General features: G+C 56.9%; 45 protein-coding genes, 2 tRNA genes, 1 other RNA gene and 1 pseudogene (1 of these 49 running past the window's edge). 19 read left to right on the forward strand and 30 right to left on the reverse strand.

Annotated elements, in window-relative coordinates; translation table 11 throughout:
• A protein-coding gene (oppA, locus tag CMQ96_RS00535) for an oligopeptide ABC transporter substrate-binding protein OppA (protein ID WP_004134042.1) crosses the window boundary here: on the reverse strand, window positions 1–1,572 show its 5' portion. Its footprint begins 60 nt before the window's first position; the window shows 1,572 of its 1,632 coding nt (coding positions 1–1,572); it begins with the start codon at window positions 1,570–1,572; its stop codon lies beyond the left edge, outside the window.
• Window positions 1,573–2,319: 747 nt separating this feature from the next.
• Window positions 2,320–2,967, reverse strand: coding sequence for a YchE family NAAT transporter (locus CMQ96_RS00540; RefSeq protein ID WP_004132196.1), 648 nt, complete (start codon window positions 2,965–2,967; stop codon window positions 2,320–2,322).
• Between the two features lie 478 nt (window positions 2,968–3,445).
• Between CMQ96_RS00540 and adhE the strand changes: the two genes are divergently transcribed.
• Window positions 3,446–6,121, forward strand: a complete 2,676-nt coding sequence (gene adhE, locus CMQ96_RS00545) for a bifunctional acetaldehyde-CoA/alcohol dehydrogenase (protein ID WP_004132197.1) — start codon at window positions 3,446–3,448, stop codon at window positions 6,119–6,121.
• A gap of 174 nt (window positions 6,122–6,295) precedes the next feature.
• Here the strand turns inward: adhE and tdk are convergent, their stop codons facing one another.
• Window positions 6,296–6,913: a thymidine kinase gene (tdk, locus tag CMQ96_RS00550; protein WP_004132199.1), complete on the reverse strand. Its 618-nt coding sequence runs from the start codon at window positions 6,911–6,913 to the stop codon at window positions 6,296–6,298.
• Window positions 6,914–7,469: 556 nt separating this feature from the next.
• Between tdk and hns the strand changes: the two genes are divergently transcribed.
• Window positions 7,470–7,877: a histone-like nucleoid-structuring protein H-NS gene (gene hns / locus CMQ96_RS00560; protein ID WP_004121719.1), complete on the forward strand. Its 408-nt coding sequence runs from the start codon at window positions 7,470–7,472 to the stop codon at window positions 7,875–7,877.
• Between the two features lie 134 nt (window positions 7,878–8,011).
• On the opposite strand, the gene galU is transcribed toward hns, so the two are convergent.
• The 3 genes from galU to rssA form a co-directional block, all read right to left on the reverse strand.
• Window positions 8,012–8,914 (reverse strand): UTP--glucose-1-phosphate uridylyltransferase GalU, encoded by a 903-nt coding sequence (galU, locus tag CMQ96_RS00565; RefSeq protein WP_004121722.1) that lies wholly within the window; start codon window positions 8,912–8,914, stop codon window positions 8,012–8,014.
• 197 nt (window positions 8,915–9,111) lie between these two features.
• A complete protein-coding gene (rssB, locus tag CMQ96_RS00570) occupies window positions 9,112–10,125 on the reverse strand; it encodes a two-component system response regulator RssB (RefSeq protein ID WP_024357875.1) in 1,014 nt (337 codons plus the stop codon).
• An 89-nt stretch (window positions 10,126–10,214) separates the two neighbouring features.
• On the reverse strand, window positions 10,215–11,114 hold the full coding sequence (gene rssA / locus CMQ96_RS00575; RefSeq protein ID WP_098065658.1) for a patatin-like phospholipase RssA: 900 nt from the start codon (window positions 11,112–11,114) through the stop codon (window positions 10,215–10,217).
• A 112-nt stretch (window positions 11,115–11,226) separates the two neighbouring features.
• Here rssA and CMQ96_RS00580 point away from each other — a divergent pair, with 112 nt between their 5' ends.
• The 5 genes from CMQ96_RS00580 to CMQ96_RS00600 all read left to right on the forward strand — a co-directional run bounded on the left by CMQ96_RS00580 (window position 11,227) and on the right by CMQ96_RS00600 (window position 13,109).
• On the forward strand, window positions 11,227–11,685 hold the full coding sequence (locus CMQ96_RS00580) for a YchJ family protein (protein WP_004132203.1): 459 nt from the start codon (window positions 11,227–11,229) through the stop codon (window positions 11,683–11,685).
• Between the two features lie 42 nt (window positions 11,686–11,727).
• Window positions 11,728–12,570, forward strand: a complete 843-nt coding sequence (gene purU / locus CMQ96_RS00585) for a formyltetrahydrofolate deformylase (protein ID WP_024357873.1) — start codon at window positions 11,728–11,730, stop codon at window positions 12,568–12,570.
• A gap of 159 nt (window positions 12,571–12,729) precedes the next feature.
• Window positions 12,730–12,814 (forward strand) — tRNA-Tyr (locus CMQ96_RS00590).
• A gap of 35 nt (window positions 12,815–12,849) precedes the next feature.
• Window positions 12,850–12,934, forward strand: a tRNA-Tyr gene (locus CMQ96_RS00595).
• A gap of 44 nt (window positions 12,935–12,978) precedes the next feature.
• Window positions 12,979–13,109: non-coding RNA, RtT sRNA (locus CMQ96_RS00600), on the forward strand.
• A 107-nt stretch (window positions 13,110–13,216) separates the two neighbouring features.
• Here CMQ96_RS00600 and CMQ96_RS00605 read toward each other — a convergent pair.
• Window positions 13,217–13,660: an Lrp/AsnC family transcriptional regulator gene (locus CMQ96_RS00605; protein ID WP_004133011.1), complete on the reverse strand. Its 444-nt coding sequence runs from the start codon at window positions 13,658–13,660 to the stop codon at window positions 13,217–13,219.
• 107 nt (window positions 13,661–13,767) lie between these two features.
• Between CMQ96_RS00605 and CMQ96_RS00610 the strand changes: the two are divergent.
• Window positions 13,768–14,663: pseudogene (locus tag CMQ96_RS00610) on the forward strand (DMT family transporter).
• On the opposite strand, the gene narI reads toward CMQ96_RS00610, so the two are convergent.
• The 5 genes from narI to CMQ96_RS00635 form a co-directional block, all read right to left on the reverse strand.
• Complete coding sequence (gene narI, locus CMQ96_RS00615) at window positions 14,660–15,337, reverse strand: respiratory nitrate reductase subunit gamma (RefSeq protein ID WP_004121739.1); 678 nt, start codon at window positions 15,335–15,337, stop codon at window positions 14,660–14,662. The pseudogene CMQ96_RS00610 and the gene narI overlap by 4 nt on opposite strands.
• The gene (gene narJ, locus CMQ96_RS00620; protein WP_004133005.1) at window positions 15,337–16,047 is read right to left on the reverse strand and encodes a nitrate reductase molybdenum cofactor assembly chaperone; all 711 of its coding nucleotides are present in this window, start codon (window positions 16,045–16,047) and stop codon (window positions 15,337–15,339) included. The genes narI and narJ overlap by 1 nt, the downstream gene beginning before the upstream one ends.
• Window positions 16,044–17,579, reverse strand: a complete 1,536-nt coding sequence (gene narH / locus CMQ96_RS00625; protein ID WP_064371821.1) for a nitrate reductase subunit beta — start codon at window positions 17,577–17,579, stop codon at window positions 16,044–16,046. The genes narJ and narH overlap by 4 nt, the downstream gene beginning before the upstream one ends.
• Window positions 17,576–21,319 carry a nitrate reductase subunit alpha gene (locus tag CMQ96_RS00630; protein WP_049088171.1) on the reverse strand — a complete coding sequence of 1,248 codons (3,744 nt, stop codon included), beginning with the start codon at window positions 21,317–21,319 and terminating at the stop codon, window positions 17,576–17,578. Before CMQ96_RS00630 ends, narH begins: the two co-directional genes overlap by 4 nt.
• A gap of 396 nt (window positions 21,320–21,715) precedes the next feature.
• Window positions 21,716–23,104: a NarK family nitrate/nitrite MFS transporter gene (locus CMQ96_RS00635; RefSeq protein ID WP_004133002.1), complete on the reverse strand. Its 1,389-nt coding sequence runs from the start codon at window positions 23,102–23,104 to the stop codon at window positions 21,716–21,718.
• 311 nt (window positions 23,105–23,415) lie between these two features.
• Here CMQ96_RS00635 and narX point away from each other — a divergent pair, with 311 nt between their 5' ends.
• On the forward strand, window positions 23,416–25,194 hold the full coding sequence (gene narX / locus CMQ96_RS00640) for a nitrate/nitrite two-component system sensor histidine kinase NarX (protein WP_049130707.1): 1,779 nt from the start codon (window positions 23,416–23,418) through the stop codon (window positions 25,192–25,194).
• A gap of 10 nt (window positions 25,195–25,204) precedes the next feature.
• Window positions 25,205–25,855, forward strand: a complete 651-nt coding sequence (gene narL, locus CMQ96_RS00645) for a two-component system response regulator NarL (protein WP_004132998.1) — start codon at window positions 25,205–25,207, stop codon at window positions 25,853–25,855.
• On the opposite strand, the gene CMQ96_RS00650 is transcribed toward narL, so the two are convergent.
• From CMQ96_RS00650 to nasR, 7 genes are all read right to left on the reverse strand, one after another.
• Window positions 25,852–27,171 (reverse strand): YchO/YchP family invasin, encoded by a 1,320-nt coding sequence (locus CMQ96_RS00650; RefSeq protein ID WP_128804995.1) that lies wholly within the window; start codon window positions 27,169–27,171, stop codon window positions 25,852–25,854. The two genes, narL and CMQ96_RS00650, sit on opposite strands and share 4 nt — an antisense overlap.
• A gap of 162 nt (window positions 27,172–27,333) precedes the next feature.
• Window positions 27,334–29,934 carry a nitrate reductase gene (locus tag CMQ96_RS00655; RefSeq protein WP_098065662.1) on the reverse strand — a complete coding sequence of 867 codons (2,601 nt, stop codon included), beginning with the start codon at window positions 29,932–29,934 and terminating at the stop codon, window positions 27,334–27,336.
• Window positions 29,934–34,004, reverse strand: a complete 4,071-nt coding sequence (nirB, locus tag CMQ96_RS00660; RefSeq protein ID WP_098065664.1) for a nitrite reductase large subunit NirB — start codon at window positions 34,002–34,004, stop codon at window positions 29,934–29,936. Before nirB ends, CMQ96_RS00655 begins: the two co-directional genes overlap by 1 nt.
• Window positions 34,005–34,013: 9 nt before the next feature.
• A complete protein-coding gene (locus CMQ96_RS00665; protein ID WP_004133385.1) occupies window positions 34,014–34,802 on the reverse strand; it encodes an ABC transporter ATP-binding protein in 789 nt (262 codons plus the stop codon).
• Window positions 34,803–34,812: 10 nt separating this feature from the next.
• Window positions 34,813–35,697, reverse strand: a complete 885-nt coding sequence (gene ntrB, locus CMQ96_RS00670) for a nitrate ABC transporter permease (protein WP_049088167.1) — start codon at window positions 35,695–35,697, stop codon at window positions 34,813–34,815.
• 1 nt (window position 35,698) lies between these two features.
• Complete coding sequence (locus CMQ96_RS00675) at window positions 35,699–36,955, reverse strand: CmpA/NrtA family ABC transporter substrate-binding protein (protein WP_098065666.1); 1,257 nt, start codon at window positions 36,953–36,955, stop codon at window positions 35,699–35,701.
• A 248-nt stretch (window positions 36,956–37,203) separates the two neighbouring features.
• Window positions 37,204–38,394 (reverse strand): nitrate regulatory protein NasR, encoded by a 1,191-nt coding sequence (gene nasR, locus CMQ96_RS00680; RefSeq protein WP_004133379.1) that lies wholly within the window; start codon window positions 38,392–38,394, stop codon window positions 37,204–37,206.
• A 68-nt stretch (window positions 38,395–38,462) separates the two neighbouring features.
• Here nasR and CMQ96_RS00685 point away from each other — a divergent pair, with 68 nt between their 5' ends.
• On the forward strand, window positions 38,463–38,816 hold the full coding sequence (locus CMQ96_RS00685; protein WP_014229754.1) for a DsrE/DsrF/TusD sulfur relay family protein: 354 nt from the start codon (window positions 38,463–38,465) through the stop codon (window positions 38,814–38,816).
• A gap of 238 nt (window positions 38,817–39,054) precedes the next feature.
• A complete protein-coding gene (locus CMQ96_RS00690) occupies window positions 39,055–39,297 on the forward strand; it encodes a DUF1883 domain-containing protein (protein WP_002910387.1) in 243 nt (80 codons plus the stop codon).
• Between the two features lie 35 nt (window positions 39,298–39,332).
• Here the strand turns inward: CMQ96_RS00690 and CMQ96_RS00695 are convergent, their stop codons facing one another.
• Together CMQ96_RS00695 and chaB are read right to left on the reverse strand one after the other, a co-directional pair.
• Complete coding sequence (locus tag CMQ96_RS00695; protein WP_004121796.1) at window positions 39,333–40,013, reverse strand: gamma-glutamylcyclotransferase; 681 nt, start codon at window positions 40,011–40,013, stop codon at window positions 39,333–39,335.
• Window positions 40,014–40,163: 150 nt separating this feature from the next.
• Window positions 40,164–40,394 (reverse strand): putative cation transport regulator ChaB, encoded by a 231-nt coding sequence (gene chaB / locus CMQ96_RS00700; RefSeq protein ID WP_004133373.1) that lies wholly within the window; start codon window positions 40,392–40,394, stop codon window positions 40,164–40,166.
• 265 nt (window positions 40,395–40,659) lie between these two features.
• Here chaB and chaA point away from each other — a divergent pair, with 265 nt between their 5' ends.
• Window positions 40,660–41,760 carry a sodium-potassium/proton antiporter ChaA gene (chaA, locus tag CMQ96_RS00705; protein ID WP_024357863.1) on the forward strand — a complete coding sequence of 367 codons (1,101 nt, stop codon included), beginning with the start codon at window positions 40,660–40,662 and terminating at the stop codon, window positions 41,758–41,760.
• A gap of 89 nt (window positions 41,761–41,849) precedes the next feature.
• On the opposite strand, the gene kdsA is transcribed toward chaA, so the two are convergent.
• From kdsA to hemA, 6 genes are read right to left on the reverse strand one after another with little or no spacing between them, the layout of a single operon-like run.
• The gene (kdsA, locus tag CMQ96_RS00710; RefSeq protein WP_004851877.1) at window positions 41,850–42,704 is read right to left on the reverse strand and encodes a 3-deoxy-8-phosphooctulonate synthase; all 855 of its coding nucleotides are present in this window, start codon (window positions 42,702–42,704) and stop codon (window positions 41,850–41,852) included.
• Between the two features lie 39 nt (window positions 42,705–42,743).
• Entirely contained in the window at window positions 42,744–43,556 is an 813-nt protein-coding gene (gene sirB1, locus CMQ96_RS00715; RefSeq protein ID WP_024357862.1) for an invasion regulator SirB1, read from the reverse strand.
• A 3-nt stretch (window positions 43,557–43,559) separates the two neighbouring features.
• Window positions 43,560–43,952 (reverse strand): invasion regulator SirB2, encoded by a 393-nt coding sequence (sirB2, locus tag CMQ96_RS00720; RefSeq protein WP_004133364.1) that lies wholly within the window; start codon window positions 43,950–43,952, stop codon window positions 43,560–43,562.
• Complete coding sequence (prmC, locus tag CMQ96_RS00725) at window positions 43,949–44,788, reverse strand: peptide chain release factor N(5)-glutamine methyltransferase (RefSeq protein ID WP_098065668.1); 840 nt, start codon at window positions 44,786–44,788, stop codon at window positions 43,949–43,951. The genes sirB2 and prmC overlap by 4 nt, the downstream gene beginning before the upstream one ends.
• A complete protein-coding gene (prfA, locus tag CMQ96_RS00730; RefSeq protein WP_004133359.1) occupies window positions 44,788–45,870 on the reverse strand; it encodes a peptide chain release factor 1 in 1,083 nt (360 codons plus the stop codon). Before prfA ends, prmC begins: the two co-directional genes overlap by 1 nt.
• Window positions 45,871–45,913: 43 nt before the next feature.
• On the reverse strand, window positions 45,914–47,170 hold the full coding sequence (hemA, locus tag CMQ96_RS00735; protein WP_004121817.1) for a glutamyl-tRNA reductase: 1,257 nt from the start codon (window positions 47,168–47,170) through the stop codon (window positions 45,914–45,916).
• A 273-nt stretch (window positions 47,171–47,443) separates the two neighbouring features.
• On the opposite strand from hemA, the gene lolB reads away from it, so the two are divergent.
• The 4 genes from lolB (at window position 47,444) to dauA (ending at window position 51,963) form a co-directional block, all read left to right on the forward strand.
• Window positions 47,444–48,055, forward strand: coding sequence for a lipoprotein insertase outer membrane protein LolB (lolB, locus tag CMQ96_RS00740; protein ID WP_004133358.1), 612 nt, complete (start codon window positions 47,444–47,446; stop codon window positions 48,053–48,055).
• Window positions 48,055–48,903, forward strand: coding sequence for a 4-(cytidine 5'-diphospho)-2-C-methyl-D-erythritol kinase (gene ispE / locus CMQ96_RS00745; RefSeq protein WP_176518972.1), 849 nt, complete (start codon window positions 48,055–48,057; stop codon window positions 48,901–48,903). The genes lolB and ispE overlap by 1 nt, the downstream gene beginning before the upstream one ends.
• A 182-nt stretch (window positions 48,904–49,085) precedes the next feature.
• Window positions 49,086–50,033: a ribose-phosphate diphosphokinase gene (gene prs, locus CMQ96_RS00755; RefSeq protein ID WP_004103157.1), complete on the forward strand. Its 948-nt coding sequence runs from the start codon at window positions 49,086–49,088 to the stop codon at window positions 50,031–50,033.
• 250 nt (window positions 50,034–50,283) lie between these two features.
• Entirely contained in the window at window positions 50,284–51,963 is a 1,680-nt protein-coding gene (dauA, locus tag CMQ96_RS00760; RefSeq protein WP_029669642.1) for a C4-dicarboxylic acid transporter DauA, read from the forward strand.
• On the opposite strand, the gene CMQ96_RS00765 is transcribed toward dauA, so the two are convergent.
• Both CMQ96_RS00765 and ychH read right to left on the reverse strand, forming a co-directional pair.
• Complete coding sequence (locus CMQ96_RS00765) at window positions 51,964–53,010, reverse strand: MerR family transcriptional regulator (RefSeq protein ID WP_098065672.1); 1,047 nt, start codon at window positions 53,008–53,010, stop codon at window positions 51,964–51,966. It lies immediately after the preceding gene.
• Between the two features lie 210 nt (window positions 53,011–53,220).
• A complete protein-coding gene (gene ychH / locus CMQ96_RS00770; RefSeq protein ID WP_004121828.1) occupies window positions 53,221–53,496 on the reverse strand; it encodes a stress-induced protein YchH in 276 nt (91 codons plus the stop codon).
• Window positions 53,497–53,768: 272 nt separating this feature from the next.
• Between ychH and pth the strand changes: the two genes are divergently transcribed.
• Together pth and ychF are read left to right on the forward strand one after the other, a co-directional pair.
• Window positions 53,769–54,353 carry an aminoacyl-tRNA hydrolase gene (gene pth / locus CMQ96_RS00775; protein WP_004121831.1) on the forward strand — a complete coding sequence of 195 codons (585 nt, stop codon included), beginning with the start codon at window positions 53,769–53,771 and terminating at the stop codon, window positions 54,351–54,353.
• Window positions 54,354–54,470: 117 nt separating this feature from the next.
• Window positions 54,471–55,565, forward strand: coding sequence for a redox-regulated ATPase YchF (gene ychF / locus CMQ96_RS00780; protein WP_004133353.1), 1,095 nt, complete (start codon window positions 54,471–54,473; stop codon window positions 55,563–55,565).
• Between the two features lie 73 nt (window positions 55,566–55,638).
• On the opposite strand, the gene CMQ96_RS00785 is transcribed toward ychF, so the two are convergent.
• Window positions 55,639–57,423, reverse strand: a complete 1,785-nt coding sequence (locus tag CMQ96_RS00785; RefSeq protein WP_049130499.1) for a sigma 54-interacting transcriptional regulator — start codon at window positions 57,421–57,423, stop codon at window positions 55,639–55,641.
• Between the last annotated feature and the right edge of the window lie 248 nt (window positions 57,424–57,671).

Below are 57,671 nucleotides of genomic sequence, written 5' to 3' on the forward strand. Positions count from 1 at the left end.
ATAGCCACCTACCCACGGTTTAACCAAACGGGCGTTGACATAATAGAAGACCGGTACGATGACGGAGTCTTTATCCAGCTGCTGCTCAGATTGCGCATAGAGGTCCGCGCGTTTCCCTTCGTCGCTGGTTTTCAGCGTTTCAGCGATAATCTTGTCGAAAGCCGGGCTCTTATAATGTGATGTGTTGTTTGAGCTGTCGCTCAGCATCGTATTGAGGAAGGAGGTCGGTTCGTTATAGTCCGCACACCAGCCGGCGCGCGCAATATCAAAGGTGCCCTGATGGCGGTTATCAAGGAAGGTTTTCCATTCCTGGTTTTCCAGCTTCACGTTTACGCCGAGGTTTTTCTTCCAGATGGACGCCACCGCGATAGCCAGTTTTTTGTGCAAATCGGAAGTGTTATACAGCAGATTGAAGGTCAGCGGCTTATCAGCGCTATAGCCCGCTTCGGCCAGCAATTTTTTCGCTTCTTCGTTACGTTTTTCCTGCGACCACTTGAACCACTCGGGCTCAATAAGCTTCATGCCATCGGTATAAGGCGGCGTGTAGCTATAGGCTGGCAGGTCGCCCTGGTTCTTCACTTTATTGACAATAATGTCGCGATCCAGCGCCATCTTCAGAGCCGTACGCACGCGAACGTCGGTAAACGGGGCTTTCTGGTTATTGATTTCGTAATAATAAGTACACAGATACGGATCGACGTGAACTTCCTTCGGGATCTCTTTTTTCAGTTTCTGGAACAGCTCGATCGGCATGTTGTTATAGGTCATATCGATTTCACCGCTGCGGTAGCGGTTAACGTCGGTGACTTCTGAAGAAATCGGCAGGAAGGTGACCTGATTAATCACGGTTTTGGCGTTATCCCAGTAGTTGGTATTACGCTCCAGAACAATGCGTTCGTTAACAACCCAATCTTTTAATTTATACGCGCCATTGCTGACGATATTGGCCGGCTGGGTCCATTTGTCACCGAATTTCTCAATGGCGGATTTAGGTACCGGCGAAACGGATGGGTGAACGAGCAGTTTGTAGAAGTACGGCACCGGTTCGCTAAGGGTCACTTCAAAGGTATGATCGTCAAGCGCTTTTACGCCCAGATCGGTCGCTGGTTTTTTCCCGGCGATAATGTCGTCAATATTGGCTAAATGACCATACTGCAGATAGCTTGCATAAGGAGAAGCGGTTTTCGGATCCGCCAGGCGCTGCCAGCTATAAACGAAATCTTGTGCCGTAACCGGCGTGCCGTCGGACCACTTTGCATCTTTACGTAGATGGAAGGTCCAGACTTTAAAATCTTTGTTGTCCCATTTTTCCGCAACGCCCGCGACCGGATGACCGTCGAGGTCGCTTACCAGCAGCCCTTCAAACAAATCGCGGTTAATATTGGACTCCGGCACGCCTTCAATTTTATGCGGATCGAGGGACTGAACTTCGGAGCCGTTGTTACGTACCAGCGTTTGTTTGTCCGCCAGCTGTACCCCTGCCGGTACATCTGCCGCAACGGCGGCGTTGATGGTCATTAACGCAGAGAGTACTCCTGCGGCTACCAGGCTTTTTTTCGTGATGATGGTCATGTGTTTGTTACTCCAATCATTATAATTACTGGTTATTTAACCAGCCTGTTTTCTCTTTTCTGGATTCTGAACAGTGCAGGAGTTTATGCTGCTGTCAGAGAGTACTGCTTGCTATCACCGACTTATTTATTACGGCCGCTCAAACGGCAGCCTTGACGTCGATTCTTACCCCCCTGTCCGGAGGCAATTTTAGTCCCGAGGGGCTATATAATAAAAATTCTCATTTGCGTAGGTATTCCGCCAAAGATCACGCCGGAAAGTACCAAAACGCTTTATTGTCCGCCAATGCAATTTGCAAATATGTTACCGAATTCTCTTTTGTGGCCCGCAGGCGGCGGAGTTTTATTCCCTTATTCGCACGGCCAAGTTTATTAATCTTATTACTATCAAAGGATTGTGATAAATCCCTCACGCTATGCGTCATCCCGCGCCGAACAGCTGCTTTTTTGTACGAAAATTTAACAATCGCTTATTATTTAGCACATTCATCTGCTTCATAGGGGAAATTACTAATATCATTTCGATTATCAGACGGCAAGCACCAGAGAATGATGTGAAGAAAATAACAGTAATTAATGTGGGTAAAAAGCCGCGATGGTGACGAGGGGAATGGGTAAATTCTTGATAATAAACAGTAATGACAAAGCATTAGAAAAGCGTATTGCAGGGCGGAAAATCACTTTTTTTAATATGTTTTGCCGATAATGAGCAAACGCGGAACAGATTGTCCCGCGAGTCGGACGCTGGTTAATTCACGAGGCCAGGAAAGAGCGCCTTAATCCCGGTAACGATGAACTCGATCCCAAGCGCCATCAGCAACAGCCCCATGATACGGGTAATCACGTTAATGCCGGTTTGGCCAAGCAGGCGAACCAGCCAGGGGGCCATACGGAAAATCCCCCAGCAGCACAGCGCAAAAAGAGCAATCGCCACTGAAAATCCGACAAAATGGGCGACGCTATGGTAGCGGGTTCCCCAGACAATGGTTGAGCTGATGGCGCCGGGTCCCGCCATCAGAGGCAGCGCCAGCGGAACAACGCCGATACTTTCGCGAATGGCCGTTTCTGATTTTTCTTGCTTGTTCTGTTTGTCCTCCCCAAGCTTGCCGCTGATCATCGACATGGCGATGGTGACGACCAGAATTCCGCCAGCAATACGGAATGAATCGATGGAAATCCCGAAGACCTGCAGAATCGCGTCGCCTAAAAATAGCGATGTGAGCAGGATAATGGCCACCGACAGGTTGGCTGTCAGGTTGGTTTTGTTACGCACCGCCGCCGTCTGGTAGCTGGTCATGCTAATAAAGACCGGGATAATGCCTACCGGGTTGACCAGCGCAAATAATCCAATAAAAAATTTAAAGTAAGCTGAAAAATCAAACATCGACTGAATCACAGGGCGCTCCGCAGCATCATTAAAAATGGCTGTTGATAGTTACCAGCATAAAATATCCGCGAGAAGATACGCTGTTTGATGGCATAATTCATCTCTGCTGACGCATAAGCTCATAATTACGCTCGGATGTTACTTATTTGTTTCCGCAATGCTATTTAATCCTTTAATTAGCATACCTAATCATTACACTTGATCAAACAGGTCAAAAAACGACCTGCTGAAAGGTATCAGCTTGGCTGATTATTGATTTAGATCACATAAATTGTACCCAGAAGTGAGTAACCTTGTTTACATCCAGCGAGGAGGCAAAACAGCGGTACCTGAAAGAATAAAGCAAAGCTTTTTTAGTCAATCGGTGAAGTCAGAAGCACAAAATTCTTTACGTTAACATTTACATGCAAGCCGTTAACACAATGTCTATACTGTCGAATCGAGCTACTGATTGACTAAAAAAGTTTAACATTATCAGGAGAGCATTATGGCTGTTACTAATGTCGCTGAACTTAACGCACTCGTAGAGCGCGTAAAAAAAGCCCAGCGTGAATATGCCAGTTTCACTCAAGAACAAGTCGACAAAATCTTCCGCGCCGCCGCTCTGGCCGCTGCTGATGCTCGAATCCCTCTCGCGAAGATGGCCGTTGCCGAATCCGGCATGGGTATCGTCGAAGATAAAGTGATCAAAAACCACTTTGCTTCTGAATACATCTATAACGCCTATAAAGATGAAAAGACCTGCGGTGTCCTGTCTGAAGATGACACCTTCGGTACGATCACCATCGCTGAACCGATTGGTATTATCTGCGGTATCGTCCCAACCACTAACCCGACTTCAACTGCGATCTTTAAATCTCTGATCAGCCTGAAGACGCGTAACGCCATCATCTTCTCTCCGCATCCGCGTGCTAAAGATGCAACCAATAAAGCTGCTGACATCGTCCTGCAGGCTGCGATCGCTGCCGGCGCGCCGAAAGATCTGATTGGTTGGATTGACCAGCCTTCCGTAGAACTGTCGAACGCGCTGATGCACCACCCGGATATCAACCTGATCCTCGCGACCGGCGGTCCAGGCATGGTTAAAGCGGCGTACAGTTCCGGTAAACCTGCCATCGGCGTTGGCGCGGGTAACACCCCGGTTGTCATCGACGAAACGGCTGATATCAAGCGTGCTGTCGCTTCCGTACTGATGTCAAAAACCTTCGATAACGGCGTTATTTGTGCTTCTGAGCAGTCCGTTGTGGTTGTTGATTCCGTATACGATGCCGTTCGCGAACGTTTCTCCAGCCACGGCGGCTATCTGCTGCAGGGCCAGGAACTGAAGGCTGTGCAGAACATCATCCTGAAAAACGGCGCGCTGAACGCCGCGATCGTTGGTCAACCAGCGTATAAAATCGCTGAGCTGGCTGGCTTCACCGTCCCTGTTTCCACCAAAATTCTGATTGGTGAAGTTACCGACGTTGATGAAAGCGAACCGTTTGCCCACGAAAAACTGTCTCCGACACTGGCGATGTATCGTGCGAAGAATTTCGAAGACGCAGTTGATAAAGCTGAAAAACTGGTAGCAATGGGCGGCATCGGCCACACCTCCTGCCTGTATACCGACCAGGACAACCAGCCAGAACGCGTTGCTTACTTCGGCCAGTTGATGAAAACCGCGCGTATCCTGATCAACACCCCGGCTTCTCAGGGTGGTATCGGTGACCTGTATAACTTCAAACTCGCACCTTCCCTGACTCTGGGTTGTGGTTCATGGGGTGGTAACTCCATCTCGGAAAACGTTGGTCCTAAGCACCTGATCAACAAGAAAACCGTTGCTAAGCGAGCTGAAAACATGTTGTGGCACAAACTTCCGAAATCTATCTACTTCCGTCGTGGCTCACTGCCAATCGCGCTGGATGAAGTGATTACTGATGGTCACAAACGCGCGCTGATCGTGACCGACCGCTTCCTGTTCAACAACGGCTATGCAGACCAGATCACTTCTGTGCTGAAAGCCGCTGGCGTAGAAACGGAAGTTTTCTTTGAAGTTGAAGCTGACCCGACCCTGACCATCGTACGTAAAGGCGCTGAGCTGGCCAACTCCTTCAAACCAGACGTGATTATCGCGCTGGGCGGCGGCTCCCCGATGGATGCTGCGAAAATTATGTGGGTCATGTACGAACATCCGGAAACCCACTTCGAAGAACTGGCGCTGCGCTTTATGGATATCCGTAAACGTATCTACAAGTTCCCGAAAATGGGCGTCAAAGCGAAGATGGTGGCGATCACCACGACTTCCGGCACCGGTTCTGAAGTTACGCCGTTCGCCGTGGTTACCGATGACGCAACCGGTCAGAAATATCCGCTGGCAGACTATGCGCTGACTCCGGACATGGCGATTGTTGACGCCAACCTGGTTATGGAAATGCCGAAGTCACTGTGTGCTTTCGGTGGTCTGGATGCCGTGACGCATGCCCTGGAAGCTTACGTTTCCGTACTGGCTTCCGAGTTCTCTGACGGTCAGGCTCTGCAGGCGCTTAAGCTGCTGAAAGAAAACCTGCCGGCGTCCTACCATGAAGGGTCTAAAAACCCGGTAGCGCGTGAGCGTGTACACAGTGCTGCGACCATCGCCGGTATCGCGTTTGCGAACGCCTTCCTGGGCGTATGTCACTCAATGGCGCACAAACTGGGCTCTCAGTTCCACATTCCTCACGGTCTGGCGAACGCCCTGTTGATCAGCAACGTGATTCGTTATAACGCTAACGACAACCCGACCAAACAGACGGCCTTCAGCCAGTACGACCGTCCACAGGCTCGTCGTCGCTACGCTGAAATCGCTGACCATCTGGGTCTGACTGCTCCGGGTGACCGCACCGCAGCGAAAATCGAAAAACTGCTTGGCTGGTTGGACGAAATTAAAGCTGAACTGGGTATTCCTAAGTCTATCCGCGAAGCTGGCGTGCAGGAAGCTGACTTCCTGGCCCACGTTGATAAGCTGTCTGAAGACGCTTTTGACGACCAGTGCACCGGCGCAAACCCGCGCTACCCGCTGATCGCCGAGCTGAAACAGATTCTGCTGGATACCTTCTACGGACGTAACTACGTTGAAGGCGGTGTGGAAGAGAAAAAAGAAGCCGCACCGGCTAAAGCTGAGAAGAAAGCGAAAAAATCCGCTTAATCCAACAGCTGTAAAGTCAGTGACGCGAAGCCCCATCTTTTGATGGGGCTTTTTTTATCCGCCGTTCAGCAGCCGACAAATCGCCTCAGACAGCCGAAACGTATAATCCAGGCGCTAGCTTAGCGATGGAAAAAAGGCGCTGTAAAAGCGCCTGAGAGGGTTTGGCGGGGAGGGTTAGCAAATGTGCTGTTTGTTCTGTACAGCGGTCAGAGAACCTTCGCTCAGCGCCTCTTTATAATGCTTACGGCATACCGAGACATAACGTTCATTACCGCCAATCACGACCTGTTCCCCTTCATTGTACGGGCGCCCTTCCTGATCGAGGCGCAAAACCATACTCGCCTTACGACCGCAGAAACAGATAGTTTTTAATTCAACCAGCTTATCGGACCACGCCAGCAAATATTGGCTGCCCGTAAAAAGTTCGCCGCGAAAATCTGTTCGCAACCCATAACACAACACCGGAATATCAAGCTGGTCCACCACCTCAGACAGGTCGCGTACCTGCTCACGGGTCAGGAACTGGCTCTCATCAACTAATACGCAGTGAATCGGCTGACGCTTATGTTCTGCCGCAATGTCTGCAAATAACGCCGTCTGAGTATTATACAACCGCGCGGGCGATGAGAGGCCAATCCTTGAACTCACTTTCCCCGAACCAAAGCGGTCATCAATCTCCGCGGTATAAACCAGCGTGCGCATCCCTCGCTCCTGGTAATTGTATGAAGACTGCAACAGAGCGGTAGACTTGCCTGCATTCATTGCTGAATAGTAGAAATAAAGTTGTGCCATCGGCCGCGTAACCCCAATCAATGTGTTTTTTTGCCGTAAAATTGTATCATATATTCACCTACTATCAGCCCTCTCCGTGTGGGTATTGCCGGTAATGTTCACGGTGTGGATACCCGAAAGATTAAGCCTCTTAATTGAATGGTAATGCCTGCTATTGGTGCGACCCAAGCGGCCACGCTGACGTCACTATTGCCCTTTTGTGCTTATCGAGCATTTTCTGATAGCTATAACCGCTGTGGACAAGTGTTTTATATTAAACATCATCGCCGCTGCTGCGCTAATACCCACAAAGATATTTATCCATACACAGTATAATTTTCCCCACCGCGCGTCGGAAAAAGCATACTATCTCAGGGTTTTAGCTAATGCCTTCCGCCATCCTATAAGCAAAAAAGATGTGAACCCGCACATAAAATTTAAGTTAAATGAATTAATTCCCGAGACAAATAACAAGTTATTTTGACTTCCTTACATTCTCCCCTATTGCACATCTGAATTTATCGCTCTATTATTAGTCCAACAAACCACCCCACAATATAAGTTTGAGATTACTACAATGAGCGAAGCACTTAAAATTTTGAACAACATCCGTACTCTTCGTGCGCAGGCAAGAGAATGCACCCTTGAAACGCTCGAAGAAATGCTGGAAAAATTAGAAGTTGTCGTTAACGAACGTCGTGAAGAAGAAAGCGCTGCGGCTGCGGAAATTGAAGAACGCACTCGTAAACTGCAGCAATACCGTGAAATGCTGATTGCAGACGGTATTGATCCTAATGAACTGCTGAGCACCATGGCTGCAGTTAAAGCAGGAACGAAAACCAAGCGCGCTGCACGTCCGGCTAAATACAGCTACGTTGACGAGAATGGCGAAACTAAAACCTGGACTGGTCAGGGTCGTACTCCGGCAGTGATCAAGAAAGCGATGGATGAGCAAGGTAAATCCCTGGACGATTTCCTGCTGTAATAAGCTATCGTATCCGTTTAAAAATCCCGCTTCGGCGGGATTTTTTTTATCCGTTATTCGGGACCGGTCCCGGTCGGGCATAAAAAAACCGGGAAACGAATTTCGCTCCCGGTTTCGCATTCTGTCACGAACGATTACTTCGCTACGGCTTTTTCCAGCCAGGCTTTAAATTCTTCGCCCAGCGACTTGTGGCGTACGCCATATTCAACAAAAGCCTGCATATAGCCCAGTTTATTACCGCAGTCGTGGCTCTTGCCTTTCATATGATAGGCTTCTACCGTTTCTTTTTCGATCAGCATATCGATGGCATCGGTCAGCTGAATCTCATCCCCGGCTCCCGGAGGCGTTTTTGCCAGAAGCGGCCAAATATCCGCGCTCAGCACGTAGCGGCCGACAACCGCCAGATTAGATGGCGCCACGTCCGCTTTCGGTTTCTCGACGACACCAACCATCGGCACGCTCTCACCTGGCTGCAGGGCCAGGCCTTTGCAATCGACAACGCCGTACGCGGTGACGTCAGCAACCGGTTCAACCATGATCTGGCTTGCGCCGGTCTCATCAAAACGAGCCATCATTTCGGCCAGGTTGTCGCGAGACAGATCGGATTCATATTCATCAAGAATAACGTCCGGTAAAATGACTGCGACCGGCTCATCACCCACAACCGGGTGCGCGCAAAGCACAGCGTGACCCAAACCTTTAGCCAGCCCCTGACGCACTTGCATAATAGTTACGTGCGGCGGACAAATAGATTGTACTTCCTCCAGCAGCTGGCGTTTTACGCGTTTTTCCAGCATCGCTTCCAGTTCAAAACTGGTATCGAAATGGTTTTCGATAGAGTTTTTCGAAGAGTGCGTAACCAGAACAATTTCAGTAATCCCGGCGGCAATACATTCGTTAACAACATATTGAATTAATGGCTTATCTACCAGCGGCAGCATTTCTTTCGGAATAGCCTTAGTAGCGGGCAACATCCTGGTGCCTAATCCCGCAACCGGGATGACAGCTTTTCTTACTTTTGAATTAAGCGCAGCCATTGAAATCTCCTGGACTGTTCGTTTTTTAAACTTCTCGTTAATAATATGGTATCGAGTATATCAGCCTGATCAGACAAACCTGTTCCGAAAAGGATTAGATATCTTCGAATTAGGAATTTTACGCATTAAACCCGGCGATAGTACCACCACAAAAGATCGCGTGGTAATCCCGCGAGCCTAAAAATAAGTACAATTGTTCACTCCGTAGTCAACATCAGGCGTAAACGTCCGCCAGCCCCCCAAATTTGGCACTGCCATGATGCACAGCGTTGACTAATTTGGTTAAGATATGCATTACCTAATGTCCCCAACGGAACGCCATTACTAATCTGAATTTGGTGCTCCCCCGTATTCAGCGTGCCATTCAAACCCGCAGAGACTAAAATTAAATTTTTCAAGCCACTGTGGTAATACCCTACCAATAATGGAAATTGCCCCGGTAAATTAGCCTGCCGCAGCAATTGGTTAACCTGTTTTAACAGGCTGCCCATCTCTGGTAAACGCTGACCCTGATGGGCAAGCTGTTCCTGCAGCAACCCATTGAACAGCGCGCGCAGCAATAAGGCTGCCAGGACCCCATTATCACCTGCTCGTGTGACATCCAGACAATAAAACGCCAGATCGTTTTCTGATAGCGGCGCAATATCCAGCACTAATCCAGGCTTATCGGCGGAGACAAGCTGCCGATAGTGAATCCGGCAACGTGACATTTCCTGTTGCACCGGCGGCTGGAGCTCCTGTAGCAGCCTTGACGCCGCGGTAGGATCGCTAACCAGCGCATCCCAGTCCTCAAACAGGCGCTCTTCTTCTTCAACACGTGAATTAAACATATTGGGATAGAGGCAGGCATAAACGGTTTCTCTCAGGCGATCGAAATCTTTTACCGGTTTGAGCAGAATATCCTGAACGCCCAGGCGCAACGCTTTGGCGATGTCCGCCATGTTTTCCGTCGCTGAAATCATCAGAATCGGCAACTGCTCGCCCTGGTTACGCACATGCTCTACCAGCTGCAGACCGTTCATTCGCGGCATTGAAATATCGCAAATCATCAAATCGGGTTTGGACTCGGCCATTTTTTGCAGCGCATCCACACCATCTTCCGCCTGGACGATGGTCGCGCCAAGTGAAGCCAACCAAGTGTGCATAAGAGAGCGGAAAACGGGTTCGTCTTCAACTATCAGAATCTGTTTTCCCGCCAATGGCTGCGTCATGATCTCTCCCCTGACTGACGATAATTTAATAGTGGCATGATATTCACACTACCGCCTGTCAGAATTTACTTAAGTATGCATCAAATGCGCTACACGGAGGTACGCACTAAAGGTAATAGTTCATCCATTTTCTTTTCCACTGCCAGATGCCCGGCGGCGATAGCTTCGCCAGCCCGATGGAAATCAAGCGTGGAGATTTGCGGGCAAAAGGGCTGAATCAGAATATCAGGCGGGTCGCCCGCCATGCGGTTTCTCTTGAGGCGATTCTCCAGAACCTGAATAGACGTCGACATGATTTCCATCGCCGTTGGCGCTCTCGTCACCCGTCGCGAAGTCATACGCGCCAGGCGAGAACGCAACCGTGAATGCCACGAGAAATCGTCTTCGCTCTCCGGATGCGGCACCTCCATGGATAACAAATCCTGCTGCATCAGATGCGCATCGTGCTGCAAATCAACGGCAATGACAATATCTGCGCCCATTGCCCGAGCCAGCGATACCGGCACCGGATTCACCACCGCGCCATCCACCAGCCAGTAGCCATTATGCATCACCGGCGCCATCAGGCCAGGCATGCTACAGGACGCACGGATCGCCAGATGCAGATCCCCTTCCGTAAACCACAGTTCGCGACCGGTGCTTAAATTCGTGGTGACCGCCGCAAACGGGCGCTCGCAGCGCTCAATCTCGCTGACGGGCATGAGTTTACGGTATTGGCTAAATACGCGCTCGCCCCGCAGCAGGCCGCCCCGCTGCCAGGAAAGATCCATTAATTTCAGGACATCCCAGTTGCTAAAGGAGCAGACCCATTTCTCCAGCGCCGGAAGTCGGTTGCAGGCGTACGCCGCCCCTACCAGTGAGCCAATTGAGCACCCTGCGATAACATCAATGTCGATACCCGTCCGCCGTAACGCATTAATCACGCCGATATGCGACCATCCCCGAGCGGCGCCAGCCCCTAGCGCCAGTCCAATTTTAAGCTTTCTCATTAGTGCCGAAACATATCCTTCCACTCCGGGCATGGCATCATCGCCATACCTCAGTTAACATAATGCGCTTTGGCGGCATAGCGCCGTCTCTCTTTTACCCATGGAGGCCGTTTTGTCGCCATTATGCCCCTGTGGCAGCGCTCTGGAGTATAGCTCATGTTGTCAGCGTTATCTGGCTGGCGCGCAGCTGGCGCCCGATCCGTCACAGCTGATGCGCTCCCGCTATAGCGCGTTTGTAATGAAAGACGCCGACTATCTGATTAAAACCTGGCATCCCTCCTGCCAGGCGCAGCAGTTTCGCGCTGACCTTGAAAACGGTTTTACCCGCACGCAGTGGCATGGTCTCACCGTCTTTGCCGCCGATAAAGGCAAGAGCCCCGATGAGGGCTTCGTCAGCTTTATCGCTCGTTACGCTGACGATAACCGCTCCGGGGCCATTATTGAACGATCCCGATTCTTAAAAGAAAACGGACAGTGGTATTATATTGACGGCACGCGACCGCTAATCGGTCGTAACGATCCCTGCCCTTGCGGTTCAGGTAAAAAATTTAAAAAATGCTGCGGCCAGTAAGCCAGCAGCAGGAATAGCAAACACTACAGGATTTTCCCCGCGATGCATTCACTACAACGTAAAGTACTACGCACCATTTGCCCTGATCAGAAAGGCCTCATCGCGCGTATCACGAATATCTGCTACAAGCACGAACTTAACATCGTGCAGAACAATGAGTTCGTTGACCACCGGACCGGCCGCTTCTTTATGCGTACCGAGCTCGAGGGTATTTTCAATGATTCCATTCTCCTGGCTGACCTCGACAGCGCGCTGCCGGAAGGTTCAATTCGTGAGCTCAACCCGGCAGGACGCCGTCGGGTCGTCATTCTGGTCACCAAAGAAGCGCACTGCCTCGGCGATCTGCTGATGAAAGCCAACTATGGCGGGCTGGACGTAGAAATCGCCGCCGTCATCGGCAATCACGAAACTCTGCGCTCGCTGGTAGAACGCTTTGATATTCCCTTCCAGCTGGTGAGCCATGAGGGGTTAACCCGCGAAGAGCATGATAAAAAGATGGGCGACGCTATCGCCGCGCTTGAACCAGATTACGTCGTGCTGGCGAAATACATGCGGGTATTGACCCCCGAGTTTGTCTCTCGCTTCCCGAATAAAATTATTAATATCCACCACTCATTCTTGCCTGCTTTTATCGGCGCGCGTCCGTATCACCAGGCTTATGACCGCGGGGTGAAGATCATCGGCGCCACCGCACACTACGTGAACGATAATCTGGATGAAGGTCCAATCATTATGCAGGATGTCATTCACGTCGATCATACCTACACTGCGGAAGATATGATGCGCGCTGGACGCGACGTCGAGAAAAACGTTCTGAGCCGCGCGCTGTATCAGGTTCTTGCTCAGCGGGTATTTGTTTACGGTAACCGGACGATTATTCTTTAATCGATAATGAAATTAGCTGGTTAGCTTTGCGTCTTTACGCATAAAAATCAGGCAACCAGTTTATTTTTATCAAAGGAATACTTTACAGTGGCGCGTCATTTGATATGATGCGCCCCGCTTACCGATAAGGAAGCAGGCCAGTATTAAGCATTACCCCGTGGTGGGGTTCCCGAGCGGCCAAAGGGAGCAGACTGTAAATCTGCCGTCATCGACTTCGAAGGTTCGAATCCTTCCCCCACCACCATCTCTCAGCTTGACCTCAAAATTTAAATTACCCCTGGTGGGGTTCCCGAGCGGCCAAAGGGAGCAGACTGTAAATCTGCCGTCATCGACTTCGAAGGTTCGAATCCTTCCCCCACCACCATCACTTGTATATCGTTTTAAATTCACACTTCGCTCAGCGCCCCGTATTCATCCCATGTGGGAAGGATGAGAAGCTTCGACTAAGGTTCGATTCGAGCGAAGCGAGAAAGCGTTGCCGCAGGCAACGACCCGAAGGGCGAGGCGCAGCGCGACGAGTAATCCTTCCCCCACCACCATCATTTCTTCTGTAGCTTAATTATCCCTGAAAAATACATTGCCACCCGTTATGTCGTTGCCTTGTCGTAGGCCGGGTAAGACTCTGCCGCCACCCGGCGACGCACGGCTACATCGGCGGCAGCCGGCGCTTGACCGGCGAACTCTTCACGATAGAGGTATTGCACTGGGCATGCTCCGCCAGGCCATCGAGCAGCGTATCCAACTGCTCTATCGACCGCACCACCAGCCTGATGACAAAGCAATCCTCGCCGGTCACTTTGTCGCTTTCAATGCACTCCGGCATCGCCTGAATGTACTTATCCACTTTATGTAACAACCCAGGCAATGGGCGAACCCGCACCAGCGCCTGCAGCGTATAGCCTAACGCCGCAAGATTCACCCGCGCGCCGTAACCCTGAATCACCCCGCGCTCCTCAAGCCTTTTCAGACGCTCCGCCGTGCTGGGCGAGGTCAGGCCAATATGACCGCTCAGCACCTTCAGCGAGACGCGCGCATCCTCCACCAGACAGGCTAAAATTTGTCGGTCGATATCATCAATAAGGTTATCCATCATTTTCACCTAATTTTAAAAAGCCATTTACGTTTTCAACCTTATATCACCCCTGTAAAAGCCGACAGCAATTTTCAACAATAGCGTCATTAATCAGGAGGTGGATGATGCGTGATTTACATAAAGGCGTCTGGCAAATGAGCCTGGCGATGTTAATTTCCGGATCGATTGGCGCGTTTGTTTTACTTTCCGGCCTGCCGGTGACCGAAGTCGTATTCTGGCGCTGTCTTATCGGGGCTATTGCACTGTTTATTTTTATTCGGATGAGTCGAAAACCGTTTAGCCCACTCACCCGCATTACGCTGCTGCTGGCTATTCTCGGCGGCGTGGCCTTAGTGGTGAACTGGCTCCTGCTCTTCGCCGCCTATGAACGGATCTCTATTGGTCTTTCTACCGTGGTGTATAACACCCAGCCGTTTATGCTGGTATTGATGGGGATGCTTTTCGGTGAGCGCGTCAGCCTGGTGAAATGGGGGTGGCTGTTCCTCGCCTTTGGCGGCGTGGTCATTTTGCTCTCCACGGAGTTAACCGGCGCTCGTGGCGCCGACTGGCTCGCCGGTATCGGCCTCGCGCTGGGCGCGGCCTTCTTCTACGCGCTCACGGCAATAATTACCCGCAAGCTCAAATCCCTCGCGCCGCAGCATATCGCCTTTATTCAGGTGCTCACCGGCGTGGTAATGCTTTTACCGCTGGCGCATATGCCGTCGCTCACGCCTCCTTTCCCATGGGTGATGCTATTAACGCTGGGGATCGTGCATACCGGCGTAATGTATCAACTGCTGTACAGCGCGATACAGAAGCTTCCCACCCCTATTATCGGCTCGCTGTCATTTATCTATCCCGTCGTGGCGATCGTTGTCGATAACCGGGTATTTGGCCATTCGCTAAACCTGATCCAGTTGTTCGGCGGCGCGCTGATCCTGTTGGCTGCGGCAGGCAACAACTTGGGCTGGGGCGAAAAAAACCCCGCCAAGGCGGGGTTGGTATCAAAACAGCAAATTAGCGACGGGCGCGAACAATCTGGTATTTGCGCGTCAGGTACTCGACCGGCGCGCTCCAGATATGCACCAGACGGGAGAACGGGAACAGCACAAACAGCGTCATCCCCAAGACCAGGTGCACGCGGAAAATAAACGCCACGCCGTCCAGATGCTGTGAAGCGCCGCCGTGGAAGGTCACCACCGACTGCGCCCAGCCCACCAGCTTCATCATTTCGCTACCGTCCATATGCTGAGCGGAGAATGGAATAGTCAGCAGGCCCAGCGCGCACTGCACCATCAGCAGGGAGAGGATCAGAATATCCGCGCCGGTGGTGGTGGCGCGAACGCGCGGGCTCAGCAGACGACGCTTGAGCAGCAGCAGGCCGCCCACCAGCGTCATCACGCCGCAGGCGCCGCCCGCAATCATCGCCATCTTCTGCTTCACGTCGATCGGCAGGAAGGATTCGTACATCCAGTGCGGCGTCAGCATACCGAGAAAGTGGCCGGCAAAGATCCCGAGAATCCCGATATGAAACAGGTTCGAAGCCAGATTCATCCCTTTACGGTCCAGCATCTGGCTGGAGGCCGCGCGCCAGGTGTACTGCCCATAGTCGTAGCGCAGCCAGCTGCCGACGAGGAACACCGTCCCGGCGATGTACGGATAAATGTCAAAGAAGAACATATTCAGGAAGTGCATTATTGCTGTCCTCCGTTAGAGATATTCAAATATTGCGGGGCAACGGCTCCGGCAAAACGACGCTGGTGAGCGGCGATCTCCGAATCATCGCAGCCCCGATCGGCAAAGAATTTCACCTGTTCTTCTTCCCAGACGGCGTCCAGCGCCTGCGGCGTATCGTCGCGGGCTTCATCGGCGATTTTTTCCGCCACTTTCCGGCTATCGACCTGCGCGTTCGCCAGCTTGAGCAGCAGCTCAAACAGCGCCGCGTAGCCGCTTTCGCGTTGTTGTAAGCGAGCGCTAAGCAGGCCGAGTATCGGCGCGATATCCTGCAATCCACCGCGCGCTTCCGCTTCCGGCAGCTGCGCCAGATACTCCAGATACAGCGGGAGATGATCCGGCAGTTCGCGGCTGTCCAGCTGCAGACCGTGGCGCTCGTACTGCGCCATCAGGTCTACCATCGCCTGGCCACGATCGCGGGATTCGCCGTGCACGTGCTCAAACAGCAGCAGCGAGGTCGCACGGCCGCGATCGAACAGTTCGCTGTAGCGAGACTGCGCGTCCAGCACGTCCTGGGCGGTCAGGTCGCGCAGGAAAACGCTCAGTTTATGGGCATCCTCCGGCGCCAGTTTTTCCGAAGCGGCGATAGCGTCAAACAGCTCCTGCTGATGCTGCCATAAGGCAGCGTCAGGGTACTCGAGAAGACGCGACACAATGACAAGTTCAATCATGGGTGCGGCTCCGTTTTGCTGGTGACGTCGATAGCATCGATACGGCGGCTGTTGAACAGATTGAACTGGCTGTCAGAACCGTGGCAGCCGTCGCCGAAGGTAAAACCGCAACCGCTTTTCTCCGGGAAGGCGTCGCGGGCCTGCTCGCGGTGGCTGCTCGGCACCACGAAACGGTCTTCGTAGTTGGCGATCGCCAGATAGCGATACATCTCCTGCGCCTGGGCTTCAGTCAGTCCAACCTCTTCCAGCGCTCGGGTATCCACGACGCCGTCCACCGTTTCCGCGCGCTTGAAGTGACGCATCGCCAGCATGCGCTTCAGCGCCAGCAGCACCGGCTGGGTATCGCCAGCGGTCAGCAGGTTGGCCAGATACTGCACCGGAATACGCAGACTTTCTACGTCTGGCAGAATGCCGTTGCTGCCCAGTTCACCCGCATCGGCGGCTGACTGAATCGGCGACAGAGGCGGCACGTACCAGACCATCGGCAGCGTGCGATATTCCGGATGCAGCGGCAGCGCCAGCCTCCAGTCCATCGCCATTTTGTAGACCGGCGACTGCTGGGCGGCCTCGATAACGCCCTGCGGCACGCCGTCTTTCAGCGCCTGCTCAATCACTTTCGGGTCGTTCGGGTTGAGGAACACGTCCAGCTGACGCTGATACAGGTCTTTCTCATTCTCCGCGCTGGCGGCATTTTCAATGGCGTCCGCGTCATACAGCAGCACGCCGAGGTAGCGAATACGCCCCACGCAGGTTTCCGAGCAGACGGTCGGCATCCCGGATTCGATACGCGGGTAGCAGAAGATGCACTTCTCGGATTTGCCGCTCTTCCAGTTGAAGTAGATTTTCTTGTACGGACAGCCGGTGATGCACATACGCCAGCCGCGGCACTTGTCCTGGTCGATCAGCACGATGCCGTCTTCTTCACGTTTATAGATGGCGCCGCTCGGGCAGGTCGCGACGCACGCCGGGTTCAGGCAGTGTTCGCAAAGGCGCGGCAGATACATCATAAAGGTGTTTTCGAACTGGCCGTACATCGCCTTCTGCATGTTCTCGAAGTTCTGGTCTTTGGCGCGTTTCTCGAACTCGCCGCCCAGAATCTCTTCCCAGTTCGGGCCGCTGGTGATTTTATCCATCCGCTGGCCGGTGATCAGCGAGCGCGGACGGGCGATCGGCTGATGTTTGCCCTCCGGCGCGTTGTGCAGGTTCTGGTAGTCGTAGTCAAACGGCTCGTAGTAATCGTCGATGCCCGGCAGATGCGGGTTAGCAAAGATTTTACCTAGCAGCATCGCGCGGTTGCCCATGCGCGGCTGCAGCTTGCCGTTGATCTTACGGATCCAGCCGCCCTTCCACTTTTCCTGATTCTCCCAGTCGTTCGGGAAACCGACGCCCGGTTTACTTTCAACGTTGTTAAACCACGCGTACTCCATCCCCTCGCGGCTGGTCCAGACGTTTTTACAGGTGACCGAGCAGGTATGACAGCCGATGCACTTATCGAGATTCAGCACCATGCCGACTTGTGAACGAATTTTCATTTTACGCTCTCCTGTACCTGGTCGTTACCTTCGCCATCTAACCAGTTAATATTCTTCATCTTACGTACCACCACGAACTCATCGCGGTTAGACCCTACCGTGCCGTAGTAGTTAAAGCCGTAGGCCAACTGGGCATAGCCGCCGATCATATGGGTCGGCTTCGGCGTAATACGGGTCACGGAGTTATGAATCCCGCCGCGCTGCTCGGTTACCTCTGAACCCGGCAGGTTTACGATACGTTCCTGGGCGTGATACATCATGGTCATCCCGGCCGGCACGCGCTGGCTGACCACCGCGCGGGCGGTCAGCGCGCCGTTGCTGTTGAACACTTCAATCCAGTCGTTATCCTCAATCCCCAGATCTTTGGCATCCGCCTCGCTCATCCACACAATCGGGCCGCCGCGGGACAGCGTCAGCATCAGCAGGTTGTCGCTGTAGGTGGAGTGGATCCCCCACTTCTGGTGCGGCGTCAGGAAGTTCAGCGCTTTTTCCGGGTTGCCGTTGGATTTCTTACCCATCACCGCTTTCACCGAACGGGTGTCGATTGGCGGACGATAGACCAGCAGGCTTTCGCCGAAGTCGCGCATCCACTGGTGATCCTGATACAGCTGCTGGCGGCCGGAAAGCGTGCGCCACGGGATCAGCTCATGAACGTTGGTGTAGCCGGCGTTATAGGAAACGTGCTCGTCTTCAAGCCCTGACCAGGTCGGGCTGGAGATAATTTTGCGCGGCTGGGCCTGAATATCGCGGAAGCGAATTTTCTCTTCCTCTTTATTCTTCGCCAGATGCGTATGGTCGCGACCGGTAAACTCGCTGAGCGCCGCCCAGGCTTTCACCGCCACGTGACCGTTGGTTTCCGGCGCCAGGGTCAGCACCATCTCCGCCGCGTCAATTGCTGTGTTAAGCATCGGCTGACCTTTGGCCGGACCGTCCGCTTTGGTGTAGTTGAGCTTACGCAGCAGATCCATCTCGCTCTGGGTATTCCAGGCGATGCCTTTACCGCCGTTGCCGATTTTCTCCATCAGCGGGCCGATAGAGGTGAAGCGTTCGTAAGTCGCCGGATAATCGCGTTCAACGGTCATGATATGCGGCGCGGTGACGCCTGGAATCAGGTCGCATTCACCTTTTTTCCAGTCCTTAACGTCCAGCGGCTGCGCCAGTTCGGCGGCGGAGTCGTGCTGGATGGGCAGCGTCACTACGTCGGTCTCTTTGCCCAGGTGTCCTACGCAAACTTCAGAGAATTTCTTCGCGATGTCCTTGTAGATATCCCAGTCGCTCTTCGATTCCCAGGCCGGATCGACTGCGGCAGACAGCGGATGAATAAACGGATGCATATCCGAGGTATTCATGTCGTCTTTTTCATACCAGGTGGCGGTCGGCAGCACGATGTCAGAGTAGAGGCAGGTGCTCGACAAACGGAAGTCCAGCGTCACCACCAGATCCAGCTTGCCGTCGAGACCGTTGTCTTTCCACTCCACCTCTTCCGGCTTCACGCCGCCCTGCTTGCCAAGATCTTTGCCCTGAATACCGTTTTCCGTACCCAGCAGATACTTCAGCATGTACTCGTGGCCCTTACCGGAAGAGCCCAGCAGGTTGGAACGCCAGATGAACAGGTTGCGCGGATGGTTCTTACCGTTTTCCGGCTGCTCAGCGGCAAAGCGAATGGAGCCCTCTTTCAGGGATTTGACGGTGTAGTCGACCGGCGTCATGCCCGCTTTTTTCGCCTCTTGCGCAATGCGCAGCGGGTTGGTGCCCAGCTGCGGCGCCGACGGCAGCCAGCCCATACGTTCAGCGCGCACGTTGAAGTCAATCAGGTGGCCGCTGTAGCGGGATTTATCCGCTAACGGCGACAGCAGCTCCTGCGCGGTGACGGTTTCATAGCGCCACTGGCTGGAGTGGTTATAAAAGTACGACGTGCTGTTCATATGACGCGCCGGACGCTGCCAGTCGAGGGCAAACGCCAGCGGCTGCCAGCCGGTCTGCGGACGCAGTTTTTCCTGGCCCACGTAGTGCGCCCAGCCGCCGCCGCTCTGCCCGACGCAGCCGCAGAAGATCAGCATATTGATAAGGCCGCGATAGTTCATATCGAGGTGGAACCAGTGGTTCAGACCGGCGCCGACGATGATCATCGAACGGCCGTGGGTCTTATCGGCGTTATCGGCGAACTCGCGCGCGGTACGGATAATATGCGCCCGGGAAACGCCGGTGATTTTCTCCGCCCATGCCGGGGTATACGCTTTCACGTCATCATAGCTGCTGGCGCAGTTTTCATCGCCCAGACCGCGATCCAGACCGTAGTTGGCCATGGTCAGATCGTACACGGTGGCGACCAGCACGCTAGAGCCGTCGGCTTTCTGCAGGCGTTTGACCGGCAGTTTGTGCAGCAGCACGTTTTCCAGCTCGACTTTATTAAAGTGCTCGGTACCTTCGCCGCCAAAATAGGGGAAGCCGACGTTGGCGATATCGTCATGGCTACCCAGCAGGCTCAGGCGCAGCTCGACATCTTCGCCGGTTTTACCGTCGCGCTGTTCAAGGTTCCATTTGCCTTTATCGCCCCAGCGGAAGCCGATAGAACCGTTCGGTACGGTGATTTCGCCCTTCTCATCAAAAGCGACGGTTTTCCATTCCGGATTCTTTTCCTGACCTAGCGCATCGACCAGATCCGCCGCGCGCAGCATACGGCCCGCCGCGTAATAGCCATCGCGCTCTTCGAGCATCACCAGCATCGGCATATCGGTGTAGCGACGCACGTAATCGGTGAAATACTGGCTCGGTTTATCGAGATGGAACTCGCGCAGCATCACGTGGCCCATCGCCAGCGCCATCGCCGCATCGGTACCCTGCTTCGGCGCCAGCCACAGATCGCAAAGCTTGGCGATTTCGGCGTAGTCAGGGGTGATAGCAACGGTTTTGGTGCCCTTATAGCGCACTTCGGTAAAGAAGTGGGCATCCGGGGTACGGGTCTGCGGAACGTTGGAACCCCAGGCGATGATGTAGCTGGAGTTATACCAGTCGGCCGATTCCGGCACGTCGGTTTGCTCGCCCCAGGTCTGCGGAGAGGCAGGCGGCAGGTCGCAGTACCAGTCGTAGAAGCTCAGGCAGGTGCCGCCGATCAGCGACAGATAGCGCGCGCCGGAGGCATAGGAGACCATCGACATCGCCGGGATGGGCGAGAAGCCGGCTACGCGGTCCGGGCCGTAGGTTTTGACGGTATAGACGTTAGAGGCGGCAATCAGCTCGTTCACCTCTTGCCAGGATGAACGCACGAAACCGCCGCGACCACGCGCTTGCTTGAAGCTTTTCGCTTTGTCGGCGTCTTCAATAATCGAGGCCCATGCGTCAACCGGATCGCTGTGCTGCGCCTTCGCTTCACGCCACATCTTCATCAGGCGTTTGCGCATCAGCGGATACTTCAGGCGGTTGGCGCTGTAGAGGTACCAGGAGTAGCTGGCGCCGCGCGGGCAGCCGCGCGGCTCGTGGTTTGGCATATCCGGACGGGTGCGCGGATAGTCAGTCTGCTGGGTTTCCCAGGTGACGAGACCATTTTTGACATAAATCTTCCAGCTGCACGAGCCGGTGCAGTTGACGCCGTGGGTGGAGCGCACAACTTTATCGTGCTGCCAACGTTGACGGTATCCATCCTCCCAGTCCCGGTTGGTTTTTAGAAGCTGGCCGTGCCCATCGGCAAAGGTTTCACCCTTCTGTTTGAAGTAGCGAAACCGGTCCAGGAATTTACTCATCGGGTTTCTCCTGTGTGGAGCCTGACGGCTCTCTGATAAATCGACATTGCTGGATTTGCAGCGAAGGTAACGCTATGAAAGAGGGCGAGAATTGATAACGATCAAGAGCATAGGGCTTATAAAAGCGAGGTAAAACGCGAATTACCACCAAAGTAGTATTTATTTCTATTTATTATTTTATTGATAAATAAAGATATTTAATGAAAAAGCCTGCAGAAACCCGGGGTTTGTTATTCCCCACGGTATTAAGGGGTAGGCGCGCCTGAAGTCATTTTTTTTGTGACTTCAGGCGGCTTTTAATATCCCCCAAAACCACTAGTATGTTGTAACTAAGTAATAACCAATAAAAAGGGCGCAAATATCGTTGCGCCCTTTGCAGAAATTCAAAAAGAAATATTATTTCTGCTTACGTCCGTAGACCGCCCAGGTAATCACCACGCAGGCGATATAGAACACCAGGAATACCTTCATGGCGCCGGCCGGCGAACCGGTCAGATCCAGCGAAATACCAAACGCCTTGGGAATAAAGAACCCGCCAATCGCGCCAATCGCCGAAATAAAGCCCAGCGCCGCCGCCGTATCGGTCGCCGCTTCACGCATGGCCTGCGCTTCGCTGCCGCCCTGGGCCTTAACGCGATCCATGGTCATTTTGCGGAAAATAACCGAGATCATCTGGAAGGTCGACGCGCTGCCCAGACCGGCGGTCAGGAACAGCACCATAAATACCGCGAAGAAGGCGATAAAGTTACCGCCCTCGCCGTGGGTCGGCAGCGTCAGGAACAGCAGGCCGCAGAAGATAGCCATCACCACGAAGTTCACCAGCGTCACGCGCGTCCCGCCGAGGCGGTCGGAGATCGCCCCGCCGGTTGAGCGCGCCAGGGCGCCGATAAACGGCCCGAAGAAGGCATAGTGCAGAATCTGCACATCCGGAAACTGGGTCTTCGACAGCATGGCGAAGCCCGCAGAGAAGCCTATAAACGATCCGAAGGTGGCAAGATAGAGCAGCGCCATAATCCACAGATGCGCGCGCTTCAGTACCGGTAGCTGCTCGCTCAGCGAGGCCTTCGACGCCGACAGGTCGTTCATAAAGAACCACGCCGCCAAGGTGAAGATAATCAGGAACGGCACCCAGATCCACGCCGCGTTTTCCAGATACAGCATGGAGCCATCCGGCTGCTCGCTGCCGGTTCCGCCAAAGACGGCGAAAATAGACAGCGATACCACCAGAGGGGCAACCAGCTGCATTACGCTGACGCCCATATTCCCGAGGCCGCCGTTGATGCCCAGCGCGCCGCCCTGCTTCTGTTTCGGAAAGAAGAAGCTGATGTTAGCCATACTGGAAGCAAAGTTCGCCCCCGCAAAGCCGCACAGCAGAGAAATAATCACGAAAACGCTGAAGGGCGTAGCGGTATCCTGCACCGCGAAGCCTAACCAGACGCAGGGGACGATCATGATCCCGGTGCTGAACGCGGTCCAGCGACGGCCGCCGAACAGCGGCACCATAAACGCGTACGGCACGCGCAGCAGCGCGCCGGACAGCGCCGGAAGCGCGGTCAGCATAAACAACTGATCGGTGGTAAACTGAAAGCCGACTTTATTCAGGTTGACGGCAACGGCGCTGAACAACATCCAGACGCAGAATGCCAGCAAAAGACATGGAACGGAGATCCACAGATTGCGGCTGGCGACGCGATGACCGCGCTGCTGCCAGAATTCAGGATCTTCGGGACGCCAGTCGCTAATGACTGAGCGGGTAGTCTTCTCCGGGATTGAAGAGTGACTCATAGACACCTCTGATAATTCGTATTAACCCTGGCTACCTTATGGGTTACAGGCGGCGGTAAGTTGATATAAATCAAAGGAAAAGTGGGCGCCGATTTGGCGAAAAAAAACGCATCACCCGAAGTGAGTAGCTATTTCTGCGGAAAAAAGTGTGGTTTTTCACGCCAGTGCTGGAATTCCCCGAACACCTGCCACCAGCCCACCCCGCCCTGACAATTAAGGGGTAATCCTTTAGGGGTATGGGTATACTCCGGGGGATGGCCGAGAATAAGCGCCACTCCCGGATAATTTACCGGTCAGGAGCCCCGTACCCCATGTTGAAACGTCTTTTTACGCCGCTGACGCTGGTGAATCAACTCGCGCTGATCGTTCTGCTGGCTACCCTCATCGGCGTCGCCGGAATGGCGATCTCTTCTCGCCTGGTGCACGGCGTCCAGGGCAGCGCGCACGCCATTAATAAAGCCGGTTCGCTGCGCATGCAGAGCTATCGCCTGCTGGCGGCAGTACCGCTGGGCGAAAATGATGAAAAGCTGCTGGATGAAATGACGGCAACCGTCTTTAGCCCGGAACTGCAGTACGCCGCGCGCCATGACGATCAGCAGCGGCAGCTCCAGGCGCTGCAGCACTACTGGCAGCTGGAGCTGGCGCCGGGCATGCGCAACGCGCAAAATCAGGCCTCGGTGGCGACCGATGTCGCCGGGTTTGTCGACCGTATAGACCAGCTGGTTACCGCCTTCGATCACACCACCGAAGAGCGGATTAAACACGTTGTCTGGATCCAGCGCATCATGGCCGTGGGAATGGCGCTGCTGCTGGTGTTCACCATCGTCTGGCTGCGCGCGCGCCTGTTGCGCCCGTGGAAACAGCTGCTGGGTATGGCCCGCGCGGTGAGCCGACGCGATTTTACCCAGCGCGCGCAGATTAGCGGACGCAACGAGATGGCGACGCTCGGCATGGCGCTGAACAATATGTCTGAAGAGCTGGCGGAGAGCTATTCGGTGCTGGAACGCCGGGTGCAGGAAAAAACCGCGGGCCTGGAGCAGAAAAACGAGATCCTCGCCTTCCTGTGGCAGGCCAACCGCCGTCTGCACTCGAACGCGCCGCTCTGCGAGCGCATTTCTCCGGTTCTGAACGGGTTGCAGGGGTTAACCCTGCTGCGCGATATTGAAGTTCGCGTTTACGACCTCGAAGATGAAGACAATCATCAGGAGTTTTCCTGCCACTCCGATATTCAGTGCGACGACAGAGGCTGCTACCTCTGCCCGCGCGACCTGCCGCCGCTGCCAGATACCGGCACCACCTTAAAATGGCGGCTGTCGGACGCCCATAATCAGTACGGTATTTTGCTGGCCACCCTGCCCACCGGTCGCCATCTGAGCCACGATCAGCAGCAGCTGGTGGATACGCTGGTTGAACAACTCACCGGCACCCTCGCCCTCGATCGGCATCAGGAGCGCCAGCAGCAGCTTATCGTCATGGAGGAGCGCGCCACCATCGCCCGCGAACTCCACGACTCCATCGCCCAGTCGCTCTCCTGTATGAAAATGCAGGTCAGCTGCCTGCAGATGCAGGGCGACGATCTGCCGGCAGCGAGCCGCCAGCTGCTGGGGCAAATTCGTAATGAACTCAATACCTCCTGGGCCCAGCTGCGCGAACTGCTGACGACCTTCCGGCTACAGCTCACCGAACCGGGGCTGCGCCCGGCGCTGGAGGCCAGCTGCCAGGAATACAGCGCCCACTTCGGTTTTGCGGTGCGCCTGGATTACCAACTGCCGCCGCGTTTTGTGCCGTCGCACCAGGCCATTCATCTGCTGCAAATCGCCCGCGAGGCGCTCAGCAACGCGCTGAAGCACGCAAGCGCCACTGAGGTCAGCGTCAGCGTGACGCTGCGGGAGAATCAGGTCCGCCTGGTGGTCGCCGATAACGGCCGCGGCGTGCCGGACCACGCGGAACGCAGCAACCATTACGGCTTGATTATCATGCGCGATCGCGCGCAAAGCCTGCGCGGGGACTGCCAGGTCCGGCGGCGGGAAACCGGCGGAACCGAAGTGGTGGTTACTTTTATCCCTGAAAAATCGTTTTCAATTCAATAAGGAGAACTCCATGAGTCAACAGGAACGGGCAACCATCCTTCTCATCGACGACCATCCCATGCTGCGCACCGGCGTCAAACAGCTGATCAGCATGGCTCCGGACATCCAGGTGATCGGCGAAGCCAGCAACGGCGAGCAGGGTATTGCGATGGCGGAAGCCTTAGATCCGGATTTAATTCTGCTGGATCTCAATATGCCGGGCATGAACGGTCTGGAAACCCTCGACAGGCTGCGCGAGAAGTCGCTTTCCGGCCGCGTGGTGGTGTTTAGCGTCTCTAATCATGAAGAAGATGTGGTGACCGCCCTGAAACGCGGCGCCGACGGCTATCTGCTGAAGGATATGGAACCGGAAGATCTGCTGAAAGCGCTGCAGCAGGCGGCGGCGGGCGAAATGGTGCTCAGCGAAGCGTTAACCCCGGTGCTGGCGGCCAGCCTGCGCGCCAATCGCGCCACCTCAGACCGCGACATCAGCCAACTGACCCCGCGCGAGCGCGATATTCTCAAGCTGATTGCCCAGGGCCTGCCGAATAAAATGATCGCCCGCCGTCTGGATATCACCGAAAGCACCGTCAAAGTGCACGTTAAGCATATGCTCAAGAAAATGAAGCTAAAATCGCGCGTGGAAGCGGCGGTTTGGGTCCATCAGGAACGCGTCTTCTAGGGCTGTTGCGGCCACGAAACGCCCTCGGCCGGTACGTGTACCAACGGCTCCGTCAGCGCCAGTGCGATCTCATTGGATGAGACGCGCTGACCCGTTTTATCCTCTACCACCAGCGAAAGATGCCAGCGGTTGCTCGCCCCGGCTTCGCTGCTCCAGCGCGGCATAATCACGGTCCAGCCGTCCGTACTGTTGGCCTCAATCGGCGAGGTCAGGCTTAGCGCCTGGGTATCCCCCTGCCAGCTCAGCGACTTAATGCCGTGCAGGCTACGAATCTGTAGTTTCAGCTGCACCGTCTCCCCCGGCTGAAGATCCCAGGGCGGCGTCGCCAGATAAACCGACAGCGTTTTGCGCTGGCGATATTCAACGACCGGCAGGTTATCGCGTTCCGGGCTGTCGTAGCGGCTGCCGCGAAGCGATCGGCTAACGGCGACTTCATCGGCCGCCAGCTGCTGCTTCAGCGGGACGCCGAAGCGATAGTTCAGCTTCAGCCCGACATCATTTTGGCTGACGCCGCTCTCGCCCTGCTTATGCTTAGCCGTCACCGTCACCAGCGGAACGGGAGTGTAATTCAGCCCCACCGACACCGCGACCGGGTTGTGGTAGCCGGTACCCGAATGGAACAGATCGACGCTATCGCCAAAATACTGCTCCACGCTGACGCTGGTATTAATGTGCTGATAAAACGGCAGCCGCGCCTGGGCGGTCACATCGTAGCCGCTCGCCATACGCTGCTGCTGGGTCAGGCTACTCCCCTGCTGCCAGCCGCCGAGCGGCTGGTAGTAGTTCGCCGACAGGCGCAGCGACTCGCCCCAGGCTTCGGCCCCGACGCTGCCGCGCGCCATGCGATCGTCCAGGGCTTTATCGTAGAAAGAGTTGTAGCCCAGCAGCCAGGAGCCCATCCGCCAGCGCTGGCCGAGACCAATATTGCCGACCAGACCCGTATCACGCTGGGTGACCGAGTACTGATTCCAGGTAAGGTAGTCGCCGTTATCCTGCAACGGGACAAACCAGCTCCCCTTACTGCCGGTAAAATTGCCCTCTTTGTCGACCAGCAGATCGACGTTGGCGTTGCCCCACGGCGAAAGCCAGTTCTCCAACTGGTGGCTGACCTCGTTCCCCAGCTTACCGATAGCAAATACTCGCGCCTGTTCGCTGGTTGTCAGCCCGTTATCGCTCATACTGGCTTCGCCAAATTTTTTCGCCATCTCGGCAAAGTGCTTTGCGTCGTCATCCACCTGCGGCGCGAGGCCGAGGTCGGGTAAGGTCTCAGGACCCTTAGAGAACGCCTGGTTATCCTGCAGCGCGCGGGCGGGCATGCCTGTCAGCAGCAGGAGAAGCGGTAAAAGCGGGGTTACGCGGAACGGCAGAGAGCTCAAATCGGTTACGTCTACTCACGAAGTGGTGGCGGCAAAACATGAGTTTATCGTTTTTTGCGCTCCCCCGCAGCCCTGCGGACGATTCCAGGAATATGCTGAATCTCAGGCCTGCGCCAGCTTCGCCGCCAGCAGCGCTTTCAGCTCCGGGATGCAGGAGCCGCAGTTGGTGCCGCATTTCAGTTTTCCCCCCAGCGCGCCGGGCGTACGGCAGCCGCCGACAATGGCTTCGCCTATCGCCCGTTCGCCCACGCTAAAGCAGCTGCAGATAATACGCCCGCGCGGCATCTCAACGCCGCCTTTTCTGCCGCTCAATAACGCGTGGCGCCGGGCGGCGTTCTGCGGCGGAACGCGAAACGCGGCGTGAATCCAGTCGGCATCGATAGCCGGCTCGCTGGCGTCGCTCCACCAGCCGAGCATCAGCTCTCCCGCCCGCCACGCCAGCAGGTTCCAGACCTTGCCGCCCTCGGCTACCTGCATCTGCCATCCCTGCCGCTGGCACCACTCCACCAGCCAGTCGCGGGAGCGGGTATCCCCCGCCAGCGAAAGATGGATAATGCCCTGCGCCGCCCGCCGCCGCCAGTGCAGCGAAGCGGGCAGCGGAACCGGCTGGCGCGAAAAAAGCTCGCCTTTCCACGCAGGAAGCCAGGTGGCTATCGCCACCGCCGTCTGTTTACTTTCCGGCTGCCCGGAGTGCGGGTCGGTGACCGCAGCCAGCAGGTTGTTCACCCGTCCCTGACGAGCAAACTGATTATTCCAGTGCATCGGCACAAACAGCGACCCGGGCCGTTGCCCGTCGCCGATCGTCACTTTTGCGACCATCACCCCATTCGGTGAGCGGACCCGCGCCAGTTCACCTTCCAGCAGGTGATAACGCTGCGCGTCCGCCGGCGCGACCTCCACCACCGGCTCGTTAATATGCTGCATCAGACGCGGCACCGCGCCGGTGCGGGTCATGGTGTGCCATTGATCGCGGATCCGCCCGCTGTTGAGGATCAGCGGATAGAACGCATCGGTGGTCGCCCGGGTAGGTTGCGGCGCGACCGGCACCATCCGCAGTTTACCGTCGCGATGCCAGCCCTTATGCACACTCCAGGCTGCTTCGCTGCGGCTCACCGGCCAGCGCACCGGTTCCAGCGCATCCCACGCTTCGCGGCTGAGATCCGCCAGTCCGCCGATATCAAACGCCCGCTGGCCATCGTTTTCATACCCTGAAAGCGCGGCGTGTTCGCTGAACACCTCGTGCGGATGCTGCCAGGCAAAGGCGGAGCCGAAGCCCAGCGCCTCGGCCACGCGGGCGACGATCCACCAGTCGGCCCTGGCCTCTCCCGGCGGCGGCATGAAAGCGCGCTGGCGGGAGATCCGCCGTTCGGAGTTGGTCACCGTGCCGCTCTTCTCTCCCCACGCCAGCGCGGGAAAACGGATATGGGCGAAGCGTCCGGTATCGGTATCAGCGACGACGTCGGAGATGATGACCAGCGGACACCGCGCCAGCGCTTCGCTTACCGCGTGGCTGTCCGGCAGCGACACCACCGGATTGGTGCCCATAATCCATACCGCTTTTACCTCGCCGCGGCCAATGGCGGCGAACAGCTCCACCGCCGTCAGCCCCGGCGTTTGCGCCAGACGTTCGCTGCCCCAGAATCGCGCCAGGCGCCGTAAATCGTCGGGTTCAAAGTTCATATGCGCCGCCAGCATGGTCGCCAGGCCGCCCACCTCGCGCCCGCCCATGGCGTTAGGTTGACCGGTCAGCGAAAACGGCCCGCAGCCCGGACGCCCGTATTTACCGCAGGCCAGGTGTACGTTGATGATAGCGTTGCATTTATCGCTGCCGCTGGCGGATTGGTTGATTCCCATGGTATAGAGCGTGATGGCGCGCGGGGCGGCGATAAATTCGCGGTAGAAATCGGCAATCTGCTGGCGCGGCAGGCCGCAGAACTGCGCCACTTTGTCGAGGTCCCAGTCCTGGGCGATGGTCAGCGCCCGCTGCGCATCGTTAAAATCGTCGCTGATGGCGCCGCTGGCGGCAATGGCGTTCAGCAGGCCGACAAACAGCCCGCCGTCGCTGCCGGGGGCCAGCGCCAGATGCCGGTCGGCGATATCGCAGGTGGCGGTCCGACGCGGATCAATGACCACTACCCGCATCTGCGGATTGTCGCGCTTCGCCTGCGCCAGCCGCTGATAAAGCACCGGATGTGCCCAGGCGGCGTTCGACCCGACCAGCACCACCAGATCGCTGTTTTCCACGTCCTCATAGCTGCACGGCACCACGTCCGCGCCCAGCGCCCGTTTGTAGCCGGTGACCGCTGAAGACATGCACAGCCGCGAATTGGTATCGATATTCGCCGCGCCGATAAACCCCTTCATCAGCTTATTCGCCGCATAATAGTCCTCGGTGAGCAGCTGGCCGGAGGCGTAAAACGCCACCGCCTGCGGCCCGTGCCGATCGATAATCTCCCGCAGGCGCGAACCTGCCAGCGCCAGCGCCTGCGGCCAGGTCGCGCGTTCGCCGTCGACTTCCGGGAATAACATTCGTCCCTCCAGGCCGACGGTTTCGCCCAGCGCCGCTCCTTTAACGCACAGGCGGCCAAAGTTTGCCGGGTGCTGCTCATCGCCGCGCACGCTCACCTGACCGTGAGGCGCCCTACTGGCGATAACCCCGCAGCCAACCCCGCAATAGGGGCACGTGGTTCTGGTTTCCGTCATCAGGAGGCCTCCGCGCGCGCCAGCAGCTGCTGGTTGCCAACCCACACCTTGCCGTTCTCCACTTTGACCGGCCAGGCGCGCACCGCCTGTTCGCCGCCGTCGCACTGGCGGCCATCGCGCAGGCGGATTCGCTGCTTATACAGAGGTGAAATCACGATCGGTTCGCCGCCCGCATCGCCAAGCAGACCGCGCGACAGAACGTTGGCCTCGCTGCCCGGTTCGAGGTTATCGAGGGCATACACCTGGTCGCCAAAGCGGAACAGTGCAATCTGCCGCTCGCCGAGCCGCGCGCCAATCCCCGCCTGCTGCGGAATGGCGTCGAGATCGCAAATGGCCTGCCACGGGCGCGACGGCAGCGCCGGTTCGCCCTGCGCCGCGAAGGGGGCCAGCTGCGGCTGGCCGCGCAGGGTTTGCCGCTGTACGGTTTCGTCCGGCTCATCGCTGTTCACGTAGGAGCGGAACAGCGCCAGCCGCTGCGGATCGTTAAGGGTGGTTTGCCATTCGCACTGGTAGCTCTCGACCACCCGCGCCATCTCCTGCTCCAGCTCTTCGCCGATGCCGAGGCTGTCTTCGAGGATCACCTCGCGCAGATAGTCGACCCCGTCCTCAAGGTTATCCATCCAGGTACTGGTGCGCTGCAGGCGATCGGCGGTACGAATATAGAACATCAGCAGCCGGTCAATACTGCGGATAAGCGTGGCTTCATCAAGATCGCTGGCGAACAGGTCGGCATGGCGCGGCTTCATGCCGCCGTTGCCGCAAACGTACAGGTTCCACCCCTTCTCCGTGGCGATAACCCCAATATCTTTCCCCTGGGCTTCCGCGCATTCGCGGGTACAGCCGGAGACGGCCATTTTAATTTTGTGCGGCGCGCGCAGCCCCTTGTAGCGATGTTCGAGGGTGACCGCCAGGCCGGTGGAGTCCTGGACGCCGTAGCGGCACCAGGTCGAACCGACGCAGGATTTCACCGTCCGCAGGGATTTGCCGTAGGCGTGGCCGGTTTCGAATCCCGCCTCGGCCAGCTCGCGCCAGATTGCCGGGAGCTGTTCCAGGCGCGCGCCGAACAGGTCGATACGCTGGCCGCCGGTCACCTTACTGTACAGTTGATAGCGTTTGGCGATCTGGCCGATCGCAATCAGACCGTCCGGCGTCACCTCTCCCGCCGCCATGCGTGGCACCACCGAATAGGTGCCATCTTTCTGAATATTGGCGAAGTAGCGATCGTTGGTGTCCTGAAGCGGCAGATGCGCCGGCTTCAGCAGATATTCATTCCAGCAGGAGGCCAGTACCGAGGCGACCAGAGGTTTACAGACCTCGCAGCCGTGGCCCTGTCCATAACGGGCAATCAGCTGTTCGAAGGTGCGGATATGGTTGACGCGAACCAGGTGATAGATCTCCTGGCGCGACCACGGAAAGTGCTCGCAGATATCCTTTTTAACTTCGACGCCCTGCTCGGCAAGCTGGTACTCCATCACCTGTTTCACCAGCGCACTACAGCCGCCGCAGCCGGTCGCCGCTTTGGTGCAGCTTTTTATCGCCGCCATGTCGCCCGCGCCGGCGCTCACCGCCTGGCAGATATCGTCTTTGCTGACGTTGTGACAGGAGCAAATCTGCGCGCCGTCCGGCAGCGCCGCGACCCCGAGCGCCTTCGGCGCGCTGCCCTCCAGCGCCGGAAGGATCAGGCTTTCCGGGTGTTTGGGTAAAGCTATCCCGTTAAGCATCATCTGTAGCAGCGTGGCGTAGTCGCCGGCATCCCCGACCAGCACCCCGCCGAGCAGGTTTTTGCCATCCGCGCTGACCACGATTTTTTTGTAGATCTGCTGCGGCCCGTGCGTCCACTGATAGCTCTGACAGCCCGGGGTACGCCCCTGGGCGTCGCCGAACGAGGCGACATCAACGCCCAGCAGCTTCAGCTTAGTGCTCATATCCGCGCCGCTAAAGCTGCCCGCCTCGCCCGCCAGAGTAGCCGCTGCGGCGCGCGCCATCTGATAGCCTGGCGCCACCAGGCCATAAATTTTGTTCTCCCACAGGGCGCATTCGCCGATCGCCAGCACGTCCGGGTCGGAGGTACGGCACTGGTTGTCGATGCAGATCCCGCCGCGTTCACCTACGCTCAGTCCGCCGCTGCGCGCCAGCGCGTCCTGCGGGCGAATACCGGCGGAGAACACCAGCATATCGGTCGCCAGCGAGCTGCCGTCGGCGAAGTTCAGCTGCAGCCCCTGCTCATTGCGAACAATTTCCGTCGTCGCCTTGCTGGTGTGCACTCCGACGCCCAGCTCGCTGATTTTTTCCCGCAGCATCGCCGCGCCGCCGTTGTCCAGCTGCACCGCCATCAGGTTCGGCGCAAACTCGACAACGTGAGTTTCCAGCCCCAGTTGCTTCAACGCATTGGCCGCTTCCAGCCCGAGCAGGCCGCCGCCGATCACCACGCCCCGTCGGGCGGTTGCGGCGCGGGCGGCAATCTGGTCGAGGTCGTCCAGCGTACGGTAAACAAAACAGCCCTCAAGATTATGGCCCGGCACTGGCGGAACAAACGGGTAAGAGCCCGTCGCCAGCACCAGCTTATCCCAGTGGGTTTCGTGACCGAAGGCATCGCGCACCACCCGCGCTTCGCGGTCGATGCTGGCGACCGATTCGCTCAGGCGCAGCTCAATACCGTGCTGAGTGAAAAAATCCCCTTCCACCAGCGACAGCGATTCCGCGCTGCGTCCGGCGAAATATTCCGTCAGATGCACCCGGTCATAGGCGGCATAGCGCTCCTCGCAGAACACCACAATCCGATACTGTTGATGAAGGTCACGGCTGACGCATTGCTCAAGAAAATGGTGGCCGACCATACCGTGTCCGACCAGCACTAATACAGGTTTTGTCATCGTAGTTTGTCCCACAGCGCGCGGCTGCATCGTTGAAGAGGGGTCGAAAAGCCACTCTGCCGGCGCGGGCGCTGACGCCCCCAGCAGAGCGGTGAGGGGCGCGGCGCTGCTGCAATCCCCGAGCAGCAGTACGCCGCGCAGCTTACCGTCGCGCAGCAGCAGGCGACGGTAGTGGCGGTCCAGCGGATCCCAACTGGTATAAACGTCATCCTGCTCATCGGCCCGCAGCTCGCCGGCGCTGAACAGTTCAATGTCGGTGACCTTCAGGCGGGTGCCGCTATCCTGCCAGCGGAAATCTTCGCCAGGGATAGCGCACAGGCGGTCCGCCAGCACCTCCGCCTGGCGCAGGCACGGCGCCACCAGCCCCCAGGTCTGACCGTCGATTTCACAGCATTCGCCGAGGGCGCTGACTCCCGGCTGCGCGGTTGCCAGCCGGCGGTCGACGAGAATTCCGCGACCGCACGCCAGCCCGCTGCGCTCGGCCAGCCGTTTGTTCGGCTGTACGCCGGTCGCCAGTACTACCCGCGAGGCGGCAAACGCGCGGCCGTCCTCCAGCAGCACCTGATGTTCATCAATGGCGGCGATACGGCTCTCCATCACGCAGCCGATCCCGCGCTCGGCGAGCAGCATTTGCAGCTGTTCGCCGACAAAGGCATCAGTCTGCTGCTCCATCAGCCAGCTTCCGCGGTGCAGTAAAGTGACACTGTCACCATGACGACGTAGCGCCGCGGCGGCCTCCACGCCGAGTACGCCGCCGCCGATGACCACCGCCGGGCCGTCGATGGCCAGAATGCCTTCGACGTCCGCCAGGGTGCGGAAAGCAAAAACGTGCGGCAGCGTGATGCCCGGCAGCGGCGGTAGAAACGGCAGCGACCCCGTGGCGAACACCAGTTCATCCCAGCCAAGTTCGCCTGCGGTGGTCTGCAGCGTACGGGCCGCCATATCCACCGCGGTAACCGTTTCACCGGCGCGTACCGTGACGTTATGTTGCGAATACCACTCTGCGGGCAGCAGTCGCGTCGCACCTGCGGTTTTCTCCGCGCCAAGCACCGGCGACAGCTGAATGCGGTTATAGGCCTGGCGCGGTTCATCGCCGATAATGGTGATGCTAAACCGCCGCGCATCCCGCTCCACCAGCGCCTGCGCCAGGCGCGTGGCCGCCATACCGTTGCCGATAATCACCAGTTGCCGCGTCATCGCCGCCCCCTATGCCGCTTTCGGCTGTTTTTCATAGAGGAAGTGCAGGATCTGCTGGCGCAGATGGTGATAGCGGCTGTCGTCCGCCAGCTGCACGCGATTGCGCGGTCGTGGCAGATTGACGTCGAGGATCTCCCCGACCGTCGCCGCCGGTCCGTTGGTCATCATCAGCACCCGGTCGGAAAGCAGCACCGCCTCATCCACATCATGGGTAATCATGACGATGGTGGTATTCAGCGACTGCTGGATCTGCATCACCGCGTCCTGTAAATGCGCCCGCGTCAGGGCATCAAGGGCGCCAAAGGGTTCATCCAGCAGCAGCACTTTCGGTTTCATCGCCAGCGCCCTGGCAATGCCAACGCGCTGCTTCATCCCACCGGAGATCTCCCCCGGACGCTTGTGCAGGGCGTGGCCCATCTGTACCCGCTCGAGGTTGTGCTCAATCCACTCTTTGCGCTCGCCTTTGCTCATGCTGCGACGAAAGACCTGGTCCACCGCCAGCGCCACGTTGTCAAAGCAGGTCAGCCACGGCAGCAGGGAGTGGTTCTGAAACACCACCGCGCGTTCCGGCCCCGGCCCGGCGATTTCGCGGTTGTCGCACAGCAGGCCGCCCTCCGTCGGCAGGGCTATCCCGGCTATCAGATTCAGCAGGGTTGATTTACCGCAGCCGGAGTGGCCGATCAGGCTGATGGTTTCCCCTTCGTAGATGTCGAAGGAGACGTTCTGCAATGCGAGGAATTCGCCGCTGGCGGTGCTAAAACGCTGGCTGACGCCCTGGACCTGAATTAATGGTTTCATCTGCGACTCCTTATTTTTCCTGCCAGCTAAAACGGCGGGCGAGCAGCATCAGCCCCTGTTCCAGCAGCAGACCGACCACGCCGATAATGACGATGGCGATGATGATGTTTTCGACGTTGAGGTTGTTCCACTCGTTCCAGATCCAGAAGCCGATCCCTAAGCCGCCGGTGAGCATTTCGGCGGCGACAATCACCAGCCAGGCGATACCGATGGAGAGACGAACCCCGGTCAGCACCGCCGGCAATACCGCCGGAAAGAGGATCTTGCGCATCACCGTCCATTCGGAAAGCTGCAGCACCCGGGCGACGTTGAGGTAATCCTCAGGAATGCGCCGCACGCCCTCGGCGGTGTTAATCACCATCGGCCAGATCGAGCAGATAAAAATGGTCCAGCTGGAGGCCGGTTCCGCTTTCTGGAACAGCAGCAGGCCAATAGGCAGCCAGGCCAGCGGGCTCACCGGGCGCAGCAGCGCAATCAGCGGGTTAAACATCCGCGCGAAAAACAGCGAGCGGCCAATCAGGAAGCCGAGCGGAATTCCCGCCAGCGCGGCGAGGCCAAACCCCACCGCCACCCGCTGCAATGACGCCAGCACGTTCCAGCCGATGCCCATGTCGTTCGGTCCGTCCTGATAAAACGGGTCGGCGAAAAGGGTCAGCGCCGAATCCAGCGTGGAGAGCGGCGTCGGGAAACCTTTGCTGTTCATCGCCGCCAGCTGCCAGCCCAGCAGCAGCAATCCCAGCCCGAGCAGCGGCGGCAGAAGACGTTGGGTAACATCGCGCAGCCAGCGGCTGAGCGGAGGCGTGGTTTTGCGCACCTGCAGCGGCGGCAGGGTAATAATTTCGCCGGGCGCTTTATCGGCGCTGGCCGGCGGTTGCGGTTTATATGCGTGTTTCATCTCATGCCCCCTTACGTTGAATCGCGAAACTGCGGGAGTAGCCTTCCGGATCGACCCCATTCCAGACCTTGCCATCGATCAGCGTACTGCTGCGCATCGCCTGCGTCGGCGCGCTGATGTCGCCGACCGCCTGGGCGGCCTCTTTCCAGACGTCAATCCGGTTAATGCGCTGGGCCACCGCCAGATAATCCGGCGCCGACTTCAGCAATCCCCAACGGCGGAACTGGGTCAAAAACCACATGCCGTCCGAGAGCCACGGAAAACTCACTTCCCCCTGTTCGTAGAAGCGCATCGGATGCGCGTCCTGCCAGCGGCGGCCGATACCGTTGTCGTATTCGCCGAGCATGCGCCCGGTGAGGTACTGCTCTTTGGTGTTCAGCCACGCGCGTCTGGCAAGGAGGCGCGCCGTTTCGCGGGTGTTGTCGGCGGAGGCTTCAATCCAGCGCTGGGCCTCCATCAGCGCCGCTACCAGCGCGCGCGCGGTGTTGGGATGACGCGTAACCCATTCGCTGCGGGTGCCGAGAATTTTTTCCGGGTGTTCCGGCCAGATATCCTGAGAAGTGGCGGCGGTGAACCCGATACGATCGTTAATGGCGCGCGCGTTCCACGGCTCGCCGACGCAAAAGCCGCTCATGTTGCCGATGCGCATGTTCATCACCATCTGCGGCGGCGGCACGACGACGGTGCGAATATCGGCGAATGGGTTAATTCCGCCGCTCGCCAGCCAGTAGTAAAGCCACATCGCGTGGGTACCGGTGGGAAAGGTGTGGGCGAAGGTGTAGCTGCCCGGCGCGTGCTGGCCGATCCGTTTTTTCAGCCCGCTCAGGTCGGTGACGCCCTGTTCCTGCAGCTCGCTGGAGAGCGTAATCGCCTGGCCGTTGCGGTTAAGGGTCATCAGGTTGGCCATCGCCTGCGGTTTACTGGCGATCCCCAGCTCCAGGCCGTAGAGCATGCCGTACAAAATGTGCGCGGCGTCGAGCTCTCCGGCAACCAGCTTGTCGCGCACCGCGGCCCAGCTGGCCTCTTTGCTCGGCACGAGGGTGATGCCGTACTTTTTATCGAACCCCTTCAGGGAGGCAATGGCTAAGGGAGCGCAGTCGGTTAGCGGAATAAACCCCACCCGCACGGTGGTCTGTTCCGGTTTATCCGACCCAGCCGCCCACGCCGCCTGCATTATGCCGGGGAGCAGCATCGCGCCGCCCAGCGCCGCCCCCGTCTGTAATAAACGTCGCCGTGAAATCGAAAACTTATCGCCCATAACCGCTCCAGAAACGCGCAAAAAAAAAGCGCCCGGCGGTGCTTACGCACCGCTGGACGCCTTTATCCCTGGACATACGCGCCGCCATTGGCGCGCTGCCCAAAACCTTTTATTCACTCATTTTATCTAATGCAAAGCTAATGCCAGTTTTGCCGAAGGCCATTTCACGCGCTTTGGCTCACTACCCGGGCGCGTTTAAAGCGAAAAATGCACCGTCGGCTGGCAATAAATGCCCGCTGATTGTGCATCTACTCCTTTGGGGTTACGCGCCATAGCGCCTTTACCGTCAGCAGCGCGCGGGCTATCTCAACCATGCGCTGATTCTTGTCCATCGCCATTTTACGCAGCGCCTGCCAGGCCTGCTCCTCCTGCATTCCCTGGTAGGTCATCAGCACGCTTTTGGCCTTTTCAATCAGCTTGCGCTCTTCAAGCGCATCTTTTAATGACGCAAGCTGGCCGGAGAGCTGCTGTAGCTCATGGGCCTGCTGGCGCACCAGCGGCAACAGCTGCTTATCCAGCCGCAGGGCTATACTGTCCTCCTGCCAGTCAGCGGGCGGTAGCTGAGCCTCCGGCTCTTCGCCCTCGAGCAGCGCGTCCGCAGCGTTAAGCAGGTCAACGATCAGCAGCTCTTCCACGCCGCGCAGCTGTTCGAGGCGCTGAGTCTGAGCGCAAAACCAGCGCAGCGCCGTTTCTCCCTCGTCCGCCGGCGGCTGACGGGTGCAGGCAACCCGTCGTAGCTGTTCAATCTCCAGGCTGGCCTGGCACTGTTCAGCGAACAGGGCGGTTTGCGGCGGTTGGGCCAGGGCCTGAAAACTGTCGAAACAGGGCTGCTGGCCGTCGATGCGGTCCACCAGCTGCTGACGCAGCTCATCGCTGAACTGCCCGCGGGCAAAGCCCAGCGCGCCCAGCGCGCGCTCCTGTCCGGCCAGCTCTTTTCCCTGCATAAAGCTGTAAAGCGCAACCATGCGGCCGGCGATTTGCGGATCGTCGATGCTGTCGTTGAGCTGCGGTACGATATTCAACAAGTGGCGGATAATGCGGCTAAACTGCCCGGTGGCCTCTTCGGCGGCAATCTCCCGGTCGCGCACGCGTTTACGCAGCGCCGCAAGCTGGGGCAGATACCACACCGCGCAGGCAATGCGCCAGCATAGCGCGCTACTGGCGGCGTCGCGCGCGGGCTCCAGCGCCGCATAAAACCGCGTGAGCTGCTCATCGACCAGCGCCGCGCCCGCCCGGCACTCCGCCGCATACAGTCTGCCGCCCGAGCACAGCCAGATATTTGACGCGCCGCGCTCGCACTGCAGCATATGTACCAACGCGCTTATCTGGCCTGCCAGCGTCCCCTGCTGCGCCAGCTGGTGCAGCTGCTGCTTCTGTAAGCGACGCGCGCGCGCAAACCAGTCGACCACCTCAGGCGTATTGCCCGCCATATTATTCATACCCCTCTCCCGGCTTAACGCTTTATACTTCAGCCAAGCAATAACCGTGCCTTATAGAAGGAGTCCTTATGCAACGTATTGTGATTATCGCGAACGGTGCCGCCTACGGCAGCGAATCCCTGTTTAATAGCCTGCGTCTGGCGATCGCCCTGCGCGAGCAGCAGTCGGACCTCGAACTGAAGCTGTTTTTAATGTCCGATGCGGTGACCGCCGGCCTGCGCGGCCAGAAGCCTGCGGAAGGCTACAACATTCAGCAGATGCTGGAGATCCTCACCGCGCAAAACGTGCCGGTGAAGCTGTGTAAAACCTGCGCCGATGGCCGGGGGATCGGCGCGCTGCCGCTGATTGACGGCGTGGAGATTGGTACCCTCGTCGAGCTGGCGCAGTGGACGCTGGCGGCGGATAAAGTTCTGACCTTCTAAATATCTCCCGTTCAACGGGATTAAATATCAAGCTGGCGGCGTTTGGTGACCGAAAACAATGCCAGCTGAAAGCTTTCAGGAACAACGTCATTTTTGTTTAATCTTTATTCTTTTTTTTGATCAAAATCAGCATCTGCCTCCCTCCCCTTTGGTGTTATGCACAGAGCAAAGTGTGAACAATATCACGCGGGTTAATGGGCTGGCAGGATGCTGTAGACAGAAACGGGGTTAAGATTAAATGGCAATGGTAAAAGCAAGTTTAACGTTGTTTGGCGGTGATACGTTGGTGGTGCGTTGTTCCGAACGCTGCCATATTCACCTGATGAGCGCCAAAGTGCCTGGCGATAGTCATGCGGATATTCTGAGCGTACAGGACAGAGATAGCGCGTATCTGACCGTGCCTTACAGCGGCACCTGGAACGTTCTTATCGACAGCCATAGCCAGTCGCTGGAGCATTCAATAAGCTACGTTCCCGCCTGATAGCAAACGCCCGGGGAAACCCGGGCGATGTACTCTTAAGCCAGCCCGGGCTGGCTACTTTCCCCCAGCAGATGACGCACCTTGCCGACTAAATCGTCGAGGCAGGCATCGTGCATACCGAGCTTCCGCAGCTCCTGATCGAGCGAGAACAGATACTGAGCGTTGGTGCCAAGCGGCCCGCTGGCGCGCGCTATCAGCGGCGCAATGACCTGCGCGCTGGTGTCCGCCTCGAACAGCGGATGACGCGGGTCCATAATAAAAACTAATGCGTTGACGGTGCGGCCATCGTCCAGATCCAGCTTGCACCAGGTCGGCAGGTAGCAGCCGGTGATCATCTCCCGCTTCCACAGCAGGGTCAGCTCTTCTTCCAGGGTTTCATCAGGCAGACGATAGGCGACGCCGGTGGTACGCCCGCCCTCTTTTAACGCCAGCATACGGCCAGGCTGAGTTGCGCTACCTCGCCCGGCGGTGAGCCGCAGGCAAAACGCGCGGTGCCAGCCCGGTAGGGTACCGGTACAGGATTCACGATACTCCAGCGCCGGGTTCCACATCAGCGAACCGTAGCCAAAGATCCACACCGAGCCATCGTCCGGACGACAGGCCAGGGTCGCCGCTAAAGAGGCTGCCCGCTGCTCTGCCGACCAAAGAAGCGATTCCTCAATAGCGCCAAACGCTGTTTTACAATCCGCATTCAGTAAGAAATCACGCGTTAACACTTTCTACTACCTCCGCCACTGCCCGCTTCCCGGCGATGATCTGGTGCCATCCGTGAAGTATTGCCGAATTATTATCCAGCTTTATTTGACAATAAGCAATGAACGAGCCGCGGGCAAGGGCTCAGGCAGCACATGTCGTAGCAAAAGCGATTACTTCTTCTTATGCCACTTATCATCATCGCCTTTTTGGTACTCATTTTTCACCGCCGCCCAGGCGACTTTGTGCGCGGTCTCTTCACGGCTGGCGTCGTCGCGTCGGTCTTCTTTATGCTTATACTGTTCCCAGGCGCTATTAAAGGCTTCTTTGTAAATCTCCTGAGCATGCGCGGGCAGAACGTGCTGAACGCTGTCGGGCAATTCACTTTTGTTGCTATAGGGCATGGCAACCTCCGGTTTAAGGGTGAATAGTGAGTCTGGTAGAGGATCAACCGGCTGGCAAGGCGAGAGATAAATGAGAAAGATGTTTTAGTAATTATCTGAATAATAAATACAAAAAAATAGTAACCGCAGTTTATGGCAATCTACCACTTTTACAGAGTCAGAGTGGTAAATTTAAGTAAAAAAACAAAATAGTCCCCGCAATGTCTGTTATTTTATTAACTTACAATATCTATAATTATAACACCTGCATACCTGGAGATAATTCATGACCGATGCACATGAGGCGGTGAAGACCCGCCACAAGGAGACCTCCCTCGCCTTTCCGGTTCTGGCGCTGGCGGTGCTGTTTTTCTGGGGAAGCAGCCAGTCACTGCCAGTGGTCGTTGCCATTAATATCCTGGCGCTGGTCGGGATTCTGAGCAGCGCGTTCAGCGTTGTTCGCCACGCCGACGTTCTGGCGCACCGCCTTGGCGAACCCTATGGTTCATTAATTTTAAGCCTTTCAGTGGTTATTCTCGAAGTCAGCCTGATTTCCGCATTAATGGCCACCGGCGATGCCGCGCCGACCCTAATGCGCGATACGCTTTATTCAATCATCATGATTGTCACCGGCGGGCTGGTGGGTTTTTCTTTACTGCTGGGCGGGCGCAAATTCGCCACCCAGTATATGAATCTGTTCGGCCTTAAACAGTACCTGATCGCCCTTTTTCCGCTGGCGATTATCGTCCTGGTCTTCCCGATGGCGCTGCCCGGGGCTAACTTCACCACCGGCCAGGCGCTGCTGGTTGCGCTGATTTCCGCCGCCATGTACGGCGTATTCCTGCTGATTCAAACGAAAACGCACCAGAGCCTGTTTGTTTACGAGCATGAAGATGATGGCGACGACGATGACCCGCACCACGGCAAACCGTCGGCGCATAGCAGCAAGTGGCACACCGCCTGGCTGCTGGTACACCTGGTTGCGGTGATCGCCGTAACCAAAATGAACGCCAATCCGCTTGAGACGTTGCTGACCAGCATGAACGCCCCCGTGGCCTTTACCGGCTTCCTGGTCGCGCTGCTGATCCTCTCTCCGGAAGGCCTTGGCGCGCTGAAAGCGGTGCTGAACAATCAGGTCCAGCGGGCGATGAACCTGTTCTTCGGCTCCGTGCTGGCCACCATTTCTCTGACGGTGCCGGTGGTAACGCTTATCGCCTTCCTCACCGGTAACGAACTACGCTTTGGCCTTGGGGCACCGGAAATGGTGGTGATGGTTGCCTCCCTGCTGCTGTGCCAGATTTCGTTCTCTACCGGACGCACCAACGTGCTGAACGGCGCGGCGCACCTGGCGCTGTTCGCCGCCTACCTGATGACCATTTTTGCCTGAGCCTCCCCCGGCGGCCTCTACCTCTGCCGGGGAGATAAAAAAAGCCTGCCGGTTTTGCAACGGGCAGGCTTTTGTCATTTCAGGCGCGATTACTTGCTGGTATCCAGCTCATCGAAGCCTTTAACCAGATCGTCGATGGCTTTCATCTGCTTGAGGAACGGCTCCAGTTTATCCAGCGGCAGCGCGGATGGACCGTCGCATTTCGCATGTTCCGGATCCGGGTGCGCTTCAATAAACAGGCCCGCGATGCCTACCGCCATCCCGGCGCGCGCCAGTTCGGCAACCTGCGCGCGGCGTCCGCCGGACGCGGCGCCAAACGGGTCGCGGCACTGCAGAGCGTGGGTAACGTCGAAGATAACCGGTGAGTTATTGGAGGCTTTTTTCATCACCCCGAAGCCCAGCATGTCGACCACCAGGTTGTCGTAGCCGAAGTTCGCGCCGCGATCGCAAAGAATGACTTTGTCATTGCCGCCTTCGATGAACTTATCGACGATATTGCCCATCTGGCCCGGGCTCACAAACTGCGGTTTTTTCACGTTGATCACCGCGCCGGTTTTCGCCATCGCTTCAACCAGGTCGGTCTGGCGGGCGAGGAACGCTGGCAGTTGAATAACGTCAACCACATCAGCCACCGGCTGAGCCTGGCTGGCTTCGTGAACGTCGGTGATGATTTTCACGCCGAACGTCTGCTTCAGCTCCTGGAAAATCTTCATCCCTTCTTCCAGCCCCGGCCCGCGATAGGAGTGGATGGAAGAACGGTTAGCTTTATCAAAAGAGGCTTTAAACACATAAGGAATGCCCAGCTTCTGCGTGACGGTCACGTAGTGTTCGCAGATACGCATCGCCAGATCGCGGGATTCCAGCACGTTCATGCCACCAAACAGCACGAATGGCAGGTCGTTTGCTACGTTGATATCACCAATGCTAACCACTTTTTGTTTCATAAGTTCGCCTTATCAGGGTGTAACCGGAATGGTTTCAGACTAATGCAATGTAATTTGTTTATGCGAAATGGTGTTGATCTGCGCGCGGATCATCTCGCTAATGGGATCCTCCGGGCACTGTTCAACGAAGTAACTGAGGTCCTGCAGCGCCACGTGATCGCAATCGAGCTGGGCGTATATCAGCCCGCGATCGCGAATTTCGTACGGATCTTCCGGGTTGAACTGCAGCAGCGCCTCGCTGGTGCGTAACGCCAGCTCCATCTGCCGCTCTTCCATCAGCGCCGATTTGAGCGTGTCGAGCAGCTTGCGGATCACTTCCGCGTTATCGGCTTCGTCGAGATCTTCGTTAAACAGCTCAGCGACCGGGCTAATATTGCCCTTCAGCCACACTTCCAGCGTATGCTCGTTCAGCGTTTCGCCGTTAAACGGATTAATGAGCCACATCTCTTCGCTCTCTTGCGGATCGGCGCGCAGCAGCATCTGGGTCGGGAAAATAACCGGTACCACCGGCAGCGCCAGACGCTGTGCGATCCACAGCAGGATTGCGCCTAACGACACCGCGCTGCCCTGGCGGTTGTTGAGAACCTTATCAAGCCAGAGCACATCGGACAGACGGTAAACGCCGCGCGAATCGCTGAAGCCCCAGTCGTGATAGAACAGCTCCAGCAGACGCTCTATCTGGCGCTCCTGGTCCCAGGAAGAGGCAATCTCCTCCTGCGCCAGGGCCAGCAGCCGCTCCAGCTCATCCTGCACATAGTGCGTCGGAAAATCGTCGCGGATTAATTCAGAAATGAGGACCATGCCGTCACATAACGGCGCTTTATTAAATTCGAAATCAGCTAACGACCTCATGCCTTACCCCAATAACGGTATTCTTGTGATGGCGAGTTGAATAATGATAAACAACACCACCAGGGCCAGCAGAAAGGCGACAAACCGGCTCTGCTGACTGCGCGAGCGACGACGGCCCAGCGCGATAAATCCCAATGCGATATAAATGATAACGCCAAACAGCTTCTCAGTCAGCCATGTACCCTCTTCGGTAAACGGCAGATAGTGCGTTATTGCCATTAATCCAGCGCCGCTGAGAAACAGCAGCGTATCGCTACAGTGCGGCGCAATGCGGACCCAGCGCTGGTCGAGCAGGCGGTTCCCGCTCCAGCGCCACCAGTAGCGCAGCACGAACAGGCTGACCGAGACCACCACGCAGGCGATATGCAAATACAGTACCGCGTTAAACAGATTCATACCTCTCCCTGATAATGCCCGAGCGTCAGGCGCTCGTTGTCTCCATAATCGCGGCAGGTGGCAATATTGCCATAACCCGCCTCGCGAAAGAGTTCCCGCACCGCCTGGCCCTGCGTCCAGCCGTGTTCCAGCAACATCACGCCGCCGGCAGCCAGATAGCGGCGGCCTTCGCGGATGATATGCGCCAGATCGGCCAGACCGCCATCGGCGGCGACCAGCGCCGTTTTCGGCTCAAAGCGGACATCGCCCTGCGCCAGATGCGGGTCGGTTTCGTCGATATAGGGCGGATTGCTGACGATGATGTCGAACTGCTGTCCGGCGAGCGCGCTAAACCAGTCGCTTTGCAGTACGCTGACGTTAGGGATCGCGAGATGCTCAACGTTACGCGCGGCCAGCGCGACCGCATCGGGCATCACATCGACGGCGGTGACGCGGCAGTCCAGGCGTTCGCTGGCCAGCGCCAGGGCGATCGCGCCGGTGCCGGTGCCGAGATCGAGAATGCGACACGGCTCATCGGATAAGCACGCCAGCGCCTGTTCAACCAGGCACTCGGTATCCGGACGCGGGATCAGCGTCGCGGGAGAGACGAACAGCGGCAGCGACCAGAATTCGCGCTGGCCCACCAGGTGAGCCACCGGTTCGCCCCGGGCGCGACGGCTCAGCAGCGTTTCCAGCTCGGCGGCCTGCGCCGCGGTCAGCGCCGTTTCGCCAAAGGCGAGGATATAGGTCCGCGCCCTGCCGGTCACGTGGCCCAGCAGGATTTCGGCATCCCGGCGCGGGCTTTCACTTTGGCTCAGGCGGGCGATGGCCTGGGTCAGCCACTGCTGAAAAGTCATCATTCCTGCTCGGAAAGGGCGGCCAGCTGATCGGCCTGATATTCCTGAACGATCGGCTCAATCAGCATATCCAGTTTGCCTTCCATCGCTTCGTCCAGACGATAAAGCGTCAGGTTGATGCGATGATCGGTCACGCGGCCCTGCGGATAGTTATAGGTGCGGTTGCGATCGCTGCGATCGCCGCTACCCAGCAGATTACGACGCTCGGAGGCTTCCGCCTGCTGGCGCCGGGACACTTCCGCGGCGCGGATGCGCGCGCCAAGCACCGACAACGCTTTCGCTTTGTTTTTGTGCTGGGAGCGTTCGTCCTGACACTCGACGACGATACCGGTCGGCAAGTGGGTAATACGGATCGCCGAATCGGTGGTGTTGACGTGCTGACCGCCCGCACCGGAGGAGCGGAAGGTATCGATGCGCAGATCGCTCGGACTGATATCCGGCATTTCTGCTTCCGGCAGCTCCGGCATCACCGCCACGGTGCAGGCGGAGGTATGGATACGCCCCTGGGATTCGGTGGCCGGTACGCGCTGCACGCGATGGCCGCCGGATTCGAACTTCAGTCGCCCATAGACGCCGTCGCCGCTGATTTTGGCGATCACTTCTTTAAAGCCGCCGTGTTCGCCTTCGTTGGCGCTCATGATTTCCACGCGCCAGCGGCGTGATTCCGCGTAACGGCTGTACATACGGAACAGATCGCCCGCGAACAGCGCCGCTTCATCGCCGCCGGTGCCGGCGCGAACTTCAACAAACGCGTTACGCTCGTCGTCCGGGTCTTTGGGCAACAGCAGAACCTGCAGCTGCTGCTCCATCTGTTCGCCCTTCTCTTTCGCTTCGCGCAGCTCTTCCTGCGCCATTTCGCGCATTTCCGGGTCATCGAGCATCATCTGCGCGGCTTCGATATCATCCTGCAGCTGGCGCCAGTCGGTGTAGCAGCGGGCGACGTCGCTCAGCTGCGCGTATTCGCGGGATAACGCGCGAAACTTATCCTGATCGGCGATGGTCGCGGCATCGCCGAGTAGCGCCTGAACTTCCTCATGGCGTTCGTAAAGGGCTTCCAGTTTGGCAACAATAGAAGGCTTCATAGGCGTGAATTCACCCTGTCCTAAAAAAAGAGAGAAAGGTGCGCTATTCCAGCCCGAGGCTGTTGCGCAGAATATGCAGGCGTTCATCATCCCCGTCACGGGCGGCCTGCTGAAGAGATTTGGTTGGCGAGTGGATCAGGCGGTTAGTCAGCTTGCGTGCCAGATCCTGCATGATTTCCTGCGCATCGCCGCCCTGATTGAGCGCCGCCAGCGCTTTAGCCGTCAGCTCCTCGCGGACCTGATCGGCCTGGGAGCGATATTCGCGGATAGTCTCGCTGGCGCTCTGGGCGCGCAGCCAGGCCATAAATTCGCTGGCTTCCTGCTCAACAATGGTTTCCGCCTGCACCGCCGCGGCTTTACGCTGCGCCAGGTTGTGCTGAATGATGTTTTGCAGATCGTCCACGCTGTAGAGATAGGCGTTCGCCAGTTTGCCAACCTCCGGTTCGACATCGCGCGGAACGGCGATATCGACCAGCAGCATCGGCTGGTTGCGGCGCGCCTTCAGCGCGCGCTCCACCATCCCTTTACCAATAATCGGCAGCGGGCTGGCGGTAGAACTAATAATGATATCCGCTTCTTTAAGCCGCTCATCGATGTCGCTCAGGGCGATCACCTCCGCGCCGACTTCATCGGCCAACGCCTGAGCGCGCTCGCGGGTGCGATTGGCAATCACCATTTTGCGCACCTTATGCTCGCGCAGATGGCGGGCCACCAGCTCAATGGTTTCACCGGCGCCGACCAGCAGCACGGTAACGCTGGAGAGCGATTCAAAGATTTGTCGCGCCAGAGTACAGGCGGCAAACGCCACGGAGACCGCGCTGGCGCCGATATCGGTTTCGGTACGCACGCGTTTGGCCACCGAGAACGACTTCTGGAACATGCGCTCCAGCTCGCTGACGTTCAGATGTCCGCGACTGGAATCAGCAAAGGCTTTTTTCACCTGCCCGAGGATCTGCGGCTCGCCCAGCACCAGCGAATCAAGACCGCTGGCGACGCGCATCAGATGGCTGACCGCATCGTTGTCCTGATGCCAGTAGAGGCTTTTGCGCAGGTCGTCTTCATTTAAGCCGTGGTAATCGCACAGCCAGCGGATAAGAACTTCCTGAAGGTTATCCTGCTCTTCGACGCTGAGGTAGAGTTCCGTGCGGTTACAGGTCGACAGCACCACCCCGCCCTGCACCATTGGCTGGGCCAGCAAGCTCTCCAGCGCCTGGTCGAGCGTATCCGGCGAAAACGTTACGCGTTCTCGCAGCGCTACAGGAGCTGTTTTGTGGTTAATGCCAAGAGCTAAAAGCGTCATTGTGAGGGAGTAGTACCAGCGTTGCTAAGGTTAGTCTGCAGGCATCATACAGGATGCGCGTAATCAATAAAAGAGAGGCTCCCCTTTTGGAGTAATAGCTAATCTGTAATAGCCATTAACGGTAATTTTTTGATTTCAGACAACTTGAACGTAGACGCTACCGCCCGGCAACGCTAGCATTAATGGTTATTATTGTAACCCGCTACACAAATCGGCCAGCTGTTACTCTCATTTGCCGCATTTCACTGTAGACATCAAGGATTTGTCATCATTATGAATCGACTGTTCCGCCTGTTGCCGCTGGCAAGCCTCGTTCTGACCGCCTGTGCGATTAATGCTCCGAAAGGGCCGGGTAAAAGCCCGGATTCACCGCAGTGGCGTCAGCACCAGCAAGATGTCCGCAATCTTAATCAGTTCCAGACGCGCGGCGCTTTCGCTTATCTCTCGGATGAGCAAAAGGTGTATGCCCGCTTCTTCTGGCAGCAAACCGGCCAGGACCGCTATCGCCTGCTGCTGACTAACCCGCTCGGCAGCACCGAGCTGTCGTTAACCGCCCAGCCGGGCAACGTGCAGCTGATTGACAATAAAGGACAGACCTACACGGCGACCGATGCCGAAGAGATGATTGGCCGTCTGACCGGTATGCCGATTCCGCTCAATAGCCTGCGCCAGTGGATTATTGGCCTGCCTGGCGACGCCACCGACTACTCGCTTGATGACCAGTACCGCCTGCGCGAACTGAACTACACGCAAAACGGCAAGACCTGGCACGTCACCTGGGGCGGCTACACCTCCGACACCAAACCGTCGCTGCCGGCCAATATGGAGCTTAACGACGGCAGCCAGCGCATCAAGCTGAAAATGGATAACTGGATTGTGAAATGATGACCCGCTGGCCCTCTCCCGCAAAGCTGAACCTGTTTTTGTACATTACCGGGCGGCGCGCCGACGGTTACCACACGCTGCAAACGCTGTTTCAGTTTCTGGATTATGGCGACACGCTGACGATTGAGCCGCGCGACGACGGCCAGCTGCGTCTGCTGACGCCGGTTGACGGCGTGCCGGATGAAGAGAACCTGATCATCCGCGCGGCCAGGCTATTAATGCAGGCCGCAGCGCAGGCCGGGACGCTTCCTGCGGGCAGCGGCGCCGATATCAGCATCGACAAGGTGCTGCCGATGGGCGGCGGCCTCGGCGGCGGCTCGTCCAACGCCGCGACCGTTCTGGTGGCGCTGAACCATTTATGGGGCTGTAATCTCTCGGAAGATGAGCTGGCGGCTTTGGGTCTGCAGCTGGGCGCCGACGTGCCGGTGTTCGTTCGCGGCCATGCGGCCTTTGCCGAAGGCATCGGGGAAATTCTGACCCCGGTCGAACCGGAGGAAAAATGGTATCTGGTGGCGCATCCGGGGGTCAGCATTCCAACGCCGATCATTTTTCGCGATCCGCAACTGCCGCGCGATACCCCGGCCAGGTCAATTAATACGTTATTAAAATGTAAATTCGGCAATGATTGCGAGGTTATCGCAAGAAAACGTTTTCGTGAGGTTGATGCGGCGCTTTCCTGGCTGTTAGAATATGCGCCGTCGCGCCTGACTGGCACCGGTGCATGTGTATTTGCTGAATTTGACACTGAATCCGCCGCTCGTCAGGTGCTTGAAAAAGCCCCGGCATGGCTGCATGGCTTCGTGGCGCGAGGTGTTAACATCTCTCCGCTCAAGCAGGCGCTGCGCTAAGTTCTGCTAAATTATAGCAAATTTGGCGAAAACGTCGGGGAAACTGAGTTACGGTGACAACGTCACCCTGTTCCAGACGTTGCATCGGGCTCTTTAATACACCGCCTGGATGAAATCGTGCCCACCCGCACAGTTTTTGGCCCATTTCATCCACCACTGGACGCATGCCTGAGGTTCTTCTCGTGCCTGATATGAAGCTTTTTGCTGGTAACGCCACCCCGGAACTAGCACAACGTATTGCCAACCGCCTGTACACTTCTCTTGGCGACGCCGCCGTAGGTCGTTTTAGCGACGGTGAAGTCAGCGTACAAATCAATGAAAACGTACGCGGTGGTGATATTTTCATCATCCAGTCCACTTGTGCTCCCACCAACGACAACCTGATGGAACTGGTTGTTATGGTTGATGCTCTGCGTCGTGCTTCGGCAGGTCGTATCACCGCTGTTATCCCTTACTTCGGTTATGCTCGCCAGGACCGTCGTGTTCGTTCTGCTCGTGTGCCTATCACCGCGAAAGTGGTTGCTGACTTCCTGTCCAGCGTCGGCGTCGACCGCGTTCTGACCGTTGACCTGCACGCAGAACAAATTCAGGGCTTCTTTGACGTTCCGGTTGATAACGTATTCGGCAGCCCGATCCTGCTGGAAGACATGCTGCAGCTGAACCTGGACAACCCTATCGTGGTTTCTCCGGACATCGGCGGCGTGGTTCGCGCTCGCGCTATCGCCAAGCTGCTGAACGATACCGATATGGCTATCATCGACAAACGCCGTCCGCGCGCTAACGTTTCCCAGGTGATGCACATCATCGGCGACGTCGCCGGCCGCGACTGCGTGATGGTTGACGATATGATCGATACCGGCGGCACCCTGTGTAAAGCGGCTGAAGCGCTGAAAGAGCGCGGCGCTAAACGCGTCTTCGCTTACGCAACGCACCCGATCTTCTCCGGCAATGCTATCCAGAACATCAAAAACTCAGTGATTGACGAATTCGTCGTCTGCGATACCATTCCGCTGACGCCGGAAATCAAAGCGCTGGAAAAAGTCCGTACCCTGACGCTGTCTGGTATGCTGGCCGAAGCGATTCGTCGTATCAGCAACGAAGAATCTATCTCTGCTATGTTCGAACATTAATCGAGCCCGGCACAAAAACCCGCTGCGGCGGGTTTTTTTGTCTCTGAACCTTTTATTCTTCCACAAAATCATTCGGCATGCGTCAAGGCGGCAAGTGAATGAATCTCCGGCAGCGTACAGGCAGTACGGAATCGGGGTAAATGAACGCAGCCAACACAGAGGCATCCCGAAGGATGACGTGGAAATGACCGATGCCTCCTTCACCTGCCATTTAGTTGACAGATGATGCGCTCATGGATGAAACATTATTGTGAACAGATTATTTTCCTCACATGTGATGCCTTTCCGCGCCCTCATCGACGCTTGTTGGAAAGAAAAATATACCGCTTCGCGGTTTACTCGTGATGTGATTGCCGGGATTACCGTCGGGATTATCGCTATCCCGCTGGCGATGGCGCTGGCTATTGGCAGCGGGGTGGCGCCGCAGTACGGTCTCTATACCTCCGCGGTGGCGGGGATCGTCATTGCGTTAACCGGCGGCTCGCGCTTTAGCGTTTCCGGGCCTACCGCCGCTTTCGTGGTGATCCTCTACCCGGTCTCGCAGCAGTTCGGGCTTGCCGGACTGCTGGTCGCAACCTTGATGTCGGGGATCTTCCTGATTCTTTTCGGCCTGGCGCGCTTTGGCCGCCTGATTGAGTATATTCCGCTATCGGTCACCCTCGGCTTCACCTCCGGGATCGGTATCACCATCGGTACCATGCAAATTAAAGATTTTCTCGGTCTGCAGATGGCGCACGTGCCTGAACATTATCTGCAGAAAGTCGGCGCGCTGGCGATGGCGCTGCCGACCATTAATCCCGGCGATGCCGCCATCGGCGTTGTCACGCTGGGCACGCTGATTATCTGGCCGCGTCTGGGGATTCGTCTGCCGGGCCACCTGCCGGCCCTGCTGGCGGGCTGCGCGGTGATGGGCGTGGTCAATCTGCTTGGCGGGCACGTTGCCACCATTGGCTCTCAGTTCCACTATATTCTCGCCGACGGCAGCCAAGGCAACGGTATTCCGCAGCTGCTGCCGCAGCTGGTGCTGCCGTGGGATATGCCGGGTTCAGACTTCACCCTCAGCTGGTCCTCGCTGCAGGCGCTGCTGCCGGCGGCGTTTTCCATGGCCATGCTCGGGGCGATTGAGTCCCTGCTGTGCGCCGTGGTGCTGGACGGCATGACCGGCACCAAACACAAGGCCAACAGCGAGTTGATTGGCCAGGGGCTCGGCAATATTGTGGCGCCGTTCTTCGGCGGCATTACCGCCACCGCCGCCATCGCCCGCTCGGCGGCCAACGTCCGCGCCGGGGCGACCTCGCCGGTTTCCGCCGTGATCCACGCGCTGCTGGTGATCATGGCGCTGCTGGTGCTTGCCCCTCTGCTCTCCTGGTTGCCGCTTTCCGCCATGGCGGCGCTGCTGCTGATGGTGGCATGGAATATGAGCGAAGCGCACAAGGTCGTTAACCTGCTGCGCTATGCGCCAAAAGACGACATTATCGTTATGCTGATGTGCATGTCGCTGACCGTACTGTTTGATATGGTCATCGCGATTAGCGTCGGCATCGTGCTGGCCTCCCTGTTGTTTATGCGCCGGATCGCGCGGATGACCCGCCTGGCGCCGGTCAACGTTGAGGTTCCGGATGATGTGCTGGTGCTGCGCGTCATAGGTCCGCTGTTTTTCGCCGCCGCGGAAGGATTATTTACCGATCTGGAAACGCGGGTCGCAGGCAAGCGTATCGTGGTGCTGAAATGGGATGCGGTGCCGGTGCTGGACGCCGGCGGACTGGATGCCTTCCAGCGTTTCGTGAAGAAGCTGCCGGAAGGCTGTGAGCTGCGCGTGTCGAACCTGGAATTTCAGCCGCTGCGCACCCTGGCGCGGGCAGGCGTTAAACCGATTCCGGGCCGCCTGAGCTTCTACCCGGACCGCAACGCCGCGCTGGCGGATATTTAATTACCCGGCGGCAGGCCCTGACGCCTGCCGCATCATCACGCCAATCGCCTGTTGAAGCCAGCCAAGCACCTCCGCCGTCATCCAGGTTCCCTTCATCAAATGCGGCTCCCGCGCCATGGCATAACGAAACTTCTGCTGCGTGTGGGGATCCGTTCCCGCATAAGACTGGAACAGCGCCAGCCAGCGCTGCGCCAGCTGCTGCCCCTCCGCCGATGCCGGGTCCCGCTTTTCACAACAGGCCCGATGCAGGTCGGCCACCAGCGCCGGCCACTCCATCAGGCGATCGAAATAGTGCTGCCGCGTAAACGCCAGCTCTTCGGCATTCAGATAGCGCGCCCAGATGGCCAGCTTGCTTTCCGCAAAGGCGCGGGTAATAAAATCAATCGTCTCCGGGGTCACCCCGGTTTGCTCGCGCATCTGCGGCTCGGCGGCGTGCATGTCATTCAGCCGGGTCAGAAACTCAGGCCTTCCGGCGGTATCCTGCTCCAGCTGCTCCATCCAGCGGGTTGCCAGCGCCATTGACTGCGGCGCGTCTGCCGGACAGCATTGGCGCATGAGTTGCTGCGCTTCGCTAACCAGCTCCAGCCAGATCTGATTGCGCTGCTCATCCTGCTCCGCGAACGGCAGCACCTGTAACTCCTGTTGACTAAACCAGCGATCGTACATTTTCATTAACTCCAGCGTTTGTAGCCAGGACTCCAGGTCGGGTTCGCCTCCGCTGTCCAGCTCTTCGCGCAGCAGCGCCAGGCGCTGGCGCAGCGCTGAGAGGGTTTGTAGCTGCCGGTCGAGGGTGGTTATCTGCTTAACCAGCAGATCGGACAGCGAGAAAGTGTCCCGCACGAGATAGTCCTTGATAGTGGCGAGTTCCAGCCCGGCCTGCGCCAGCGCTTTGATCATATGCAGCCGCTTAACGGCCGCCAGATTATATAACCGGTAACCCGCCGCGCTTCTGGCCGAAGGCGTTAGCAATCCCGTTTGTTCATAGTGATGTAGCGTACGGACGGTTATTCCAGCGCGTTTCGCCAGTTCTCCCACCTGAATTAACATGATTGCTCCTTTCATCGGCCAGTGGCGCCACTCTGCAGCCTGACGTTACGTCAGGGTCAAGCGCTCAGTACCGGAATTGTATTAGGCAGACTGTGCCGATGAAAGATGAAGAGAGATAAGGAGGATTTGAGACAACAACAAGCGGGCAGCCTGAACGGACGACGTTAAAACGCACCAGCCGTTCACAACGGCTGGTGGTATGGAATTCACTCAACTGTGGCGATGCTGATCGCGGCGGCAGCGTTTGTCGTAGTGGCGAACCCACCAGTATCTGTCGCTAACCTGTTCATGACCGCCGACGCGAGCGCCAGCCAGCCACAGTACCGCGCCGACAAAGATACTCAGGATCGCGCCGTGTGCGAAAAACTGCGGCAGGTCAAGCTGCGGAAGCTGGTTTAAAATAGAGTAACCAACGCCGACAACCATGACGACCAACCCCAACCCCATCAGCACATTACCGAGTAACGAAGCGTTTCTGCGTTTCATATGTCACCTCCGGAACCTTGGGTTGCATGGGAATATCCCCAAATCTTATAGGTGTAGTATAGACAATGAGCAATATACCGATTGCGTGAAGGATCACAGAAGCGAACATCTTGCCCACAAAAGTTTACAAATAACCCACTGAACAACATCAAATTCTAATTATTCAAACCCGTTATTACCTCTGTCAGCCGCGCTTCGCTGGCAGAACTTTGTCAACCGCGCGCGCAGACAGTACACTACGCGCCAGAGAACGACCCAAGCAGGATAAAAAAGTGAGCATAAAATTGATTGTCGGCCTGGCGAACCCCGGCGCTGAATACGCAGCGACCCGACATAACGCCGGCGCCTGGTACGTGGATTTACTGGCGGAACGCCACCGCGCGCCGCTGCGCGAAGAGAGTAAATTCTTCGGCTACACCTCGCGGATTAACCTTGCCGGCGAAGATGTCCGCCTGCTGGTGCCGACCACCTTTATGAACCTGAGCGGCAAAGCCGTCGGCGCGATGGCGACCTTCTTTCGCATTAACCCGGACGAAATCCTCGTCGCCCACGATGAGCTCGATTTACCGCCAGGCGTGGCTAAGTTCAAGCTGGGCGGCGGTCATGGCGGCCATAATGGCCTGAAAGACATCATCAGCAAGCTGGGCAATAACCCGAACTTTCACCGCTTACGCGTGGGAATCGGCCATCCGGGCGATAAAAATAAAGTTGTCGGTTTTGTGTTGGGCAAACCGCCCGCCAGCGAACAGAAGTTGATTGATGAGGCCGTTGACGAAGCGGCACGCTGCACCGAGGTGTGGCTGAAGGATGGCCTGACCAAAGCGACCAACCGTTTACACGCTTTTAAAGCGCAATAACCGGTCGGCGTGCGGAATTTTTGTCACGCACCGTGTATAATAGGCGAAGCTATTTACTTTTCTGCAATCTGTTCGCTGTAACAGGTTGATTATCCAAAGATTAAGGTGATTTAAATCATGGGATTCAAATGCGGTATCGTCGGTTTGCCCAACGTCGGCAAATCCACCCTGTTCAATGCGCTCACCAAAGCGGGTATTGAAGCGGCCAACTTCCCCTTCTGTACCATTGAGCCGAACACCGGTGTCGTGCCGATGCCCGATCCGCGTCTGGACAAACTGGCTGAAATCGTCAAACCGCAGCGCATTCTGCCGACCACGATGGAATTCGTCGATATCGCGGGCCTGGTAAAAGGCGCGTCGAAAGGTGAAGGTCTGGGCAACCAGTTTCTGACCAACATCCGCGAAACCGAAGCTATCGGCCACGTCGTGCGCTGTTTCGAAAACGACAACATCATCCACGTTAACAATAAAGTGGATCCGGCTGACGATATCGAGGTTATCAACACCGAGCTGGCGCTCTCCGACCTGGATACCTGCGAGCGCGCTATCCACCGCGTGCAGAAGAAAGCCAAAGGCGGCGATAAAGACGCGAAAGCCGAGCTGGCGGCGCTGGAAAAATGCCTGCCGCAGCTGGAAAACGCCGGTATGCTGCGTGCGCTGAAAAACCTGACCGAAGAAGACAAAGCGGCGATTAAATACCTGAGCTTCCTGACCCTGAAGCCGACCATGTATATCGCCAACGTCAACGAAGACGGCTTTGAGAACAACCCCTATCTCGATAAAGTCCGCGAAATCGCCGCCGCCGAAGGTTCGGTGGTCGTCGCCGTTTGCGCCGCCGTTGAGTCCGATATCGCCGAGCTGGACGATGCCGACCGCGATGAGTTTATGGCCGAGCTGGGTCTGGAAGAACCGGGCCTGAACCGCGTTATCCGCGCCGGTTACGAGCTGCTGAACCTGCAGACCTACTTCACCGCAGGGGTGAAGGAAGTCCGCGCATGGACCATCCCGGTCGGCGCCACTGCCCCGCAGGCCGCGGGTAAAATCCACACCGACTTTGAAAAAGGCTTTATCCGCGCGCAGACCATCGCCTATGAAGACTTTATTACCTATAAAGGTGAACAGGGCGCCAAAGAAGCCGGGAAAATGCGCGCCGAAGGTAAAGACTACATCGTGAAAGATGGCGATGTGATGAACTTCCTGTTCAACGTCTAAGCTTTTCTTCGCAGTAACATCATCCATAAAATCCACGCGCTCGCGTGGATTTTTTTATTGCCCGCCATTGCCGTCAGTTCTGGCCCGCCGCCAGCGAATATTTCTTTATTTTGCGATACAGCGTGGCGATACCAATCCCCAGCTCGTCCGCCGCCTGTTTTTTATTACTGTAGCGCGAGAGCGCATCGCGGATCATCTGCCGCTCCATCTCTTCCAGCGCCGTCACGTTCTCCTCCTGAGCGAGGGTCGCTGCCGCGGAAGCAGAAGACGGCGGCTGACTCGCCAGCTCGCTGCTGCTCAGCAGATTGGGCGGCAGCAGCGACATATCGATGATTTCTCCCGACGGCACCACGTTGACCAGGTACTCCATCAGGTTGCTGAGTTCGCGAATATTGCCCGGCCAGCGGTAGCGTTTAAGGAAATCGATCACATCCTGCGCCACGCCGGGGTAAACGAGGTTGAGCCGGCCGGTATGCAGATGCAGGAAATAGTGAATCAGCAGCTCGATATCCTCCTGCCGTTCGCGCAGCGGCGGCAGGCGCAGCGGGATCACGTTCAGACGGTAATAGAGGTCCTCGCGAAACTTTCCTTCCGCGATGTACAGTTCAAGATTTTGATTGGTCGCGGAAATAATACGAATATCGACCTGAACCGGGTGGCTGGCACCCACCGGCTGAATCTCCCGCGATTCGATGGCCCGCAGCAGCTTGGCCTGTAGCGTAAGCGGCATATCACCAATCTCGTCAAGAAACAGCGTCCCGCTATTCGCCGCCTGAATCAGGCCAGTCTTACCGTTTGCCGATGCGCCAGTAAACGCCCCCTTCACGTAGCCAAACAGTTCGCTTTCTAACAGCTGCTCGGGTATCGCAGCGCAGTTAATCGCGATAAAGGGCTTTGCGTGGCGGTCGCTGAGCTTGTGGATTGCGCGGGCCACAACCTCCTTGCCGGTGCCGCTCTCGCCGGCAATCATCACGCTGGAAGGGCTCGGCGCCACGCGGCTGATCAGCTTTTTAAGCTGCCGCATGGGCCGACACTCTCCGACCATCGCCTCAATCTGCGGCCCTTCCTGCCCGCTGCTAAAATCGGCGGTCGAGTGCGACTGATGGAACGCCATTAAAAATAGCCATTGATCCTGCACCGCGTGCAGCTGGCCGATAATGAGCTCCTTGCGATCGTCAAAGGAGATAATGTGCTGCATATGTCCGTGCTTGAAATTATCTTCGAAGGTCAACGGCTGAAACTGGATTGCCTTACCAATAACCTGTCCCTGCGTCACGCTCATTATTTTCAGCGCGGCCTGATTGGCAAATTTGACTATTTGATCGTTACCCACCACCAGCACGCCCTGATCCATATTTTCAATCATGGTTAAAAATATTTTATGGATATTGTCGCCGACCGCTCGTTCCTGTAAAAATCGGGAAACGAATATGGTTGATACATGGCGAACATAATCAGAAAACTCCTGGATATTCGCATTAATACGCTCCTGCTGCTCGCGCGTCAGCGCGACAAGGCTAATAACGCCGACGCAGCGGTCGTGATACATCACCGGGGTGCCAAGAAAGGCTTTCTCTTCACATTTATCTTTATTGTTACAGCCTTTGCAAAGGGGGTCGAAGCGGGAATGAGTGACGACTTTTTCGGTCTGTGTTTCAATAATGTAGCGAAGAAGCCGCGAGTTTGAATTTAATTTATAGCCAATCTGCTTACTATAAGCCCCGGTTCCGGCTACCCGGTATAATTCGTTATCGACAATTTCGACTTCCAGCTGGAGGACGCTGGAAAGCATCCGTGCAAACTTCTGAATTGTAGGCTGAATTTGCATTAAAATGGAGGGTGTTTTGGACGGTATCATGTATATCGGCCTTCTCATTATTGCGCACCTGAAGAGCGTCGAGCGCGGTGGCTTTATTTATGTTCTGCAGATGATATCACTCCCTTTGCCAGGGAGCATTGATATAGATAGGGCTAATCTCGGCACCTTATCTTAAATATGCAATAGGAATCACAGTTTCTTATCATTATGATAAATTTATGGCGACTTTTATCATATTGGTGCGATGCGCAGATGATAATCCCATTATTCCTGACGCCAGCAATTGC

It is taken from the genome of Klebsiella sp. MBT K-1, assembly GCF_002556465.1.
GTDB classification, from domain to species: domain Bacteria; phylum Pseudomonadota; class Gammaproteobacteria; order Enterobacterales; family Enterobacteriaceae; genus Klebsiella; species Klebsiella grimontii.

What these genes read in the sequence shown, in the direction of transcription:
- adhE (WP_004132197.1), top strand. Translation starts at nt 3,446, where the DNA reads ATGGCTGTTACTAATGTCGCTGAACTTAACGCACTCGTAGAGCGCGTA.
- tdk (WP_004132199.1), bottom strand. Translation starts at nt 6,913, where the DNA reads ATGGCACAACTTTATTTCTACTATTCAGCAATGAATGCAGGCAAGTCT.
- hns (WP_004121719.1), top strand. Translation starts at nt 7,470, where the DNA reads ATGAGCGAAGCACTTAAAATTTTGAACAACATCCGTACTCTTCGTGCG.
- galU (WP_004121722.1), bottom strand. Translation starts at nt 8,914, where the DNA reads ATGGCTGCGCTTAATTCAAAAGTAAGAAAAGCTGTCATCCCGGTTGCG.
- rssB (WP_024357875.1), bottom strand. Translation starts at nt 10,125, where the DNA reads ATGACGCAGCCATTGGCGGGAAAACAGATTCTGATAGTTGAAGACGAA.
- rssA (WP_098065658.1), bottom strand. Translation starts at nt 11,114, where the DNA reads ATGAGAAAGCTTAAAATTGGACTGGCGCTAGGGGCTGGCGCCGCTCGG.
- purU (WP_024357873.1), top strand. Translation starts at nt 11,728, where the DNA reads ATGCATTCACTACAACGTAAAGTACTACGCACCATTTGCCCTGATCAG.
- CMQ96_RS00605 (WP_004133011.1), bottom strand. Translation starts at nt 13,660, where the DNA reads ATGGATAACCTTATTGATGATATCGACCGACAAATTTTAGCCTGTCTG.
- narI (WP_004121739.1), bottom strand. Translation starts at nt 15,337, where the DNA reads ATGCACTTCCTGAATATGTTCTTCTTTGACATTTATCCGTACATCGCC.
- narJ (WP_004133005.1), bottom strand. Translation starts at nt 16,047, where the DNA reads ATGATTGAACTTGTCATTGTGTCGCGTCTTCTCGAGTACCCTGACGCT.
- narH (WP_064371821.1), bottom strand. Translation starts at nt 17,579, where the DNA reads ATGAAAATTCGTTCACAAGTCGGCATGGTGCTGAATCTCGATAAGTGC.
- CMQ96_RS00630 (WP_049088171.1), bottom strand. Translation starts at nt 21,319, where the DNA reads ATGAGTAAATTCCTGGACCGGTTTCGCTACTTCAAACAGAAGGGTGAA.
- CMQ96_RS00635 (WP_004133002.1), bottom strand. Translation starts at nt 23,104, where the DNA reads ATGAGTCACTCTTCAATCCCGGAGAAGACTACCCGCTCAGTCATTAGC.
- narX (WP_049130707.1), top strand. Translation starts at nt 23,416, where the DNA reads ATGTTGAAACGTCTTTTTACGCCGCTGACGCTGGTGAATCAACTCGCG.
- narL (WP_004132998.1), top strand. Translation starts at nt 25,205, where the DNA reads ATGAGTCAACAGGAACGGGCAACCATCCTTCTCATCGACGACCATCCC.
- CMQ96_RS00650 (WP_128804995.1), bottom strand. Translation starts at nt 27,171, where the DNA reads ATGCCCGCCCGCGCGCTGCAGGATAACCAGGCGTTCTCTAAGGGTCCT.
- CMQ96_RS00655 (WP_098065662.1), bottom strand. Translation starts at nt 29,934, where the DNA reads ATGACGGAAACCAGAACCACGTGCCCCTATTGCGGGGTTGGCTGCGGG.
- nirB (WP_098065664.1), bottom strand. Translation starts at nt 34,004, where the DNA reads ATGACGCGGCAACTGGTGATTATCGGCAACGGTATGGCGGCCACGCGC.
- CMQ96_RS00665 (WP_004133385.1), bottom strand. Translation starts at nt 34,802, where the DNA reads ATGAAACCATTAATTCAGGTCCAGGGCGTCAGCCAGCGTTTTAGCACC.
- ntrB (WP_049088167.1), bottom strand. Translation starts at nt 35,697, where the DNA reads ATGAAACACGCATATAAACCGCAACCGCCGGCCAGCGCCGATAAAGCG.
- CMQ96_RS00675 (WP_098065666.1), bottom strand. Translation starts at nt 36,955, where the DNA reads ATGGGCGATAAGTTTTCGATTTCACGGCGACGTTTATTACAGACGGGG.
- nasR (WP_004133379.1), bottom strand. Translation starts at nt 38,394, where the DNA reads ATGAATAATATGGCGGGCAATACGCCTGAGGTGGTCGACTGGTTTGCG.
- CMQ96_RS00685 (WP_014229754.1), top strand. Translation starts at nt 38,463, where the DNA reads ATGCAACGTATTGTGATTATCGCGAACGGTGCCGCCTACGGCAGCGAA.
- CMQ96_RS00690 (WP_002910387.1), top strand. Translation starts at nt 39,055, where the DNA reads ATGGCAATGGTAAAAGCAAGTTTAACGTTGTTTGGCGGTGATACGTTG.
- chaB (WP_004133373.1), bottom strand. Translation starts at nt 40,394, where the DNA reads ATGCCCTATAGCAACAAAAGTGAATTGCCCGACAGCGTTCAGCACGTT.
- chaA (WP_024357863.1), top strand. Translation starts at nt 40,660, where the DNA reads ATGACCGATGCACATGAGGCGGTGAAGACCCGCCACAAGGAGACCTCC.
- kdsA (WP_004851877.1), bottom strand. Translation starts at nt 42,704, where the DNA reads ATGAAACAAAAAGTGGTTAGCATTGGTGATATCAACGTAGCAAACGAC.
- sirB1 (WP_024357862.1), bottom strand. Translation starts at nt 43,556, where the DNA reads ATGAGGTCGTTAGCTGATTTCGAATTTAATAAAGCGCCGTTATGTGAC.
- sirB2 (WP_004133364.1), bottom strand. Translation starts at nt 43,952, where the DNA reads ATGAATCTGTTTAACGCGGTACTGTATTTGCATATCGCCTGCGTGGTG.
- prmC (WP_098065668.1), bottom strand. Translation starts at nt 44,788, where the DNA reads ATGACTTTTCAGCAGTGGCTGACCCAGGCCATCGCCCGCCTGAGCCAA.
- prfA (WP_004133359.1), bottom strand. Translation starts at nt 45,870, where the DNA reads ATGAAGCCTTCTATTGTTGCCAAACTGGAAGCCCTTTACGAACGCCAT.
- hemA (WP_004121817.1), bottom strand. Translation starts at nt 47,170, where the DNA reads ATGACGCTTTTAGCTCTTGGCATTAACCACAAAACAGCTCCTGTAGCG.
- lolB (WP_004133358.1), top strand. Translation starts at nt 47,444, where the DNA reads ATGAATCGACTGTTCCGCCTGTTGCCGCTGGCAAGCCTCGTTCTGACC.
- ispE (WP_176518972.1), top strand. Translation starts at nt 48,055, where the DNA reads ATGACCCGCTGGCCCTCTCCCGCAAAGCTGAACCTGTTTTTGTACATT.
- CMQ96_RS00765 (WP_098065672.1), bottom strand. Translation starts at nt 53,010, where the DNA reads ATGTTAATTCAGGTGGGAGAACTGGCGAAACGCGCTGGAATAACCGTC.
- ychH (WP_004121828.1), bottom strand. Translation starts at nt 53,496, where the DNA reads ATGAAACGCAGAAACGCTTCGTTACTCGGTAATGTGCTGATGGGGTTG.
- ychF (WP_004133353.1), top strand. Translation starts at nt 54,471, where the DNA reads ATGGGATTCAAATGCGGTATCGTCGGTTTGCCCAACGTCGGCAAATCC.
- CMQ96_RS00785 (WP_049130499.1), bottom strand. Translation starts at nt 57,423, where the DNA reads ATGATACCGTCCAAAACACCCTCCATTTTAATGCAAATTCAGCCTACA.